General features: G+C 65.1%; 47 protein-coding genes and 1 tRNA gene (2 of these 48 cut by a window edge). 22 read left to right on the forward strand and 26 right to left on the reverse strand.

The features are described from left to right. Nucleotides 1–163, reverse strand: partial view of a LysR family transcriptional regulator gene (locus OEJ36_RS18805; protein ID WP_263402807.1) — the beginning only. 728 nt of this gene lie to the left of the window's left edge; only the first 163 of its 891 coding nucleotides appear in the window; the start codon lies at nucleotides 161–163; its stop codon lies beyond the left edge, outside the window. A 102-nt stretch (nucleotides 164–265) separates the two neighbouring features. Between OEJ36_RS18805 and OEJ36_RS18810 the strand changes: the two genes are divergently transcribed. Genes OEJ36_RS18810 through OEJ36_RS18825 form a run of 4 tightly spaced genes read left to right on the forward strand, consistent with a single transcriptional unit; the run spans nucleotide 266 to nucleotide 3,095 of the window. After that, nucleotides 266–964 carry an MOSC domain-containing protein gene (locus tag OEJ36_RS18810; protein WP_263402890.1) on the forward strand — a complete coding sequence of 233 codons (699 nt, stop codon included), beginning with the start codon at nucleotides 266–268 and terminating at the stop codon, nucleotides 962–964. Next, nucleotides 961–1,200, forward strand: a complete 240-nt coding sequence (locus OEJ36_RS18815; protein WP_263402808.1) for a hypothetical protein — start codon at nucleotides 961–963, stop codon at nucleotides 1,198–1,200. Before OEJ36_RS18810 ends, OEJ36_RS18815 begins: the two co-directional genes overlap by 4 nt. Continuing rightward, nucleotides 1,193–2,389: an acetylornithine transaminase gene (locus OEJ36_RS18820; protein ID WP_263402809.1), complete on the forward strand. Its 1,197-nt coding sequence runs from the start codon at nucleotides 1,193–1,195 to the stop codon at nucleotides 2,387–2,389. Before OEJ36_RS18815 ends, OEJ36_RS18820 begins: the two co-directional genes overlap by 8 nt. 1 nt (nucleotide 2,390) lies before the next feature. Then, nucleotides 2,391–3,095 (forward strand): type 1 glutamine amidotransferase, encoded by a 705-nt coding sequence (locus OEJ36_RS18825; protein ID WP_263402810.1) that lies wholly within the window; start codon nucleotides 2,391–2,393, stop codon nucleotides 3,093–3,095. A 495-nt stretch (nucleotides 3,096–3,590) separates the two neighbouring features. On the opposite strand, the gene OEJ36_RS18830 is transcribed toward OEJ36_RS18825, so the two are convergent. From OEJ36_RS18830 to OEJ36_RS18840, 3 genes are all read right to left on the reverse strand, one after another. Continuing rightward, nucleotides 3,591–4,379, reverse strand: a complete 789-nt coding sequence (locus OEJ36_RS18830; RefSeq protein ID WP_263402811.1) for a carbon-nitrogen hydrolase family protein — start codon at nucleotides 4,377–4,379, stop codon at nucleotides 3,591–3,593. A 14-nt stretch (nucleotides 4,380–4,393) separates the two neighbouring features. Continuing rightward, nucleotides 4,394–6,076, reverse strand: coding sequence for a flavin monoamine oxidase family protein (locus OEJ36_RS18835; protein ID WP_263402812.1), 1,683 nt, complete (start codon nucleotides 6,074–6,076; stop codon nucleotides 4,394–4,396). A 286-nt stretch (nucleotides 6,077–6,362) separates the two neighbouring features. Continuing rightward, complete coding sequence (locus tag OEJ36_RS18840) at nucleotides 6,363–6,842, reverse strand: Lrp/AsnC family transcriptional regulator (RefSeq protein WP_263402813.1); 480 nt, start codon at nucleotides 6,840–6,842, stop codon at nucleotides 6,363–6,365. Nucleotides 6,843–7,046: 204 nt separating this feature from the next. On the opposite strand from OEJ36_RS18840, the gene OEJ36_RS18845 reads away from it, so the two are divergent. Next, nucleotides 7,047–8,030 carry a fimbrial protein gene (locus tag OEJ36_RS18845; RefSeq protein WP_263402814.1) on the forward strand — a complete coding sequence of 328 codons (984 nt, stop codon included), beginning with the start codon at nucleotides 7,047–7,049 and terminating at the stop codon, nucleotides 8,028–8,030. A gap of 4 nt (nucleotides 8,031–8,034) precedes the next feature. Here OEJ36_RS18845 and OEJ36_RS18850 read toward each other — a convergent pair whose 3' ends face one another. Further along, nucleotides 8,035–9,072 carry an AraC family transcriptional regulator gene (locus OEJ36_RS18850; protein WP_263402815.1) on the reverse strand — a complete coding sequence of 346 codons (1,038 nt, stop codon included), beginning with the start codon at nucleotides 9,070–9,072 and terminating at the stop codon, nucleotides 8,035–8,037. Between the two features lie 8 nt (nucleotides 9,073–9,080). Beyond that, entirely contained in the window at nucleotides 9,081–9,998 is a 918-nt protein-coding gene (locus OEJ36_RS18855) for a GGDEF domain-containing protein (protein WP_263402816.1), read from the reverse strand. A gap of 419 nt (nucleotides 9,999–10,417) precedes the next feature. Here OEJ36_RS18855 and OEJ36_RS18860 point away from each other — a divergent pair, with 419 nt between their 5' ends. From OEJ36_RS18860 to OEJ36_RS18885, 6 genes are all read left to right on the forward strand, one after another. Beyond that, nucleotides 10,418–12,946 (forward strand): TonB-dependent receptor, encoded by a 2,529-nt coding sequence (locus OEJ36_RS18860; protein ID WP_263402817.1) that lies wholly within the window; start codon nucleotides 10,418–10,420, stop codon nucleotides 12,944–12,946. Between the two features lie 58 nt (nucleotides 12,947–13,004). Continuing rightward, the gene (locus OEJ36_RS18865; RefSeq protein ID WP_263402818.1) at nucleotides 13,005–14,933 is read left to right on the forward strand and encodes a phytase; all 1,929 of its coding nucleotides are present in this window, start codon (nucleotides 13,005–13,007) and stop codon (nucleotides 14,931–14,933) included. Between the two features lie 72 nt (nucleotides 14,934–15,005). Then, nucleotides 15,006–15,707, forward strand: a complete 702-nt coding sequence (gene tolQ / locus OEJ36_RS18870) for a protein TolQ (RefSeq protein WP_263402819.1) — start codon at nucleotides 15,006–15,008, stop codon at nucleotides 15,705–15,707. 8 nt (nucleotides 15,708–15,715) lie between these two features. Continuing rightward, the gene (gene tolR, locus OEJ36_RS18875) at nucleotides 15,716–16,162 is read left to right on the forward strand and encodes a protein TolR (RefSeq protein ID WP_263402820.1); all 447 of its coding nucleotides are present in this window, start codon (nucleotides 15,716–15,718) and stop codon (nucleotides 16,160–16,162) included. Next, nucleotides 16,159–16,974: an energy transducer TonB gene (locus OEJ36_RS18880; protein ID WP_263402821.1), complete on the forward strand. Its 816-nt coding sequence runs from the start codon at nucleotides 16,159–16,161 to the stop codon at nucleotides 16,972–16,974. The genes tolR and OEJ36_RS18880 overlap by 4 nt, the downstream gene beginning before the upstream one ends. Nucleotides 16,975–17,011: 37 nt before the next feature. Continuing rightward, nucleotides 17,012–18,970 (forward strand): PhoX family protein, encoded by a 1,959-nt coding sequence (locus OEJ36_RS18885; RefSeq protein WP_263402822.1) that lies wholly within the window; start codon nucleotides 17,012–17,014, stop codon nucleotides 18,968–18,970. Nucleotides 18,971–19,283: 313 nt separating this feature from the next. Here the strand turns inward: OEJ36_RS18885 and OEJ36_RS18890 are convergent, their stop codons facing one another. Further along, nucleotides 19,284–19,862 carry a hypothetical protein gene (locus tag OEJ36_RS18890; protein WP_263402823.1) on the reverse strand — a complete coding sequence of 193 codons (579 nt, stop codon included), beginning with the start codon at nucleotides 19,860–19,862 and terminating at the stop codon, nucleotides 19,284–19,286. Nucleotides 19,863–19,938: 76 nt separating this feature from the next. Beyond that, nucleotides 19,939–20,829, reverse strand: coding sequence for an NmrA family NAD(P)-binding protein (locus OEJ36_RS18895; protein WP_263402824.1), 891 nt, complete (start codon nucleotides 20,827–20,829; stop codon nucleotides 19,939–19,941). Between the two features lie 159 nt (nucleotides 20,830–20,988). Here OEJ36_RS18895 and OEJ36_RS18900 point away from each other — a divergent pair, with 159 nt between their 5' ends. The 3 genes from OEJ36_RS18900 (at nucleotide 20,989) to OEJ36_RS18910 (ending at nucleotide 24,207) form a co-directional block, all read left to right on the forward strand. Then, a complete protein-coding gene (locus OEJ36_RS18900; RefSeq protein ID WP_263402825.1) occupies nucleotides 20,989–21,954 on the forward strand; it encodes an AraC family transcriptional regulator in 966 nt (321 codons plus the stop codon). A gap of 129 nt (nucleotides 21,955–22,083) precedes the next feature. Then, entirely contained in the window at nucleotides 22,084–23,283 is a 1,200-nt protein-coding gene (locus tag OEJ36_RS18905) for a diguanylate cyclase (protein ID WP_263402826.1), read from the forward strand. A 153-nt stretch (nucleotides 23,284–23,436) separates the two neighbouring features. After that, nucleotides 23,437–24,207: a hypothetical protein gene (locus OEJ36_RS18910; protein ID WP_263402827.1), complete on the forward strand. Its 771-nt coding sequence runs from the start codon at nucleotides 23,437–23,439 to the stop codon at nucleotides 24,205–24,207. Here the strand turns inward: OEJ36_RS18910 and OEJ36_RS18915 are convergent. Both OEJ36_RS18915 and OEJ36_RS18920 read right to left on the reverse strand, forming a co-directional pair. Beyond that, complete coding sequence (locus OEJ36_RS18915; RefSeq protein ID WP_263402828.1) at nucleotides 24,198–24,524, reverse strand: DUF2388 domain-containing protein; 327 nt, start codon at nucleotides 24,522–24,524, stop codon at nucleotides 24,198–24,200. The genes OEJ36_RS18910 and OEJ36_RS18915 overlap by 10 nt on opposite strands. Nucleotides 24,525–24,546: 22 nt before the next feature. Beyond that, a complete protein-coding gene (locus tag OEJ36_RS18920; RefSeq protein ID WP_263402829.1) occupies nucleotides 24,547–25,068 on the reverse strand; it encodes a tetratricopeptide repeat protein in 522 nt (173 codons plus the stop codon). A 192-nt stretch (nucleotides 25,069–25,260) separates the two neighbouring features. Here OEJ36_RS18920 and OEJ36_RS18925 point away from each other — a divergent pair, with 192 nt between their 5' ends. From OEJ36_RS18925 to OEJ36_RS18935, 3 genes are all read left to right on the forward strand, one after another. Then, nucleotides 25,261–26,550 carry an NAD(P)/FAD-dependent oxidoreductase gene (locus OEJ36_RS18925; protein WP_263402830.1) on the forward strand — a complete coding sequence of 430 codons (1,290 nt, stop codon included), beginning with the start codon at nucleotides 25,261–25,263 and terminating at the stop codon, nucleotides 26,548–26,550. 34 nt (nucleotides 26,551–26,584) lie between these two features. Further along, nucleotides 26,585–27,142 carry a helix-turn-helix domain-containing protein gene (locus OEJ36_RS18930; protein ID WP_263402831.1) on the forward strand — a complete coding sequence of 186 codons (558 nt, stop codon included), beginning with the start codon at nucleotides 26,585–26,587 and terminating at the stop codon, nucleotides 27,140–27,142. Nucleotides 27,143–27,307: 165 nt separating this feature from the next. Beyond that, nucleotides 27,308–28,660, forward strand: coding sequence for a glutamine synthetase family protein (locus tag OEJ36_RS18935; RefSeq protein WP_263402832.1), 1,353 nt, complete (start codon nucleotides 27,308–27,310; stop codon nucleotides 28,658–28,660). A gap of 170 nt (nucleotides 28,661–28,830) precedes the next feature. Here the strand turns inward: OEJ36_RS18935 and OEJ36_RS18940 are convergent, their stop codons facing one another. Beyond that, nucleotides 28,831–29,730 (reverse strand): LysR family transcriptional regulator, encoded by a 900-nt coding sequence (locus OEJ36_RS18940; RefSeq protein WP_263402833.1) that lies wholly within the window; start codon nucleotides 29,728–29,730, stop codon nucleotides 28,831–28,833. A gap of 113 nt (nucleotides 29,731–29,843) precedes the next feature. Here OEJ36_RS18940 and OEJ36_RS18945 point away from each other — a divergent pair, with 113 nt between their 5' ends. Then, nucleotides 29,844–30,926 (forward strand): polyamine ABC transporter substrate-binding protein, encoded by a 1,083-nt coding sequence (locus OEJ36_RS18945; protein WP_263402834.1) that lies wholly within the window; start codon nucleotides 29,844–29,846, stop codon nucleotides 30,924–30,926. A gap of 43 nt (nucleotides 30,927–30,969) precedes the next feature. After that, nucleotides 30,970–31,932, forward strand: a complete 963-nt coding sequence (speB, locus tag OEJ36_RS18950; protein WP_263402835.1) for an agmatinase — start codon at nucleotides 30,970–30,972, stop codon at nucleotides 31,930–31,932. Nucleotides 31,933–32,176: 244 nt separating this feature from the next. Here speB and OEJ36_RS18955 read toward each other — a convergent pair whose 3' ends face one another. From OEJ36_RS18955 to OEJ36_RS18965, 3 genes are all read right to left on the reverse strand, one after another. Then, nucleotides 32,177–33,736: an acyl CoA:acetate/3-ketoacid CoA transferase gene (locus OEJ36_RS18955; RefSeq protein WP_263402836.1), complete on the reverse strand. Its 1,560-nt coding sequence runs from the start codon at nucleotides 33,734–33,736 to the stop codon at nucleotides 32,177–32,179. Nucleotides 33,737–33,771: 35 nt separating this feature from the next. Beyond that, a complete protein-coding gene (locus OEJ36_RS18960) occupies nucleotides 33,772–35,157 on the reverse strand; it encodes a GntP family permease (RefSeq protein WP_263402837.1) in 1,386 nt (461 codons plus the stop codon). Nucleotides 35,158–35,491: 334 nt separating this feature from the next. Next, on the reverse strand, nucleotides 35,492–36,955 hold the full coding sequence (locus OEJ36_RS18965) for a sigma-54 interaction domain-containing protein (protein ID WP_263402838.1): 1,464 nt from the start codon (nucleotides 36,953–36,955) through the stop codon (nucleotides 35,492–35,494). Between the two features lie 129 nt (nucleotides 36,956–37,084). On the opposite strand from OEJ36_RS18965, the gene OEJ36_RS18970 reads away from it, so the two are divergent. Continuing rightward, nucleotides 37,085–37,243 (forward strand): YqaE/Pmp3 family membrane protein, encoded by a 159-nt coding sequence (locus tag OEJ36_RS18970; RefSeq protein ID WP_009615518.1) that lies wholly within the window; start codon nucleotides 37,085–37,087, stop codon nucleotides 37,241–37,243. Nucleotides 37,244–37,444: 201 nt separating this feature from the next. Here OEJ36_RS18970 and OEJ36_RS18975 read toward each other — a convergent pair whose 3' ends face one another. From OEJ36_RS18975 to rpsU, 11 genes are all read right to left on the reverse strand, one after another. Further along, entirely contained in the window at nucleotides 37,445–37,915 is a 471-nt protein-coding gene (locus OEJ36_RS18975; protein ID WP_263402839.1) for a Bro-N domain-containing protein, read from the reverse strand. 615 nt (nucleotides 37,916–38,530) lie between these two features. After that, complete coding sequence (locus OEJ36_RS18980; protein ID WP_263402840.1) at nucleotides 38,531–39,202, reverse strand: DUF2290 domain-containing protein; 672 nt, start codon at nucleotides 39,200–39,202, stop codon at nucleotides 38,531–38,533. A 4-nt stretch (nucleotides 39,203–39,206) separates the two neighbouring features. After that, entirely contained in the window at nucleotides 39,207–41,336 is a 2,130-nt protein-coding gene (locus OEJ36_RS18985) for a DEAD/DEAH box helicase (RefSeq protein ID WP_263402841.1), read from the reverse strand. Nucleotides 41,337–41,557: 221 nt separating this feature from the next. Continuing rightward, nucleotides 41,558–42,298, reverse strand: a complete 741-nt coding sequence (locus tag OEJ36_RS18990; RefSeq protein ID WP_263402842.1) for a PaeR7I family type II restriction endonuclease — start codon at nucleotides 42,296–42,298, stop codon at nucleotides 41,558–41,560. Then, nucleotides 42,299–44,020: an Eco57I restriction-modification methylase domain-containing protein gene (locus tag OEJ36_RS18995; RefSeq protein ID WP_263402843.1), complete on the reverse strand. Its 1,722-nt coding sequence runs from the start codon at nucleotides 44,018–44,020 to the stop codon at nucleotides 42,299–42,301. It lies immediately after the preceding gene. Nucleotides 44,021–44,302: 282 nt separating this feature from the next. Beyond that, complete coding sequence (locus OEJ36_RS19000; RefSeq protein WP_263402844.1) at nucleotides 44,303–45,469, reverse strand: Fic family protein; 1,167 nt, start codon at nucleotides 45,467–45,469, stop codon at nucleotides 44,303–44,305. 164 nt (nucleotides 45,470–45,633) lie between these two features. After that, nucleotides 45,634–45,710 (reverse strand) — tRNA-Ile (locus tag OEJ36_RS19005). Nucleotides 45,711–45,726: 16 nt separating this feature from the next. Further along, a complete protein-coding gene (locus OEJ36_RS19010; RefSeq protein WP_263402845.1) occupies nucleotides 45,727–49,461 on the reverse strand; it encodes a bifunctional diguanylate cyclase/phosphodiesterase in 3,735 nt (1,244 codons plus the stop codon). A 100-nt stretch (nucleotides 49,462–49,561) separates the two neighbouring features. Next, entirely contained in the window at nucleotides 49,562–51,412 is a 1,851-nt protein-coding gene (gene rpoD, locus OEJ36_RS19015; protein WP_263402846.1) for an RNA polymerase sigma factor RpoD, read from the reverse strand. Nucleotides 51,413–51,479: 67 nt separating this feature from the next. Beyond that, the gene (dnaG, locus tag OEJ36_RS19020; protein WP_263402847.1) at nucleotides 51,480–53,471 is read right to left on the reverse strand and encodes a DNA primase; all 1,992 of its coding nucleotides are present in this window, start codon (nucleotides 53,469–53,471) and stop codon (nucleotides 51,480–51,482) included. A gap of 194 nt (nucleotides 53,472–53,665) precedes the next feature. Next, nucleotides 53,666–53,881, reverse strand: coding sequence for a 30S ribosomal protein S21 (gene rpsU, locus OEJ36_RS19025; RefSeq protein WP_003085057.1), 216 nt, complete (start codon nucleotides 53,879–53,881; stop codon nucleotides 53,666–53,668). A 204-nt stretch (nucleotides 53,882–54,085) separates the two neighbouring features. Between rpsU and tsaD the strand changes: the two genes are divergently transcribed. Next, on the forward strand, nucleotides 54,086–55,111 hold the full coding sequence (tsaD, locus tag OEJ36_RS19030) for a tRNA (adenosine(37)-N6)-threonylcarbamoyltransferase complex transferase subunit TsaD (RefSeq protein ID WP_263402848.1): 1,026 nt from the start codon (nucleotides 54,086–54,088) through the stop codon (nucleotides 55,109–55,111). A gap of 53 nt (nucleotides 55,112–55,164) precedes the next feature. Here the strand turns inward: tsaD and plsY are convergent, their stop codons facing one another. Then, on the reverse strand, nucleotides 55,165–55,734 hold the full coding sequence (gene plsY, locus OEJ36_RS19035) for a glycerol-3-phosphate 1-O-acyltransferase PlsY (protein ID WP_263402849.1): 570 nt from the start codon (nucleotides 55,732–55,734) through the stop codon (nucleotides 55,165–55,167). A 52-nt stretch (nucleotides 55,735–55,786) separates the two neighbouring features. Here plsY and folB point away from each other — a divergent pair, with 52 nt between their 5' ends. Beyond that, on the forward strand, nucleotides 55,787–56,080 hold the 5' portion of the coding sequence (folB, locus tag OEJ36_RS19040; protein WP_263402850.1) for a dihydroneopterin aldolase. 60 nt of this gene lie beyond the right edge of the window; only the first 294 of its 354 coding nucleotides appear in the window; it begins with the start codon at nucleotides 55,787–55,789; the stop codon falls past the right edge of the window.

Raw genomic sequence — 56,080 nt, forward strand, 5'->3', positions numbered from 1 at the left:
GGCGCTTGCCGGTGCGCTGGAACAGGCTCACGTCCAGCCCCTGTTCCAGTTGGCGGACCTGCTGCGACAGGGCCGGTTGGGAAATGCTCAGGCGCTCGGCGGCGCGGCCCACATGGCCTTCCTCATAGAGCGCGACGAAGTAGCGAAGCTGACGAAAATCCATAAGTCTTTCTTATCAATGAAGCTGAAAAAACGAAATGTCATGCGCAGCGGCAACGCCCTAGTCTAGCCAGCATAAATGCTGGTTCAAGCGCTGGAGCGGGTGATGCAGGGCGTAGAAGTAAAAGCGATTTTCATAGGTAAAGCCGAAGATATCGGCGGTGGCCTCAGCAGCGCAATCGACAAGCGCGAAGTGGACCACCGCCTCTGGCTCTGGCCCCAGGGGCTGGGCAGCGACGAGCAGGGCGACCCGCGCTTCCATGGCGGCCCCGAGCGCGCGCTGCACCACTACCCGGCCGAGCACTACCGCTTCTGGCGCAAGCACTACCGCCACCTCGCCTGGAAGGCGCCGTCCTTCGGCGAAAACATCTCCACCTACGGCCTGACCGAAGAGCAGGTGTGCATCGGCGACGTGTTCCGCTGGGGCCAGGCGCTGATGCAGGTCAGCCAGCCGCGCTCGCCCTGCTACCGCCTGAGCCGCCGCTGGGGCATCGAGGAACTGCCGCGCTTCGTCCAGGACACGGGCCGCTGCGGCTGGTTCTACCGGGTGCTGCGCCCCGGCTTCGTCAGCCAGGAAGATCGTCTCGAACTGCAGGAGCGCCGCTATCCCGAGCTCAGCGTCGCCCAGGCGGTGCGTGCCTATTTCCACTCACCGCTGGAGCACGAAGGGCTGCGGCAGCTGCTGCAGTGCGAAGCCCTCAGCGGCCGCTGGCGCGATGGCGCTGCCCGACGCCTGGACAGTGGCCAGGTCGAGGACTGGAACGCACGCCTGCACGGCTTGCCGCTGGAGGGGATGCGCGCATGAGCGACTACCAGATCACCCTGGAGCGGAACGGCGTGCTGTTCGCCAACCTGGAGGTCAGTCAGGCGCGCTACGTCGAAATGACTGCCCTGCTGCGCGAGCGCTTCCCCGTCGCCGAAGGCTTCGCCCTGCGCATCCGCCGTCGCCGCGAGCTGCGCCGCATCCTCGAACAGGGCCCGGAGGGCTTGCGCCTGCTGGGCATCGAATACCGTCACGAAGAGGTGCCCGAACATGCGTGACCCCCTGGCCGGCCTGCGCCTGATGCGCACCGTCGAGCGCCCCTCCCAGGTCTTCGTGCGTGGCCAGGGCTCCTGGCTGTGGGATGCCGACGGCCGCGCCTATCTCGACTTCACCCAGGGCTGGGCGGTCAACAGCCTCGGCCACAGCCCCGGGGTGGTGGTGGAGGCGCTCAAGCGCCAGGCCGAAGCGCTGATCAACCCCGGCCCGGCCTTCTACAACCGCGGCATGCTCAAGCTCGCCTCGCGCCTGTGCCAGGCCAGTGGCAGCGACCAGGTCTACTTCCTCAACAGCGGTGCCGAAGCCAACGAGGGGGCGATCAAGCTGGCGCGCAAATGGGGCCAACTGCACCGGGCCGGCGCCTACGGCATCGTCACCGCCTGCAACAGCTTCCACGGGCGCACCCTCGCCACCATGTCCGCGTCCGGCAAACCGGCTTTCCAGGACCTCTTCGAGCCCAAGGTGCCCGGCTTCACCAAGGTGCCGTTCAACGACCTCGACGCCCTGCGCGCCGTCGTCGACGACAGCACGGTGGCGGTGATGCTGGAGCCGGTGCAGGGCGAGGCCGGGGTCATCCCCGCCACCCTCGAATACCTGCAGGGCGCCGAGCGCCTGTGCCGCGAGCGCGGCGTGCTGCTGATCCTCGACGAAGTGCAGACCGGCGTCGGCCGTTGTGGCGCCTTGCTGGCCGAAGACCTCTACGGCGTGCGCGCCGACATCATCACCCTCGGCAAGGGCCTGGGCGGCGGCGTGCCCCTGGCCGCGCTGCTGGCCCGGGGCAACGCCTGCTGCTTCGAACCGGGCGAGCAGGGCGGCACCTACCACGGCAACGCGCTGATGACCGCCGCCGGCCTCGCCGTGCTCAACACCGTGCTGGAGCCGGGCTTCCTCGAACAGGTGCGCGAGGTCGCCCAGCACCTGCGCGAAGGCCTGGCCCGCGTCGCCCGCCGTCACGGTCACGGCCCCTTGCGCGGTCATGGCCTGCTGATCGGCATGCCGCTGATCCAGCAGCGCGCCGATGCCGTGGTCCGCGCCGCGCTGGGGGAGGGCCTGCTGATCAACGGCCTGGCCAGCGATTGCCTGCGCTTCTCCCCGGCGCTCACGGTCAGCCACGCCAACGTCGATGAAATGCTCAAGCGCCTCAACCGCGCCTTCGCCCTGGCCAAGGGCAAACACAAGGAGCCCGCCTGATATGCGCGTCGCCATCCTCCAGCACGTACCCTTCGAGGGCATCGGCCGCATCGCCCAATGGCTCGACCTGCGTTCGGCCCAGGTGCGGGTGCACTACCTCTATGCCGGATGCCCGCTGCCGCAGCTGGATGACTTCGAGCTGCTGATCGTCATGGGCGGCCCGATGAGCGTCCACGACGAAGCCGTGCTGCCCTGGTTGGTCGGCGAGAAGGCACTGATCCGCGCGGCGCTCGAGGGCGGCAAGCGGGTGCTGGGTATTTGCCTGGGCGCCCAGCTGCTGGCTGAGGCCCTGGGAGCGCAGGTGCGCCCGGGCGAGGCAGAGATCGGCTGGTGGCCCATGGAGAAGCACGCCCTGGCCGAACACTCGCCCCTGGGCCGCATGCTGCCCCAGCGCCTGATGGCCATGCATTGGCACGGCGAGACCTTCGACCTGCCGGCCGGCTCCATCCCGCTCTATGGCTCGGCTGCCTGCGCCAACCAGGGCTTCGTCTGGCAGGAGCGCGCCATCGGCCTGCAATGCCACCTGGAAAGCACGCCCGAAAGCATCCAAGAGCTGCTCGAAGCCTGCCCCGAGGACCTGGCGCTCGCCGGTTCTGTTGAAAGCGCCGCGGCCATCCGTGACGGTTACCCCCATTGCAGCGCCCTGGCGCCGACGCTGTTCCGCCTGCTCGACTACCTCACCGGCCCCCACGCCGTGCTGACCTGACCCTTTCCCCTCGAGTCTGTTTTCTCAACCGCCCGGTGGCCCTGCCCTTTGCCCCGGGCGGTCTTTCATTCATGGCGTGGGATGGTCTTCGCGAGGGTGACAAGGGAGCGGTGAATAGCTTCGCGAGCAGAGCTCGCTCCTACGGGTGCTGTCCCCGAAAGCCGTGGATGGTTCTGTGGATAAGCTGTGTGTACCTGGCTGCGCGCCCTGCACTGCGTAGCGCTTCATCGGGTGATCGGTTTCCGAGCAAACGGGGTCGCCCTGGTTCCGTTGGGCCTCGCTACGTTCGACGCCAACCTAAGGGCGGTACGGGTTTGTAGGTCGGGTGCAACCCGACGGTCCGATCACCAAGCCATGCAGGTTCCACCCGCCCTACCTGTCCCCGGAAACCGTGGATGGAGCTGTGGATAAGGTGTGTGTACATGGCTGCGCGCCTTGCACTGCGCAACGCTTCGTTGGGTGGTCGATTTCCGAGCAACAGGGCTCGGCGGCGCCCTACGGCCGGTACAACTCCGGCCGGCGGTCGTGCAGGTAGGTGATGGCGGCGCGGGAGGTTTCCAGGGCTTCGTGGGCGATATCGGCCAGCAGCAGGGTTTCGTCGCGGCCGGCGCGTGCGGTCTGTTCGCCGTCGGGGCCGTTGAGGCTGGAGAGGCCGCAGTAGCGGATGGCACCCTCGGCGCCGCAGTAGTTGGCGTAGGCCAGGTAGCACTGGCTCTCGTAGGCGCGGGTGCGCACCAGCACGTCGCAGACGAAGTCGTACGGCACCATGTTGGCGGTGGGCACCAGCACCAGGTCGGCACCGGCCTGGGCCAGGCGCCTCACGTTCTCGGGGAACTCCACGTCGTAGCAGATCAGCACGCCGAGCTTCCAGCCTTCCAGTTCGAGGATCGGGCAGGGCGCGTCGCCCGGGCTGAACATGCCCCGGTCCAGCTCGCCGAACAGGTGGGTCTTGCGGTAGTTGCCCAGGCGCTCGCCCCGCGCGTTGATCAGTTGCGCCGAGTTGAACAGGGCGCCGTCCGTGCCCCGTTCCGGGTAGCCATAGAGAATGGCGATGCCTTGCTCGCGGGCGATGGCGGCGATGCGCTGCGCCCAGGGTCCATCGCTGGGCTGGGCCAGTTCCTGCGCCGCCTCGCGGCCGATGTTGTAGCCGCTCAGGTACATCTCCGGGCCCACCAGCAGGCGTGCACCACGCCGTGCCGCCTCGGCGGCCTGGCGGTGCAGGCGCACGAGGTTGGCCTCCGGGTCCAGCGGCAGAGGCGGGCACTGGTAGAGGGCGATGCGCATGGCGTCTCTCCTGATCATTCCGGCAGGGCGATGGGGCCGAGTTCGGCGAACACATCGCCCGGGCCGGGGTTGGCGGCGTGGGTGGCGCCGCCGTAGTGCTTCATGATCCCCCACACGGCGTTGAGCGAGGTCTGCACCGCGCCCTCCACCCAGGCCGGGGTCCAGGACACGTCGTCACCGGCGATGAACATGCCCTTGTGCTCGGCAGGCATGTCGTCCTGCATGAAGTGCGCGTACATGCGCTGGTTGTAGCGGTAATGGCCCGGCAGCGCGCCCTTGAAGGCGCCGAGGAAGTGCGGGTCGGCCTCCCAGGAAACGGTGATCGGGTCGCCGATGATGTGGCTGGCGATGTCCACGTCCGGGTAGATCTTCTTCAGCGCATCCAGCGCCAATTTCACGCGCTTCTCGATGGGCTGCGGCAGCATCTTCAGGGCATCGCTCATCCAGGAATAGGAGAGGCAGATCACCCCCGGCTTGTCGTCGCCGTTGTCGAACAGGTAGGTGCCGCGGGTGAGGCGGTCGGTGAGCGTCATGCTCATGGTGTCGCGGCCGGTGACCGGGTCCTTGTCCTTCCAGAAGGGGCGGTCGACCATCACGAAGGTCTTCGACGACTGCATGTAGCGGGTGCGGTCCAGGGCCATCCACATCTTCTGCGAGAACAGCGACTCCTCGCATTCGATCTGGGTGGTCAGCAGCCAGCTCTGGCAGGTGGTCAGCACCGCCGCGTAGTGGCGGGTGTCGCCCCAGGCGTCGGTCACCGCCAACTGGCCATCGGCGGCGCGGGCGATGCGCTTCACCCCCGGGCGCGGCGCGCCATTGTGCAGGGATGCCAGGCTGGTGCCCGCCGGCCAGTGGGCCATGCGCTCCGGCACGTGGCGCCAGATGCCCAGCGGCACCTGCTGCACGCCACCCACCACCAGGTGCTGGTGGTCGTCGCAGTTAGTCATCACCACGCGGAAGATCTCCAGCATGGAGTTGGGGAAGTCCGAGTCCCAGCCGCCGGTGCCGAAGCCCACCTGGCCGAACACTTCGCGGTGGTGGAACGACAGCTTGGCGAAGGCCTTGGAGGTGGCGACGAAGTCATAGAAGGTGCGGTCGTCCCAGAGCGGCACCAGGCTGTTCCACAGTTCCTTCAGGCGTTTGGTATCGCGGTCGCGGATGGCCTGCTGGATCTCGCCGAACTGCGCACCGTCTTCCAGGGCGTCGGCCCAGGCGTCGGCCACCTCGCGGAACAGCGCCGGCAGGTCGGCCATCTTCTCGGCGTAGTAGGTCTTGCCTTCGAGGTCGATCACCGTGCTGCCGGAAGCCGGCGTCAGCGGGTTGGGGAAGGGGCGGGTCTCCAGGCCCAGCTTGTCGACGTAGTGGTAGAAGGCCGTGGACGACACCGGGAAGCGCATGCCGCCCAGCTCCGCGATGATCCCCTCGGTGCCTTCGAAGCTCTGCGAGCGCAGGCGGCCGCCCATCTTCGAGGCCTCGTACACCACCGGCTTCAGGCCCAGCTTCATTAGTTCGTAGGCGGCCACCAGCCCGGCGATGCCGGCGCCGACAATGGCCACTTCCTCGCCCTGGCGCTCGGTGGGGATGCTGCCCAGGCCGGCGGGGTGTTCGATCCAGTCATCGAAGGCGAAGGGGAAGTCCGGGCCGAAGATAGTGATCGGCTTCTTGCCGTCGGCGGGGTGGCGATTGTTCTTGTTCATGCTGGACCTGCAAGGCGAAAAGGGGCCGTCTGAGCGCGGCGAAAGGGAGCATTCTAGGGAGCGCGGGTTTCGTCCATAAGAAGCAGAATGTCGTCGATTGGATTGCGCATGATGCAAAATGACGACTATTAATAGCGTTATGACGAATTTCGCGCGCTCGCTTCCTGTTTCAGGCTAGCTGCCGTGGAAGGTGCGCGTAGGCGCGAGCGCTGACCCCTGGAACCGACGGCCCCACCCGTAGGAGCGAGCTCTGCTCGCGAAGCCGTGCTCTTTTGACGCGCGGCTTCTACGCCCCGGAGGAGGGTGCCAATGGCTGGCCGCGATCGATCTTGCAACTGAGGATGATGGAGGTGGTGGTGCGCTCCACGCCTTCGACATTGCCGATCTCGTCCAGCAGCAGGTCCAGGCGCTCGGGGGAGTCGGCGCGCAGCCAGGCCACGTAGTCGAATTCGCCGCTCACGGTGCACAGCACCTGCACCTCGGCCATGGCCGTGAGGCGGCGCAGCACTTCCTTGCCGCTGCGCGGTTTCACCGTGATGCCCACGTAGGCTTGCAGGCCGCCGTCGGCCACGCGCTGGCCCAGGCGCACGCCGTAGCCGGTGATCACGCCGCTCTTCTCCAGCCGCGCCAGGCGCGAATTCACCGTGGTGCGGGCGATGCCCAGGTTGCGCGCCAGGGTGGCGACGCTTTCGCGGGCGTTGATCTGCAGGGCGGCGATCAGCTGGCGGTCGATCTCGTCGAGGACGCTGTGAGTCAGGTCTGGCATGGGAAAATCGGGTGAGGAGGTGAGGCGTCAAGGCTACCGAATACCTCGGGTTGGTAGAAGCGGGTCGTGGCGGTGATGCAGTTGCCGGGCGTGAAGAGGTTCGACTACAGCACTATCGGACAGGGCTGATTTTCCACCTCCGGGCTAATCGCTAGCATTCCCGGTCCCTTGCTGACCGTCGATGCCAGGAACCACGGGTGCCCCATGAAAAATTTATGGAATCGTCCCTTTTCCCTCGTTCTGCCAGTCGCCCTGCTCTTGCTGTTCAGTCAGGTGCCGGCGTGGGGAGCATCGTGCGTTGGCAGTGGGGTGAGCACACCTTTCAACCTGCCGGCGACGCTCAAGGTCAACCGGGATGCAGCAGTAGGGACCGTGATCTATGACACTCGCGGCTGGATAGGCAGCGGCGAGGCTAGCGCGGTCTGCAGGGGCCCCGGGACCATCAGGCAGAAGCACGGCTATTCCCAGGGTATGACCGCGACCACGCAGGATGGGGTCTATGCCAGTGGCGTACCCGGCATCGGCATCAAGGTGGCCTGGTCGAACAGCGCCAGTAACCTCCCCAGCGAGATGAGCGGTGGTGTGCTCATGAACTACCCCACTCGTGCCACGGCGATATCACCCAACACTTATCTTCCGGCCCAGCGATGGTGGATTCAGCTGATCAAGACCGGGGAAATAACCTCAGGCACCTTCAATATCCCGCCGATCGACGTCTACTACCAAGAGCTCCTGACCAACCGGCTGAACATTGCGGGTTCCCGGCTGGAGTTCCAGAAGCGCGGCTGCCGCCTGGCGCTCAGCAATATTCCGATGCCGCTTCCCACTGCCTTCCTCCATGACTTCAAGGGCATCGGCTCTACTGCCCGCCCCCGGGAGTTTGGCATTCCCCTGACCTGCGACTCGGATATCCGGGTGTCCTATTCGATCATGGGCCTGCAAGACGAACCCAGCGTGTTGAAGAACAGCGTGGGCCCGAAATTGGCGAAGGGTGTTGGCGTGCAACTGCTCAGGGGGAACAACGACATGAGGCCGATTGTGCTGGGGGAAAAGACCTTCTTCGCCGACTCGGGGCCAGTGGAGGGACGTAGCACGATCCCCATCTACGCGCAGTACTACCAGACCGAGGAGAAGGTTTCCCCGGGCATGATCAACATCCTCGCCACACTGTCGCTTTTCTACGAGTGAGCGCCTAGCCCCCCATCAGCACCCGCCGCAGGGCACTGGGCGAGAGCCCGGTCCAGCGCTTGAAGGAGCGGCGGAAGTTGGTGGCGTCGTGGAAGTGCAGGTAGCTCGCCACCTCCTCGTTGCTGTAGCCCTTGATGCGATAGAGGTAGAGCGCCACGTGCTTGCGCACCAGGTCGCGTTGCTCCTGGTAGTGGGTGCCGTGCTTGGCCAGCTTGCGCTTGAGGGTGGCCGGGCTCATGTCGAAGGCCAGGGCCGCCTGCTCCAGGGTCGGTGCCTCGCGCACCCGCGCCAGCGACCAGTGATAAAGCCCTTCCAGCAGGCTGGTGTCGAAGCCCAGTTCCTCTCGCTGCCGCTCGCATTGCTGCTGGGCTACGCGCCCGGCGGTGAGGGACGCTTGCGGCCAGGGGCGGGCCAGGTACTGGCGGGGTATCTGCAGGGCGTCGATCTGCCGCTCGAACAGCACGTCCTCGCCCAGGTGCACCCAGTACTGCTCCACCCAGCGGGGTTGCCCATGGCTGAAGTGGCAGCGCCAGGGCAGGCGTTCGCCGGAGAGCCAGCGGCTCATGCCCAGCACCGCGGTCATCGCCGTTTCCACCAGGAAGCGCTGGTGCTCGCCGGCCCCGCAGGCATCCACCCAATAGAGCCAGGCGTCCTGCTCGTCCAGCAGTAGACGCGGCGCCAGCAGCGGGCTGAGCAGCGCACGCTGGGCCACCAGCAGGTCCAGTGCCTCCTGCAGGTTGGCGGCGTGGCGCAGGGCGTCGCTGGCGGCGCCGTAGTGGCCGGGGAATAGGCGCTGGCCGAAGAGGAAGCTGGTGTCGTCGGCGTCCAGCAGGCGCCGGGCGTTGCCGATCAGCACCAGAAACTGCTGCGGGCTGATGCGCTGCTCGCCCGCCACGATGTCGTCGTAGAACAGCCCGGTGCCGCGCAGCAGGCGGTGGCTGTCGATGTCCCGCGACAGCGCCAGGTCGATCAGCGTCGCCGGCTGGTGGTGGGCGGCGATGAAACGGCTGTCGCACTCGTAGCCATTGCCCCTGTGTGTCATGGCGGGCCTCAGGCGCTGTGGGCCAGGCGCGGCGGTTTGGCCCGCGCCAGGGCGAGATTGAGGCGCCGCAGCAGGCTCTCGGCGTCGTCCTGCAGGGCCATGGCCACGGCCACGGTGGCCTGCAGTTCCAGGCGCTCGCCGTGCTGGCGGGTCTTGTGGGCGAAGTGGCGCACGGCCTCGCGCAACTCCTCCGCCAGCTGCCGTGCCTGGGCCTCGCCGGTGTTGGGCAGCAGCACCACGAAGCGATCGCCGGCCAGGCGGCAGAGCAGGTCCTGGCGGCGCAGGTTGAGCAGCAGCAACTGGGTCAGCGCCAGCAGCAGGTGGTCGCCTTCGCCATGGCCGAAGCGGCGGTTGAGGCCGTTGAAGTCATCGAGGTCGAGGATCACCAGGGACAGCGGTTGGTTGTTCGTCGCGGCCTCGGCCAGGCCCAGTTCCAGCTGGCGGCGCAGGTAGTCGGCGTCGCCCAGCGGGGTGAGCTTGTCGAACTGGCGGTGCTCGCGGAACAGCCGCTCGCGCTTTTCCATCTGCGCGCTGATGGCCAGCTGTTCGCGGTGCCAGTGGTAGATGCCCAGGGTCAGCAGCACCAGGCCGATGGGCATGGGCACCGACTCCAGCCAATGATCCCAGTGAACCGTGTCGGGCATGCGGATGAACTCGTCGAGGCTGTCGATCCACCAGGAGAAGAACACCCCGGCCAGCCCCAGCACCAGCAGGTTGGTGACCCGCCCGGCGGGCCGGCTTTTCAGCACCAGGCCGATCCACACCAGGGACAGCAGCGCCGAGCCGCCTTCGCCGAGGATGTCCAGCCAGACCCACTCCGACGTCGCCTTCAGGTCGCCCACCGCCAGGTGCAGCAGCAAACCGATATTGGCCGCCAGGAACAGCGCGGTGAGCTTGAGGCGATGCAGCTTGAGCAGGGAGGTCATGGCGGTGTCCGGGTGGTTCGACCGGGCCAGCAGAGCAGATGATTGTGACGGCGAAGTTGCAGCGCCGACGGGCGCCGGGAGGGTCGGATTGGCTCAGGGAAGGTGCGGTGTTTTTTGCTGTTCCGGAGCCGTTACGTAGGGGCGAATTCATTCGCCCAGCAGCCCGCAGGGCTGCCCCTGCGGGGCCTGCAGCAGGGGATCGGCGGGCGAATGAATTCGCCCCTACAGGAGCCGCCGGCCATGCTTGCATCGTCGTGCTCGGGTCATATCAGCTCAAAACACCCCGGTCACCCCGGCAAAACCCCGTCATTCCTGCCTGGCGCCCATTCGCTGTCACAGAAGCTTCATCCGTGCTGCCTAGCGTCCGCTCCCAAGTTGCCGGGCCATTTGCTCGGCCTGGATTCCTGGGGAGAGCATTCATGTACAAGCGCAGCACCGCCGCCCGGCTTGCGGGCTTCACCTTCAGCGCACTGACCCTGGCCGTGGCCAGCGTTGCCTGGGCCGCCGACGAGGGCGCTGCCGGCGCCACCGAGCACGTCGAAGTGGTCGGCCAGGCCGCCAGCATCGACAAGGCCCTGAAGGAGCAGCGCGCCTCCGACAGCGTGGAAAGCGTGGTGCATGCCGACGGCGTCGCCCAGTTGCCGGACCAGAACGCCGCCGAAGCGGTGCAGCGCCTGCCTGGCGTATCGGTGGAGCGCGACCAGGGCGAAGGTCGCTTCGTCAGCGTGCGCGGCCTGGGCCCGGACCTGAACAGCGTCACCATCAACGGCACCCTGGTGCCGGCCCCGGAAAGCGACCGCCGCGCCGTGGCCCTGGATGTGCTGCCCGCCGAACTGGTGCAGTCGCTCACCGTGATCAAGACCCTGACCCCGGACATGGACGCCAACTCCCTCGGTGGCACCGTCGACGTGGAGAGCCTCTCCGCCTTCGACCACGAGGGGCTGTTCTACACCGGCAGCACCGAAGCCAGCTACGACGAGAACACCGACAAGACCAGCCCCAAGTTCTCCGGCGCCATCAGCGACCGCTTCAGCCTCGGCGACGGCATCGACAACTTCGGCGTGGCCGCCGCCCTGAGCTGGCAGAAGCGCAAGTTCGGCTCCGACAACGTCGAGACCGGCGGCGCCTGGGACTTCGAAGACGGCGCCCGCCTGGAGGAGCTGGAGCAGCGTGATTACGCCATCACCCGCGAACGCGCCGGCGGTGGCCTCAACTTCGACTACAAGCCCGACGACGTTTCCAGCTACTACCTGCGCACCCTCTACAGCCGCTACAAGGACAGCGAGACGCGCAACGCCGCCGGGATCGAGTTCGACGACGCGCGCCTGCCGGGCGAAACCGGTGACGGCGAGGGCTACCGCGAGCTGAAGGACCGCGAGGAAACCCAGGAGATCCAGTCCTACGTCTTCGGCGGCGAACGCATGATGGGCCTCTGGACCCTGAGCGGGCAGGCCGGCTACAGCCAATCCAGCGAAGACAGCCCCGGCCACATCGCCGGCGCCACCTTCGAAGGCATCCGCGACTTCACCGGCACCGGCTTCAACGACAGCAAGAAGCCGCGCCTGAATGTCGAGAACGGCTTCTACGACCCGGCCAACTTCGCCCTCGACCAGGTCGACTGGGAGAAGCAGAACACCGAGGACACCGAGAAGAATATCCGCCTCGACCTGGCCCGCGACTACGACCTCTCCGGCTACGCCGCCCAGGCCAAGTTCGGCGGCAAGCTCAGCCGCCGCGACAAGACCAACGACCTGGAAGCCTGGACCTACGAGGGCCTGGACACCTTCTTCAGCGACGAGCAGCTCAACCTCGGCCAGTTCCAGAAGGGCAACGTGCACTACGCCCTCGACCGCTTCGGCCCCGGCATCAGCGCCAGCGCCATCAAGGGCCTGATCGGCCAGCTCAACGCCGCCGACTTCTACAACGAGGAAGAATCGCGGGTGAACGACTTCGACATGAGCGAAGACATTAACGCCGCCTACCTCATGAACACCCTGGACGTGGACGACTGGCGCTTCATCGCCGGCATGCGCTACGAGGGCACCGAGTTCGAAGCCAAGGGCACCGGCATCCGCGATGGCGACTACGAGAGCATCGAGCGCAAGCGCGACTACCACCACTGGCTGCCCGGCCTGCACGCGCGCTACCAGATCGACAAGGACACCCAGCTGCGCGCCGCCTGGACCAAGTCCGTGGTGCGCCCGACCTTCGGCCAACTGGCCCCGGGCTTCGTCATCGACGGCGACGAAGCCAGCTTCGGCAACCCCGACCTGTCGCCCCTGGAGTCGACCAACTACGACTTCGGCATCGAGCACTACCTGGGCCGCGCCGGGGTGGTTTCGGCCTTCGTCTTCTACAAGGACATCCAGAACTTCGTCTACAACACCGACCTGGCCGGCACCGGCGACTGGGCGACCTTCGACGAAGCCAACACCTTCGCCAACGGCGACAGCGCCAAGCTCTACGGCCTGGAACTGGCCTACTCGCAGAAATTCGACTGGCTGCCCGCCCCCTGGAACGGCCTGCTGCTGGGCGCCAACGCCACCTTCAGCCGTTCCGACGCCAGCATCGAGGGCTTCGACCAGGCCAGCGGCCGCACCCTCAAGCGCGACATCGACCTGCCCAACCAGTCCGACACCGTCGGCAACCTGATGCTGGGCTGGGAGAACGACAAGCTCAGCCTGCGCCTCTCGGCCAACTACAAGTCCGACTACCTCTACGAAGTGGCCCCAGTAGGCGACCGCCAGCACGACCTGCACGTGGATGCGCAGACCTTCGTCGACTTCAGCGCCCGCTACTTCCTGACCAAGGAGCTGCAGCTGTCCTTCGAGGCGCAGAACCTCACCGACGAGAGCTACTACGTCTACACCGGCAGCCGCAGCTACAACGCCCAATACGAGGAATACGGCCCGACCTACACCCTCGGCCTGACCTTCACTCACTTCTGATCGCCACGCCCTCCCCGCCAGGGGAGGGCCGTTCCCCCGTATCGCCTGGAACCGCCCGATGACCCACACCCGCACCCACAATCCCCTGCTGCTCGCGGCCCTGCTCAGCCTGGCCGCCTGCCAGCCGCAGCCGGCCGCCGAAGCCCAGGCCCCGCAACTGGCCCTCAGCCCCTGGGGCGCCTCGGCCAAGATCAAGGCCGAAGAGCTGCGCCAGCTGCCCGGCTCCGCCATGCGCCTGGCCGCCAGCGAGCGCAACGGCCTGCTCCTGCTGGACGGCGAAGGCAAGGAGCTGGCGCGCCTGCCCGGCTCCTTCTCCAGCCTCGACCTGCGCAGCGCCGGCCCCAGGGGCCTGATCGCCGCCAGCCTCGACAACGCCACCCAGCAGGCCACCCTGGTGGGCCTGGATACCGACACCCATCGCTGGGGCACGCCGCTGCAGCTGCCGGCCCGTGACTACGCCGTGGCTGGGCTCTGCCTGTACCGCGATGACGCCCGCAACCTCTACCTGTTCCTGGTGGGCGAAGACGGCCACGGCGAGCAGTGGCTGGTGGGTGCCGGCGAGCGCCTCAACGCCGAGGCCCGTCACGTGCGCGGCCTGGCCCTGCCGCCGGCCGCCGAGTACTGCCAGGTGGACGACGCCGCCAACCGTCTCTTCGTCAACGAAGAGAACGTCGGCCTCTGGGCCTACCCGGCCCACCCGGAAGCTGACAGCGCCCGCGTGCCAGTGGACCTGGTCGCCCCCTTCGGCGGCCTGGCGAAAAGCGCCGGCGCCATGGCCGTGGTCCCCGGCGGCCTGCTGGCGCTGGACCCTGCCGCCGCCCGCCTGCACCTCTACCAGCAGCAGGGCGAGGCCTGGAAAGCCGTGGCCAGCCTGGCGCTGGCCGGTCTGGAAGAGCCCGAACGCATCGCTGTCGCCGCCAGTGCCCAGGGCACCGACCTGCTGGTGCAGGACGACGCCAGCGGGCGCCTGTACCAGGGCCGCCTGGACTGGCAGGCGCAGCCCGTGGCCCTGCCGCCGGTACTGCCCAGCGTCGCCGCCCTGCGCCAGAGCGAGCCGGTGGGCCGCCAGGGCGACGCGGCGGACGACCCGGCCATCTGGGTCAACCCCAACGACCCGGGCGCCAGTCGCGTGCTCGGCACCAACAAGAAGCAGGGCCTGCTGGTCTACGGCCTCGACGGCCAACTGCTGCAGGAGCTGCCGGTGGGCCGCCTGAACAACGTCGACGTGCGCCCCGGCTTTGCCCTCGGCGGCCAGCGGGTCGACCTGGCGGTGGCCAGCAACCGTGACACCAACAGCCTCAGCCTGTTCGCCATCGACCGTGCCACGGGCGAGGTGAAGCCGGCCGGCGAGGTGCGCACCCCGCTCAAGGAGATCTACGGCATCTGCCTGTTCCAGCCGGCCTCCGGCGAGATCTACGCCTTCGCCAACGGCAAGGACGGGCGCTTCCTGCAGTACCGCCTGGACGGTGCCAGCGGCGAGGCGAGCGGGCAGCTGGTGCGCGAGTTCCGCGTCGAGAGCCAGCCCGAGGGCTGCGTCGCCGACGACCAGCGCCAGCGCCTGTTCATCGGTGAGGAAGACGTCGGCGTCTGGGCCCTGGACGCCCGCGCCGAAGCCCCCGCCGAGCTGCACTCGGTGATGAAGGTGGGCGAGACGCTGCACGCCGACGTCGAGGGCTTGGGCCTGTACCAGAGCGACGCGCGCGACTACCTGGTGATCTCCAGCCAGGGCAACGACAGCTACGTGGTGCTCGACGCCGAGCCGCCCTTCGCCCTGCGCGGTGCCTTCCGCGTCGGCCTCAACGCCGCGGCCGGCATCGACGGCGCCTCGGAGACCGACGGCCTGGAAGTCACCTCCGCCAACCTCGGCGGCCCCTGGAACCAGGGAATGCTGGTGGTGCAGGACGGCCGCAAGCGCATGCCCGAGCAGACCCAGAACTTCAAGTTCGTGCCCTGGGCCGAGGTGGCCCGGACCCTGGGCCTGCACTGAGCTGTCATCAACCCGTCATCGCCGCGTAATCGAATAGGGCCCTGCGGGGCCCGGCAACACGAGGAACCAACCATGCACGCAACATTGGAACAGATGACCGTCTGGGGCCTGATCAGCGACGCCAGCCTGCTGGTGAAAGGGGTGATGGCGATCCTGCTGCTCGCCTCCCTGTTCAGCTGGTACCTGATCGTCCAGCGCGGCGCCCTGCTGGCGCGCATCGAGCGCCAGGCCAAGGCCTTCCAGGCGCGCTTCCGTGGCACCGCCGACCTCACCCAGCTGCAGCGCCGCGACGAGGCGGACGAGGACGCCGCCCTGGAACGCATCTTCCAGGCCGGCTACCAGGAATTCGCCCAACTGCGCCGCGAGCCGGGCATCGCCCCGGAGATGGTGGTGGACGGCGTCGAGCGCGCCCTCTATGTCGCCATCGCCGAGCAGGAAGAGCGCCTGGAGAAGGGCCTCACCTTCCTCGCCACCGTCGGCTCGGTCAGCCCCTACATCGGCCTGTTCGGCACCGTGTGGGGGATCATGAATTCCTTCATCGGCCTGTCCCAGGTGCAGCAGGCGACCCTCTCCACCGTCGCCCCGGGCATCGCCGAAGCACTGATCGCCACCGCCATCGGCCTGTTCGCCGCCATCCCCGCGGTGATCGCCTATAACCGCTTCTCGGCCCGCGCCCAGGGCCTGGTGGCACGCTACTACGCCTTCGGCAACGAACTGCAGGGCCGCCTGCAACGTCGCCTGGCCGGCGCCAACCCCGTCGCCGCCGCGGCCTGAGGTGCAGCATGCTCGTCCGTCCCCAGCGCAAGCACGGCCCCAAGGCCGAAATGAACGTGGTGCCCTACATCGACGTGATGCTGGTGCTGCTGGTGATCTTCATGGTCACCGCGCCGATGCTCACCCAGGGCGTGAAGATCGAACTGCCCAAGGTGGCCAGCGAGGCGCTGCCCCGTGACAGCCAGCAGCGCATCCTCACCCTCTCGGTGAAGGCCGACGGCGGCTACTACTGGAACCTGGGCGCGGAGCTGGACACCGAAAGCCAGACCGACAGCGCCGTGGCCCTGGAGGAGATGACCACCAAGGTGGGCGCGCTGATCGCCGAGCGCGGCGACACCCAGGTGTACATCCGCGCCGACCAGGACGCCGGCTACGGCAAGGTGGTGGCTGCCATGGCCGCGCTGCAGCAGGGCGGGGTGGCCAACCTGGGGCTGATCACCGAGGCGCCGCAATGAGCGTGATGGTCATGAGCGATGCGCCTCTCTCCCGTCTGTCGCTGCCCAGCGCCCGCACCTGGCGCAACGCCTTCGCCGCCGGCTGCGCCCTGGCCCTGCACCTGGGCGTGCTGGCGCTGCTGATGGCCGGCTGGGCCCCCGAGCGCCCCGCCGAACCGGCCCAGCGGGTGCTTACCACCCAACTGATCAGCCTGCCTGCGCCAGCCCCCGAACCGGCTCCCGCGCCGGTGCAGCCGGCTATTGCCGAAGCCGCCCCGGTGGAACCGCTGCCGACGCCCGTCGAGCCGGTGCAGCTGCAGGTGGACTCGCGAATCGAGCAGCGCAAGCTGGAACAGGCCGCCCTGGCCCGCAAGCGCGTGGAAGAACAGAAGCGCCAGGAGCAGGTGCAGCAGGAAACCCGGCGCCGCGAGCAGCAGCGCCTGGAAGCCGAGCGCGTCGCCGCGGCTGCCGAGCAGCAGCGCCAGCTCGACCTTGCCCGTCAGGCGGAACAGCAACGCCAGGCCGCCGAGCGTGCCCGCCAGGCCGAAGCCGCCGCCAACAGCCGCCAGTACCTGCCCATCGCCAAGGAGGCGCCGGACTATCCCCAGCGCGCCCTCGACAAGGGCATTCAGGGCGACTGCACGGTGGAGTACCGGGTCAACCCGCAAGGCCGCGTCGAGGACCCGCAGGTGGTGGGCGACTGTCACCCGCTGTTCATCCGCCCGTCATTGGTCGCGGCGCAGACTTTCCGCTACCAGCCGCGCCTCGAAAACGGCCAGCCCGTGGCCGTGCCCGGCGTGCGCAACACCTTCCACTACCGCATCGAACGCTGAGCGCGGAGCGCCGGCGCATAACCAGAAGAGAACCGTGATGACCCAGGATTTCGACGCCTTCCACGCCGCACTCGCCGCCCATGACGACGTGGCCATCAACCCCAGCGGCAACCGCAGCCTGGACCAGATGGTGGACGCCGGCCGCCGCAACGTCCTCAAGGGCGGCCTGGCCATGGCCGCCCTGGGCTTCTTCGGTGGCGGCATCAGCGCTTGCCGCGCGGTGGCCGATGACGGCCTGCTGGGCTTCAAGGGCGTGCCTCAGCAGTTCGATGCCAAGTTCGACAAGGTGATAGTCGCCGACGGCTACAGCGCCACGCCGTTCTTCTCCTGGGGTGATGCGGTGCTGGCCGATGCGCCGGCCTTCAAGGGCGATGCCAGCGAAACCTGGGAAGACCAGCTCAAGCAGGCCGGCGACAACCACGACGGCATGCATTTCTTCCCCTTCCCCGATGCGCCCAATGACCACGGCCTGCTGGTGATCAACCACGAGTACATCAACCCCACGCTGCACAGCGCCGGCATCGTCTTCGTCGACGGCAAGCGCAAGGCGGAGGACGTGAAGAAGGAACAGGCGGCCCACGGCGTCAGCGTCATCGAGGTGAAGAAGGACGGCGACGGCCACTGGCAGCGGGTCGCCGGCTCGCGCTACAACCGCCGCATCTCCACCCTCACGCCCATGCAGCTTACCGGCCCGCTGGCCGGCAACGCCGCGATGAAGACCGCCTCCGACCCCAGCGGCCTGGAGGTGATCGGCACCCTCAACAACTGCTCCATGGGCGTGACCCCCTGGGGTACCTACCTCGCCTGCGAGGAGAACTGGCACAACTACTTCATCAACCGCGACCCGGCCGACTACGCCCAGCGCGTGTCCCACAAGCGCTACGGCATCGCCAAGGAAGGGGTGAGCAAGAACTACGGCTGGGAAACCGCCGATGCCCGCTTCGACGCCACGCCCTACCGCGACCAGCCCCACGATGGCCATGTGCAGGAACCCAACCGCTTCGGCTGGGTGGTGGAGATCGACCCCTTCGACCCCAGCAGCAAGCCGAAGAAGCGCACCGCGGTCGGCCGCTTCTGCCGCGAGTGCTCCACCCTGTCCCTCGGCAAGGACGGGCGCATGGCCTACTACTACGGCGACGACACCAAGGGCGAGTACATCTACAAGTTCGTGCCCAGCGGCCGCTTCGATGCCGCCAACCCCAAGGCCGCCCGCGACCTGCTGGACGACGGCACCCTCTACGTCGCCCGCTTCGACGATGACGGCAAGGGCCAGTGGCTGGCCCTGGTGCACGGGCAGAACGGCCTCACCGCCGAGAACGGCTTCGCCAGCCAGGCCGAGGTGTTGCTCAACGCCCGTGCCGCTGGGGACATACTCGGCGCAACGCCCATGGACCGCCCCGAGTGGGTGGCCGCGCACCCGGAGACCCGCGAGGTCTACGTCACCCTTACCAACAACGACGACCGGGGCAGCAAGAAGCCGGTGAACGCCGCCAACCCGCGCCCGCACAACCTGCACGGGCAGATCCTGCGCTGGAACGAGGCGGGCGGCGATCCCACTGCCACCACGTTCCAGTGGGAGATCTTCCTCCTCGCCGGCGAGCCCCAGGGCGCCAAGGACGACAAGGGCCAGGCGGTGCCGGCCAACCTCATCGGCACCATCAACGGCGACGCTTTCTCCTCCCCGGACGGCCTGGCCTTCGACCCCGCCGGCCGCCTGTGGATCGAGACCGACTTCGACGACATCGAGCCGGCCATGGCCCGCATCGGCTGCAACCAGCTGCTCTGCGCCGACCCCAAGACCCGCGAGGTGCGTCGCTTCCTGGTCGGCCCGCGTGGCTGCGAACTCACCGGCATAACCTTCACCCCGGACGGCCGCAGCATGTGGGTGAACATCCAGCACCCCGGCATCAGCTACCCCGCCAGCGACGGCAAGAGCCGCCCGCGCTCCACCACCGTGCTCATCACCAAGAACGACGGCGGCGTGATCGGCAGTTGATGCACGCGATGATGGACCGCTCTCTGTAGGTTGGCGCCGAGCGCAGCGAGGCCCAACGATGCCGGGCTCGACTCCGCGCGTTGGGCCTCGTACCTCGGCCCAACCTACGGGTGTGCATGACGCCGGCTCTCGTAGGAGCGAGCTCTGCTCGCGAAGCTTGGCGACGCCGAGGTGGCGGGTTTCACCCGCCCTACAAGGGGCCCGGGAACCTCCGATGCCGGGTTCGACTCCGCGCGTTGGGCCTCATACCTCGGCCCAACCTACGAGCGTGCATAACGCCGCTCTCGTAGGTCGGGTGAAACCCGACGCTCCGCTATCGCTTCGGCGGTCGCCTGTGCACGCCGGCCAGCACCTGGTCGGCGAAGGCGGCGGGGCCGCGTACTTCGAGGTAGTGCACCTGCTCGCCATCGGGGATGAAGAACACCTGGTAGGGCTTGCCGTCCTGGCTGGTGCGCCAGGCGAAAAGCTCGATGCCGTCGATGCGGTAGGGGGTGAGGCTGGCCTTGCCACTGCACAGGTCCATGGCCTGGCGCATGGAGGTCACCCATTCGCGGGCCTCCAGCGTGGCGGCGCTGTCATCGCCGAACAGCAGGCGCACCTGTTGCGCCGGGGTGCCCAGGTTGGCGCTGCCCAACTCCTGAGCGGTCATCACGTGGTGGGCGATGTTGTGGCCGCCGGGGTAACGGGCGATCAGCAGATCACCGCTGTGCAGCAGCAGCTCGGGCTGTTCCACCAGGCCCAGTTGCAGCTTCTCCTTACCCGCCAGCACCAGCGGTAGGCCCGCCAGCTTTCCGCCGGCCAGTGTCTGTTGCGGGGCAGGGCGGTAATCGCAGCCCTGGGCCAGGGCGTTGGCACTGATCAACAGCAGGGCCAGCGGCAGCAGCCGTTTCATCGTCGTCATCCATGGGCCTGTGAGGCAGCGAGCTTAGCAGCGCACCGGAACCACGGGTGCGCCACCGTTCTCGTGCTCAAGCCGAGCGGTACAGGGCGGCCAGTTCGTCGGCGAAGGCTTCGAAGGCGGTCGGCGTGCTGTTGCTCGCGTCGCGCCCCTCCAGCGAGCGGATGCGCCCGTCGCTGATGGCCTGCGCCAGTTCCACATAGAGGGCGGCGAGGCTGGCGGAGAACCCGGCGCCGGCGAGGATGCCGGCCATCTCCTCCTGGGGCATTTGTACATAGGGCAGTTCGGGTTGGCCGATGCGCGCGCCGATGATGCGGGTGGCCTCGGCATAGCTCAGGTCACGCTGGCCCAGCAGCTCGCGCACCCGCTGGCCGTGCCAGTCGGTGGCCAGCAGCGCCTGGGCGGCGGCTTCGGCGATGTCGCGGCTGGCGATCATCGGCAGGTCGACATCGGGGGCCATGGCATCGGCCACCATGCCGTGCTCGCGGATCACCCCGAGCGCCGGGACGAAGTTCTCGAAGAAGGCGCCGGCCCGCAGGATCAGCAGGTCCAGCCCCTCGATCCCGCGCAGCCGCGCTTCGTGGCTGTGCAGGCTGCGGATCGGGCCGTTGCCGCTCGCCAGTTCGGCACCGACGCTGCTCAGGGCCACCGCGCGGGGCAGCCTGGAGGCGCGGATGGCTTCGACCATGGCCTCGCTCTGTTCACGCTGGCGGGCCAGGTAATCGTCCACGTCCAGCCCGTAGGGCAGCAGCAGGTAGGCGGCGTCGGCCCCGGCGAAGGGCCGGGCGAGGAAGGCGGCGTCGTCTGGCGCGCCGACCCAGGGTTCGGCGCCGAGGGCTGCCAGAGGGGCGAGCTTTTCCTCGCTGCGGCCCAGGGCGCGGACGGTGGCGCCGGCGTGCAGCAGGCGGGTGCAGATGACGTGGCCGGTCTGGCCGGTGGCGCCCATCACGGTGATGATCATGGTGTTGCTCCTGATCGCTGGGCGGCAGGCGGGATGCCTGTGCCGGGAATCCAGTTTCGGCGCCTCCAGCTGGACGGACAATGATTCGGAGTCGCGCCGATATGCTCATTCGTCCAGATATTCTGGACGCCCGGCAATGCCGGGTTCAGAGTGGAATGCATGGATACCCAAGACGCCTGGTCCCTTCCCGACCCTCTCGGCGAGGCCCTGCACAGCCTGCGCATGAGCGGCACCTTCTACTGCAGTTCGGAGTTCTCCGCCCCCTGGGGCCTGGAGCTGCCGGCCATGCCCCAGTGCCTGATGTTCCATGTGCTCACCAGCGGGCGCTGCTGGCTGCAACTGGATGGCGAAACGCCGCTGGCCATGGCTCCGGGCGACCTGGTGCTGGTGCCCCATGGGCGTGGCCATCGCCTGGTGGACGAGCCGGGCAGCACGGCCCAGGGGCTGTTCGACCTGCCCCGCGAGCCGGTCAGCGAGCGCTACGAGATTCTCCGCCACGGCGGCGGTGGCGAGCGGGCGGAGATGGTCTGCGGCGCCCTGCGCTTCGATCACCCGCTGGCCCGCCAACTGCTGGAGGCATTGCCCCGGGTGCTGGTGCTGGGGGCGGACGAGGGCGCCAATGGCGACTGGCTGCAGGGCACGCTGCGCTTCATGCGGGACGAGGCGCGCACCTTGCGCCCCGGTGGCGAGTCGGTGATCACCCGGCTGGCCGACATCCTGGTGATCCAGGCCATCCGCGCCTGGCTGGAGCGTGACCCGGCGGCTCGTACCGGCTGGCTCGGCGCCCTGCAGGACCGCCAGGTGGGCCGCGCCCTGGCGCTGATCCACCGCGACCCGGCGCGCAACTGGACCCTGGAGTCCCTGGCCGGCGAGGTGGCCATGTCGCGTTCGGCCTTCGCCGCGCGTTTCAGCGAGCAGGTGGGCGAGCCGGCCATGCACTACCTGGCGCGCTGGCGCATGAGCCTGGCCCTGAGCTGGCTGCAGGACGGCGAGATGGGCGTCGGCCAGCTCGCCGAGCGCCTCGGCTACCAGTCGGATGCGGCATTCAGTCGCGCCTTCAAGCGTTTCAACGGCATGGCGCCAGGGGTTGCGAGGCGGCGCCTGACGACCAGCGGTATGGCCTGAAACCCGCACAAGGATTGATACAGGGACGGTTGGCGCTGGTGGCGCCGTGCCATACTTTCGGCAAGTCGGCTTTGTATGGGCGATCCCCTGGAAGCTGTTTACCTGAGGGTGCGGGAGGTGAGGTCAGGGATGGATAAGGTCCAGCTGTTGCTCAGCCACTACGCCGAGAGCCGTTACACGCGGCAGCTCAATAAAGGCTTTGGGTGGCTGCGTTTCGAGCCCGAACTGGAGGCGGAATACCGCATCTCCAATTACCGGGCCTTTCGCAACACGCGCATCGGAGCCATTTCGATCCTGCTGCTGGCGCTGCTGTTTTTTCTCGGTGTCGATGTCTTCTACGCCCTGCGCCATTACGACGCGACGCTGACCCCGGCGATCTTCGCCATGCGCCTGGTGGCCCTGGCCGGGATCATGCTCTCGGCCACCATGGTGCTGCAGGGCAACGACCGCAGTGCCGGGGCTTTCTGGGTGCCCTGCGCGATGTTCGTCATCAGCGCCACGACCCTGGCCAGCAACATCCTCTACATGCAGTTGCTGGAAGAGGTGGGCATGCCCTTCAACATCGACGGCATGATCCTGGTGCTGATCGCCATCTTCTTTCCCGTGGGCTACAGCTACTGGGGCTCGGTGGTCTGCGCGGTGATCACCTTCATCGCCATGCTGGTGCTGATCCCGCTCTACCTGCCGGAAGGCTATCTCGACGACTTCGTCGCGCTGTCCATCTACCCGCTGGTCGCCATGTGCTTCACCGGCATGTCGCGCTACTTCCAGGAATCGGCCACGCGGCGCCAGTTCCTCACCCGCGCGGCGCTCAAGGAGCTGGCCGACAGCGACAGTCTGACCGGCCTGTGCAACCGGCGCATGTTCGAGATCCTGCTGGATCGCTCCCTGCGTGAAAGCCAGCGCGAGCGCCATTGCCTGGGGCTGATGCTGGTGGATGTGGATTTCTTCAAACGCTACAACGACCTCTATGGCCACCCGGCCGGGGACGCGGTGCTCAAGGCGGTGGCCGAGGCCCTGCAGAGCACGCCCCGGCGCTCCCTGGACTTCGCCGCGCGGCTCGGTGGCGAGGAGTTCGCCCTGGTGTTCTGCGACCTGGTGCCGGTGTTCGCCGAGCGGGTGGCGGAAGAGGTGCGCCGGCGCATCGAAGGGCTGGCCATCCCCCACGAGGGTTCCAGCATCGGCCCGGTGCTGACCGTCAGCGTCGGCATGGCCCTGAGCCAGCCCGGCGACACCCGCGACAGCCTCTACAAGCGGGCGGACGAGGCGCTCTACACCTCGAAAGGGGAGGGCCGCAACCGCGCGACCCTGGCTGCCGAAGTGGGCTGAGCCCCCTCGGGTGATGTTTTTTTCATCCTTCCTTCACCGCGTTTTCACTCCTTCCCGGTCACTCTCGCCTCGCGCTGGGCAGACCGGGTCCGTGTCCGCGCAGAGGGCTGCATCCATCAGGCAGCCACATCCGTGCGGGCCCCGGGAGTCGTGATGAATAAATTGCCCCAGATAACCCTGGCCTTCTGGATCATGAAGATCTGCGCCACCACCCTGGGCGAGACCGCCGGGGACCTGTTGTCGATGACCCTGGACGTCGGCTACGCCATCAGCTCGCTGATCCTCATCAGCGCCTTCTTCGCCACCCTGTTCACGCAGCTGGCGAGCAAGCGCTACAACCCGCTGGTGTACTGGGCGGTGATCCTCTCCACCAGCACCGCCGGCACCACCATGTCGGACTTCATGGACCGCACCCTGGGCCTGGGCTACGCCACCGGCTCGGCGATCCTGGTGGGCATCCTGCTGTGCATCTTCGCGCTGTGGCGGGTCACCGAGGGTTCGCTGTCGGTGGACCGCATCCGTTCGCGGCGGGGCGAGCTGTTCTACTGGGGCGCGATTCTCTTCTCCAACACCCTGGGCACGGCGCTGGGCGACTTCCTCGCCGATGACTCCGGGCTCGGCTTCGCCGGTGGCGCCTTGCTGATCGGCGGTGCCCTGGCGCTGGTGGTGGCGGCCCATTACTTCACGCGCATCTCCACCGTGCTGCTGTTCTGGCTGGCCTTCGTGCTCACCCGGCCCTTCGGCGCGACCCTGGGCGACGTGCTGACCAAGACCCACGAGAAGGGCGGGCTGGACTTCGGCACCGTCGGCTCCTCCCTGGTGCTCGGTGGCGTGCTGCTGGTGCTGGTGGTGTACGCGACCTGGGTGCAGCGCCAGCGCGCCGCCTATGCGGGGCTGACCCTGGTGCGCACGCCTCAGCGATAGGCCGAGGCGGCGAGGGCGCGGGCGAGGCTCATGTCGTCGGCGCTCGCCGTCGCCGGTTGTCGGTGCAGTTCCTGCAGGGCGCGCTCCAGCTGCGCGCCACGGATGCGCCCATTGCTGGCGATGAAGGCCATCGCATCATCCCGCGCCTGGGCCTGGATGCCCGGCTGGCGTTCCTCCTGGCTGAGGTTGCTAGTGGTAGCGGGGGCGAAGGTGATGGCCGCGCTGCTGCTGAGCAGCCAGGAGCCGGAGTCTTCGTCGGCCAGCGCGGCGGCTGGCAGGGCCAGCAGCGCGAGGCAGAGCGGGAGTGTCGGGCGCATGGTTCGTCCTTGAGGCTCGGGGTCAGGGCAGGGTTTTCAGGGCCGCGCAGCTGGCCTCGTAGCGCTGGCCACAGGCGGCCTGGTAGAGGCGCCGGGCCTGGTCCGGGTCGCGTGGCACGCCCTGTTCACCCTTGAGGTAGAGGCTGCCGAGCACGTGCTGGGCCATCGGGTTGCCGGTGGCGGCGGACTGGTTGAGGTACTGCAGCATCGCCTGCTGGTTGGCGTAGGCCGGGTCGTTACGCCCGGTGTAGAGGTAGGCGAGGCTCACCGCCGCCATGGCGTGGCCCTTGTCGGCGGCACGCTTCCACCAGAACTCCGCCTGCTTGAGGTCGGCGGGCTTGGCCACGAAGAAGTGGCTGCCCAGCTGGAATTGCGCTTCCAGGTCGCCGCGCTCGGCGTTGGTGCGCAGCAGTTCCAGGGGCGTGGGCTGGTCCTGCACTTGGTTGGGCAGGCGCTGCGGCGGCGCCTCGGGCTTGGGCTGGTCATGGCTGCAGCCGGCCAGCAGGGCCAGGGCGCAGAGCGCTGCCAGGGTTGTCGCTTTCATCCGTTCACTCCTGCCGCCGCGAGGGCTCGCGGCTCGATGGTTCTTACCGGCTTATCGGACAACAGCTTTTGCCTCGGGTGCAACGCCATCCTGTGAGCCGGTCGTGATCGTCGGCATCTCGCCGCTTGGTTTTGTGAAATTCTAGTGATAGATTTTCATGAAATTTATCAATAAAAATTTCATGAGGCTCGCATGTTCAAGCAATCCGCCCAGCATGTCGGCACCTTCTACGCCGCCACCTACCCCGGTTCCATTCCGCTGCGCCCGCGCCTGCAGGGCAGCCTGGACAGCGATGTGCTGATCATCGGCGCCGGCTTCAGCGGCCTGCACACCGCCTTGCGCCTGGCCCTGGCCGGCAAGCGCGTGGTGCTGCTGGAAGCCAGCCGGGTGGCCTGGGCCGCGTCCGGGCGCAATGGCGGGCAGGCGCTGCTGGGTTGGTCCTGCGACATGCCGCCGCTGGAAAAGGCCCTGGGGCAGGAGCGCACCCGCCGCCTCTGGGACAGCATGCGCTGGGCCGCAGGCGAGATGCGCGAGCTGCCCCAGCGCCACGGTTTCGACGTCGACTACCGTGTGGGCAGCTTGTGGACGGCGGTGCTGGAGCGCCGCGTCGAACTGCTGCGCGAGGCCCAGCGCGACGCCGAGCAGAAGTGGGGCTATGACGCCATGCGCCTGATCGAGCGCGACGAGCTGCCGGAGTGGATCGCCAGCCCGCGCTACAAGGCCGCGCTCTATGACCCGGAAGCCGCCCACCTCAACCCGCTGAAGCTGGCCCAGGGCCTGGCCGCCGCCATCGAGGCCGCCGGCGGGCGCATCTTCGAACAGAGCCAGGTGCTGGAGTACCGCGACACACCGGCCGGCTACGTGGCGCACACCCCCGAAGGCGAGGTGCGTGGCGATGTGCTGGTGCTGGCCTGCAACGCCTATGTCGACGGCCTCGACCGCCAGCTGTCCTCGCGCCTACTGCCGGTGGGTTCCTACCAGGTGGCCACCGCGCCGCTGGACCCGGAGCTGGCGCGCTCGCTGTTGCCGAAGAACAGCTGCGTGATCGACAACCAGTTCGTGCCCGACTACTTCCGCCTCACCCCCGACCACCGCCTGCTGTTCGGCGGCGGCTGCACCTACCTGGGCGGCCTGCCCAAGGACGTGCCGGCGGCCACCCGGCCCTACCTGGAGCGGGTGTTCCCGCAGCTCAAGGGCGTGCCGATCGACTACGGCTGGGGCGGCCACATCGACGTCACCATGAAACGCACCCCGGACATCGGCCGCCAGGGCCAGCGCTACTGGCTGCAGGGCTTCTCCGGCCACGGCGTGCTGCCGACCCTGGCCGGCGCCCGTGCGGTGGCCGACGCCATCCTCGGTGACGAACAGCTGCTGGCGCTCTACCAGGGCCTCGACAACCCGCGCTTCCCCGGCGGCTCGCTGCTGGCAGCCCCGCTGGAAGCCGCCGGCAAAGCCTGGTATCGCTTGCGCGACCTGGCCTGACGCCAGCGCCAGCCGGTACCGAAGGAGATCCGATATGGACATGCAAGACGAGATCGAAGGCCTCGCGATCCTCATCCGCGACCTGCGCAAGCACAAGAACCTGACCCTGGGCGAACTGGCCGCGCGCATCGACCGCTCGGTGGGCTTCCTCTCCCAGGTGGAGCGCGGCCTGTCGCGCCCGACGGTGGCCGACCTCACGGCCATCAGCGAGGCGCTGGGCGTGCCCACCACCTACTTCTACAGCCTCAGCAAGCCCCGCGAGGTGCGCTGGGTGACCCGCCCCGGCGAGCGCCGCACGCTCTACTACGCCGGCGGCATCACCGACGTGCTGGCCTCGCCGAACATGTCGGCCGGCTTCTCCATGCTCGAAAGCCACCTGGAACCCGGCGCCACCAGCGGCGAAGGCCACCTGGACGACAGCTCCGAGCAGGGCGGCTTCGTGCTTGAGGGCGAGCTGTGCATCTGGCTCGACGACGCCGAGGAACCGGTGGTGCTGCAGCCCAACGACAGCTTCCAGCTGCCGGCCCACGCGCAGTTTCGCTACGCCAACCTTTCCGATAGGCCAACTCGAGTCCTATGGGTATTCACCTAGAGCCGGCTTATGGCCGGCTGCGCGTCGGCGATGCGGCGTTGAAAGCGATCTCAGAATGCTCATTTACCGCTCGTAGACTCCGCTTCCTCGATCGCTTTCGCCTTGCCTCGCTCTAGCTCGCTCAGCCCTAAACCGACTCTTATCTTTCCTTGCAGGACCACAGCGATGACAACAACAAACCCGCATCCCGACCTGCTCGCCGAAGTGCGTGCCTTCCGTGCCCAGTACCCGGAAATCCGCTACGTGGACCTGATCTGCCTGGACATTCCCGGGCATTTCTATGGCAAGCGCTACCCGGTGGAGATGCTGGAGAAGGTCGCTGGCGGCAGCCCGTTGAAGCTGCCGCAGAACTGCGTACTGCTGGGCACCCAGGGCGGGCTGTACCCCATCGGTGACTACTGCTTCGCCGACGGCGACCCGGATGCGCCGCGGCGCCTGGTGCCGGGCACCCTCAAGCCGGTGTGCTGGGAGCGCCAGCCCCTGGGGCAGATGCTGATCACCTCCGACGGCACCTCGGCGCCCATCGAGTTCGAGCCGCGCGAGGTGCTGGCCCGTGTGCTGCAGCGCCTGGCGCGCCGTGGCATCCGCCCGGTGGTGGCCTTCGAGCTGGAGTTCTACCTGTTCGATCGCAAGCTCAAGGACGGCCTGCCGCAGTTCCCCCGCGACGCCCTGTGCGACGACGAGGACGACCAGCCCAACATGCACATCGAGCGCCTGTCGCGCTTCTCCACCGTGCTCCACGAGATGGTCGAGGCGGCCAACCAGCAGGGCGTGGCGGCCAACGTCATCACCGCCGAACTGGGCCCGGGGCAGTTCGAGATCAACTTCGGCCACTGCGACGACGGCCTGCAGGCCGCCGACTGGGCCGCCCTGTTCTGCCGCAGCACCCGGGGCGTGGCGCTGAAACACGGCCACCGCGCCAGCTTCATGAGCAAGCCCTACCTGGACGCCCCGGGCAGTGGCATGCACGTGCACGTCAGCCTCTACGACGAGGCCGGTGCCAACCTGCTCGACGCCGATGGTCAGCGCCCCCTGCGCCATGCCGTGGCCGGCTGCCTGGAGCTGCTGCCCGACTGCATGCCGATCTTCGCCGCCAACCACAACGCCTTCCGCCGCTACGGCGCCATGGTCAACGCGGCCAGCCGCGCCAGCTGGGGCTTCGAGGACCGCGACGCGTGCATCCGCATCCCCGAATCCGACGGCCGCAACCTGCGCATCGAGCACCGCCTGGCCGGCGCCGACGCCAACCCCTACCTGGTGCTGGCGGCGATCCTCACCGGCATGGAACACGGCCTCGACGCCGCCCGTGAACCCATCGCCCCGCTCAACGAGGACCGCTCCAGCGGCATCGACTTCCCCACCGACATGCCCGCCGCCGTCACCGCCATGCGCCAGAGCGCCGCCGTCAACGAAGGCCTCGGCAGCGAGTTCGTGATGGTCTATTGCGAGAACAAGCGCCAGGAATACCTCGACTTCATCAACGAAGTCAGCGCGCGGGAATATCGCTGGTATATGTAGCGGCGGGGCCGCTGTGGCAAGTGGCAAGCTCCAAGCGGCAAGTCAGTGGCATCGAGGCTCGGGTGATGATCGGGCGTAGGGTGGATGGCGCTTTTTCCATCCACCAGCGGCGCTACCTGTGACACCGAGTCGGGGCAGCGCTGCGCACTGCTTGGCGAATGAATTCGCCCCTACAGGGCGGCGAAGGCGGCCAGGATATCTTCGACGAATGCTTGCTGCGCTTCGCTGGGTTCGCGGCCGCGGTGGTGGGTGAGGCGGAATTCGACGTTGAAGCCCAGCCGCTCCGGGAGCAGGGCGCGCAGTTGGCCGCGGGTCTCCCAGGGTGCGGCGATGTGGCGGGGCAGGTAGCCGATGTGGGCGCCGGAGAGGATCAGCGCCAGGGTGCCTTCCACCTGTTCGGTGACCGCGCTGCTGGCGGCGGACTGGAAGGGTTCGGCTTCGCCGATGAAGCGGTAGGGGTGCAGCACGCGGTCGCAGCGGCGCAGGTCGTCTTCGCTGATGCGCTTGTGTTCGAACAGCGGGTGCCCGGCGCCGCAGAAGAGAATCTGCTCCTCGATGAACAGCGGCTGGTGTTCCAGCGCCTGCTGGTTGCCGGAGAAGTAGCCGATGGCCAGGTGCAGCTGGTCCTGCAGCAGGCGCCGCTCCAGCTCGGCGGGCATGGCGCTGAGCAGCTCGATGCGCACCGCCTGGTTGCGCGCGCGGAAGCGGCGGATGGCGTCGGCCAGGCGCAGCATCACCGTGTCGTCGAGGGATTCGGAGAGGCCGATGCGCAGCTCGCCCAGGAGCATGTCGGCCATGCCCCGCGCCTCGCCCTTGAAGGTTTCGATGGCGCCGAACAGCCGGCGCGTCGCCGCCAGCACCTGTTCGCCCTTGGGCGTGAGGCGGAAGCCGGCCTTGCCCCGTTCGCACAGGCGAAAGCCCAGGCGTGTTTCCAGCTTGGCCATCTGTGTGCTGATAGTGGACTGGCCGATGCCCAGCTCGCCCTGGGCGGCGCTGAAGCCGCCGTTCTCCACCACGGCGATGAACAGCCGCAGCAGTTGCAGATCGAGGTCCTGGAGCTGGGCGAGCATGGCGATCTCCATACATTGATGGCGGTAGATGCCAAAGTAGAACACTTCATATTTATCCGAAGCAAAGCCCGGCGCAGGATCGTTCCATCCACCGACCCCCGGGAGCTTTCGCCATGCGCCTTTCCCTGTTGTTCGCCCTGCTCGCCACCTGCGTCCTGCCCGCCCACGCAGAGGACCGGGAGCTGAACCTCTACAGCTGGTCCGCCTACATCCCGCCCCAGGCGCTGGAGCGCTTCAAGGCCGAGACCGGCATCAAGGTGAAGTACGACATCTTCGACAGCGCCGAGGCCCTGGACGCCAAGCTGCTCACCGGCGGCAGCGGCTATGACGTGGTGTTCCCGGCCAGCAGTGGGCTGGCACGGGCGATCAAGGCCAAAGCCGTGCAGCCGGTGGAGCGCGAGCAACTGCACAACTACGCCAACCTCGACCCGGAGCTGCTGGCCAAGCTGGCCAGCGTGGACCCGGACAACCGCTTCGGCGTGCCCTATACCTGGGGCACCATCGGCCTGGGGATCAACCGCGATGCGGTGCAGAAGCGCATCCCCGACGCGCCGCTGAACAGCCTCGATCTGCTGTTCAAGCCCGAGTACGCCAGCCGCCTGAAGGACTGCGGCATCGCCGTGATCGACTCGCCCCAGGAGGTGATCAGCGTCGCCCTGCACTACCTCGGCAAGGACCCCTACAGCACCGCCAAGGCCGACCTCGCGGCGGCCCATGAGCTGCTCACCCGGGTGCAGCCGAACCTGCGCTACGTCGGCGCCGGCAAGCACATCAACGACCTGGCCAAGGGCGAGATCTGCCTGGCGCTGACCTACAACGGCGACGCCGCCATCGCCGCCGAGCAGGCCCGCGAGGCGAAGATGCCCTTCGAGGTGATCTACCGCATCCCCCGCGAGGGCACGCTGATCTGGTTCGACACCATGGTCATCCCCGCCGACGCGCCGCACCCGCAGGCGGCCCGCGCCTTCATCGACTGGATGCTGCGCCCCGAGGCCATCGCCGAGCTGACCAACAGCCAGTTCTTCGCCAACGCCAACAAGGCCGCCACGCCACTGCTGGACCCGGCGGTGGCGAACGACCCGGACATCTACCCGGACAAGGCCGTGCGCGACCGCCTGTTCGGCGAGCAGGAACTGACGCTCAAGGACCAGCGCGAGCGCACCCGCATCTGGACCCGCTTCCGCACTCAGTACTGAACCCGCGCAGACGGGAAACACCCCACCGATGGAGCCCGATGAAATGGAACACGCTTTCGAGAACGACCAGGCCATCACCCGTGACAGCCTGCTTGGCACGGCCGCCGAAGCCACCTACGCCGGCATCACCAGCTTCATGCGCCGGCGCTACAGCCGCGACCTGCGTGGCGTCGACCTGGTGGTGAGCGGGGTGCCCTTCGACACCGCCACCACCAACCGCCCCGGCAGCCGCTTCGGTCCGCGCGCCATCCGCGCCGCCTCGGTGCAGATGGCCTGGGCGCGGCACTTCCCCTGGGAGTTCGACCCCTTCGACCACCTGGCGGTGATCGACTACGGCGACTGCGCCTTCGACCACGGCACGCCGCAGCACACGCCGGAGGTGATCCAGGCCCACGCGGCGCACATCCTCGACGCCGGCGCGGCGATGCTCACCCTGGGCGGCGACCACTTCATCAGCTACCCGCTGCTCAAGGCCCATGCGGCCAAGCACGGGCCGCTGTCGCTGATCCACTTCGACGCCCACAGCGACACCTGGCCGGATGAAGAAGGCCAGCGCATCGACCACGGCACCATGTTCTACCACGCGGCCCGAGAGGGCCTGGTGGACCCGGCGCGCTCGGTGCAGATCGGCCTGCGCACCACCAATGACGACGTGATGGGCTTCCAGGTGCTGGACGCCCGCGAGGTGCACCGCCATACCCCGGAGCAGATCGCCGAGCGCATCCGCGCGCGGGTGGGCGACCACCCGGTGTACCTGACCTTCGACATCGACTGCCTCGACCCGGCCTTCGCCCCGGGCACCGGCACGCCGGTGTGCGGCGGGCTTTCCAGCCACCAGGCGCTGGAGATCCTCCGCGGCCTGCGCGGCATCAACCTGGTGGGCATGGATGTGGTGGAAGTGGCGCCGCCTTACGACAACGCCGAAGTCACCGCCCTGGCCGGCGCGACCCTGGCAATGGAGATGGTCTGCCTGTACGCGGCGCGGCATAAGTTGGGGGAGCGGTAGGAGCTTATGCCGAGCCTGTAGCCCGGGCTTCAGCCCGGGAGCGGTCATGCCTGGATGAAGGGCTTCGCGAGCAGAGCTCGCTCCTACGGGACGTACTGGTGCGTGGGCATGACCCTGTGGGAGCGAATTCATTCGCGAATCGATGCCCGGAACATCGCGGCTGAAGCCGCTCCCACGGGGCACCTTTGCGCCAATGCGAAAAAAGACGCGGGCCCAGGGCGGGCCCGCGTTTCACGCACAACCTTCAGGCCTCGCCGATCATCCCGCGCAGGCCGATGCGCGCCTCGCCGAACAGGCGCACGTCCATCAGCTTCAGGGCGCGGACGATGGGGCGGAAATCCATGCGCTCGATGATGTCGCGCTCGACGTCGATGCCCGGGGCGATCTCGATCAGCTCCAGGCCTTCGGTGGTCAGGCGGAACACGCAGCGCTCGGTGACGTAGAGCACCGGCTTGGCGGCTTCGGCAGCGAGGCGGCCGGCGAAGGTGCGGTGCTCCACCTCGCGGACGAACTTGTGCACGACGCCGTCCTTGAGGATGCGCAGGGCGCCGTTCTCGATGCGGATGTCCTGGGGGCCGGCGGTGAAGGTGCCGACGAAGACCACTGCCTTGGCGTTCTGGCTGATGTTGATGAAGCCGCCGGCACCGGCCAGACGCGCGCCGAACTTCGACACGTTGAGGTTGCCCGCCGCGTCCGCCTGGGCCAGGCCGAGGAAGGCGATGTCGAGGCCGCCGCCGTCGTAGAAGTCGAACTGGTAGGGCTGGTCGATCAGTGCGCTGTGGTTGCTCGCCGCGCCGAAGTCCAGCCCCGAGGCGGGCACGCCGCCGATCACCCCGGGTTCGGCGGTGAGGGTCAGCAGGTCGATCACCCCTTCTTCCGCCGCCACCGCGGCCACGCCTTCGGGCATGCCAATGCCGAGGTTGACCACCGCGCCGGGTTTGAGCTCCAGCGCGGCACGACGGGCGATCAGCTTGCGCAGGTCCAGCGGCATGGGCGCCAGGCTGCCTTCGGGCACCCGCACCTCGGCGGCGAAGGCCGGGTTGTAGGCGGTGGCGAAGGTCTGCTGGTGGTTCTCCGGCTCGGCGACCACCACGCAGTCGACGAGGATGCCGGGGATCTTCACCTGGCGCGGGTTCAGCGAGCCACGGGCAACCACCCGCTCGACCTGGGTGATCACCAGGCCGCCGGAATTGCGCGCGGCCATGGCGATGGCCAGGCTCTCGATGGTCAGCGCCTCGCGCTCCATGCTCAGGTTGCCGTCCTCGTCGGCGCTGGTGGCGCGGACGATGCCGACGTGGATGGGGAAGGCCTTGTAGAAGAGGTAGTCCTCGCCGTCGATGGCCATGCGCCGCACCAGTTCGTCGGTGGTGCGTGCGTTGAGCCTGCCGCCGCCGTGCTCGGGGTCGACGAAGGTGCCCAGGCCCACCCGCGACAGCTGCCCGGGCTTGCCGGCGGCGATGTCGCGGAACAGCTGGGAGATCACCCCTTGGGGCAGGTTGTAGGCCTCGATGCGGTTCTCCACCGCCAGCTTCTGCAGCCCGGGCACCAGGCCCCAGTGGCCGCCGATCACCCGGCGCACCAGGCCTTCGTGGGCCAGGTGGTTGAGCCCACGGCCCTTGCCGTCGCCCTGGCCGGCGGCGTAGACCAGGGTCAGGTCACGCGGCGCCTGCTCGACCTGGAAACGCTGCTCCAGGGCGATGGCGATCTCCTCGGCGAAGCCGATGCCGACGAAGCCGCCGGTGGCCAGGTTGGCGTTGTCCGGGATACGCGCCACGGCGTCGGCGGCGCTCATCACTTTGCTCATGTCATACCTCGAGCGATGCAAAACAGGCTGTGCATTCAGAAACTGCCGAACAGGCTGCCCAGGGTGATCACCACCACCAGGGCCAGCAGCGGGAAGATCACGGTGTTCATGAAGATGAATCGGTAGGAGTCGCGGTGGGTCAGCTTGCAGATGGCCAGCAGCGAGATCACCGCGCCGTTGTGGGGCAGGGTGTCCATGCAGCCGGAGGCCATGGCGGCGACCCGGTGCAGCAGCTCGGGGCTGATGCCGGCGGCGTTGGCCATCTCCAGGTACTGCGCGCCCAGGGTCTTGAGGGCGATGGACATGCCGCCCGAGGCCGAGCCGGTGATGCCGGCGAGGATGTTCACCGCCACCGCCTCGGACACCAGCGGGTTGCCCGGCACGCTCAGCACCAGGTCGCGGATCACCACGAAACCGGCGAGGGAGGCGATCACGGTGCCGTAGCCCACCTCGGAGGCGGTGTTGAGGATCGGCAGCATGGAGCCGAAGGTGCCGTCGTTGAGGCTCTGCTTGAGGTCGGCCCAGCGTTGCCAGTGCAGGCCGATGAGCAGCAGCACGGCGGCGCCCAGGGCGACGATGATCGACCAGATGCCGACCACCGACTTGGCGTCCTGCAGGCCGCCGAACTCGGGCTTGGCCAGGTAGCTGGTGTCGATGTTCGGCAGCACCTGCTTGGCCATCAGGAAGTTGAGCACGATCACCAGCAGGATCGGCAGCAGCGCCAGCCAGAAGCCGATGGCGGGCACACCCTGATCCTGGGCCGGGTCGTCCTCGTAATTGCCGTAGCCTTCGCCGGCCGCCACCAGCTTGCGTGCCTGGGTGGAGAGCCACCAGCTGCCGAGGCCGAGCATGATCAGGCCGCCGATCAGGCCGAGGATGGGCGCGGCGAAGGCGTCGGTGCCGAAGAACGGGCTGGGGATGGCGTTCTGGATCGCCGGGGTGCCCGGCAGGGCGGTCATGGTGAAGGTGAAGGCGCCCAGGGCGATGGCCCCCGGCAGCAGGCGCTTGGGGATGCCGGCCTGACGGAACAGCGCGGTGCCGATGGGGTACACGGCGAAGGCCACCACGAACAGCGAGACACCGCCATAGGTGAGCAGGCCGCAGGCCAGCACGATGGCCAGCACGGCACGCTCGCGGCCCAGGCGGGTGACGATGCCGTGGGCGATGGCGCGGGCGGAGCCGGAGTCGTCCATCAGCTTGCCGAAGATGGCGCCGAGCAGGAACAGCGGGAAGAACTGGATCAGGTAGCCACCCAGGGACTTCATGAACACCTGGGTGTAGGTGGGCAGCATCAGCGCCGCGTCACCAGCGAAGAGCACGGCCAGCAGGGCCATGAGCGGCGCGAGGATCAGCACGTTGATACCGCGATAGGCGAGGTACATCAGCAGTGCGAGGGAAATCAGGATACCTAGGGTTCCCATGGGGCATTCCTTCTTGTTGTTGTTTTCAGCCGCTCGTGACGGCCGGAGGTGGGCCTGTTGCGGCCCTTGGGAAGCTGTAGAGCGAAAGGCGTGCCAGCCTGTGGGCGGTTGTTGCGAGAGGCTCTGGAGCGGGAGCTTCAGGGGAAACCAAGGATCAGCTGCTGATCGAACGGGCGTCCAGATAAATGGACATTGCTCAAATTTCTGGACGGTTTGGTTTTGCGTGTGTCCATAAATCTGGACATGTAGGGGTGAATTCATTCGCCAAGGGATGCGCAGCGTCCCCAAGGCTCCCAGGCGAGCGCCTGGCCCCTGCGGGCGAATGAATTCGCCCCTACAACCCGTGGGCCTGGAGCTTGTTGTAGAGGCTGGCGCGGGCGATGCCGAGGCGTTCGGCGGTCTGGGTGCGGTTGCCGTCGCAGGCGGCGAGGGCACTGAGGATGGCCTGGCGCTCGGCCTCGGCGAGGCTGTCGGCGAGTGGGCGCACGGCCGCTTGCAGAGGCTCGGCAGCACGCAACGGCGCGGGGCTGGATGCGGCGGGCAGCGGGTCCACCAGCAACTCGCGCAATTCCGTCGCGCTCAGCGGGCGGCTGCCGTCCCCCAGCAGTTGCGCACGCTCCAGCAGGTTGCGCAATTCGCGCACGTTGCCGGGCCAGGCCTGTGCGTAGAGCAGGTCGAGGGCGTCCTGGCGCAGCTCCTGGGGCGGTTGGCCGGAGCGGGTGGCGATGTCGTCGAGCAGGTGTTCGATGAGTGTCGGCAGGTCTTCGCGACGCTCGCGCAGGGGTGGCACGCGCAGGGCCAGCACGTTGAGGCGGTAGTAGAGGTCCTCGCGGAATTCGCCGGCGGCGACCTTGGCTTCGAGGTCGACATGGGTGGCGGCGATCACCCGCACGTTCAGCGGCTTCACCTGGTTGGAACCGAGGGGTTCCACCTCCTGCTCCTGCAGCACGCGCAGCATCTTCGCCTGCAGCGGCAGGGGCAGGTCGCCGATCTCGTCGAGGAACAGGGTGCCGCCGTTGGCCAGTTCGAACTTGCCGGCCCGGGCGCGGCGCTCGGCTCCGGTGAAGGCGCCGGGGGCGGTGCCGAACAGTTCGGCCTCCACCAGGGATTCCGGAATGGCCGCGACGTTGACCGCCACGAAGGGACCGTTGGCCCGCAGCGACAGGTTGTGAATGCCCTGGGCGAGCAGCTCCTTGCCGGTGCCGGTCTCACCGCGCAGCAGCACCGTGGCATCCAGTTGCGCGGCGCGCCGGGCCTGGCGCTTGACCTCGCCGGCCGCCGGGCTGGCACCGATGAAGCCGGCGATGGTGTAGCGCGCGCGGCGGGCCCGGTCCAGCTCGTGCTGGGTGGCGGCGAGCTGGGTCTGCAACTGGTTGTACTTGGCCATGACCGGCTTGAGGTGGCGCGCGCGGTCGAATAGCACGAAGCCGAGCGCGCCGACCAGGGTGCCGTCTTCATCGCTCAGGGGAATGCGCGTGACCACGAAGTGCTCGTCGCCGAAGGCCATCAGGTCGAGCATGCTCGGCAGGCCGTTCTCCACCACCTCGCGCAGCTTGCTCGCCGGGAGCACGTCTTCGACCTCCTTGCCCAGCACGCTGCGCGGGTCGGCGATGCCGATCTTCTGCGCGTACTTGTCGTTGATCCAGACGATCCGCGCCTGGCGGTTCACCGCGATGGTGCCCTCGCACTGGGCGTTGAGGTGATCGAACAACAGCGGCATCGCCACTGCGCGGAAGCGCTCGGGCGAGACGCCGATGATCAGGCCGTGTTCATCGAGGTCGTCGCGGGAAATGGCCATGGGCGGTGAGGTCCGGAGGGGCGGGTGCGACGGATTATGGGCGGGGCGCGGAAACATCGGCAAGGAACCCTTTGCGCTCGCCCGCAGTCGATCAGGAGGTAGACGAATTTCCCTACAAGGAGCTTTTGCATGGACCTGATCCGCATCCTCATCGCCATCATCCTGCCGCCGCTGGGCGTGTTCCTGCAGGTGGGTTTCGGTGGCGCCTTCTGGCTGAACATCCTTCTCACCCTGCTGGGCTACATCCCCGGCATCGTGCATGCGGTGTACATCATCGCTAAACGCTAGCAGGCTGCTGAAAAACTAGCTGCGTGGCCGCTGCTGCGTTAAAAGCGCCCTCGTGCGCGAGTCCGATCAAAATGCTCATTTACATGCGTAAACTGCGCTTTTTCGGCCGCTTTCGCCTTGCATCGGCTGCCTCGCCTACGTTTTTCAACTTCGTGACGGGCGTTAAAAGGAACGGGGACGCCATGCGTCCCCGAATCCGTTCTATTGCAGCGTGGCCCGTTCGCCGCCGTCGAACAGCTCCGCCACATCCTTCACCCGCACCCATTGGCGGCCCTGCCATTCCATGACGCTGAACTCCCTGCCCTGCCAGGTCACCCGGCGCTGGCGGGGCAGGTGCGGCGTGGCCTGGGAACGCAGGGCAGGGATCACCTCGCCGGTGATCCACTGGCGCAGGCCACGGTGCTCGGGGTGATAGAAGTTGACCTTGAGCAGCTCGCAGACGGCGCTTTCGCTGATCAGCAGCAGGGTTTCCACCGCGCCCTGGTGGTTCTCCACGCGCTCGCTGCGCCACTGGTCCGGATCAAGCTTGCGGGTGAGCCGGTCGTCGATATGGCGGTTGGTGAGCGGGCCGAGGTCGCTGGCCACTATCCAGGCCTGGTCGTCGATAAGCAGCGCGCGAAACGCGCGGTGATGGCGGTGGAAGACGCTGGGAACGAAATAGTCGTGGGACATGATGAGACTCCTTCCTTGCAGGGGAGCCGCCACCTGATCCAGGGCGCATAAGGGTGGCGGACCGTACGAGGTGTGGAATACCGGCTCGCAGAACGCCCGGTGGGCTCTCGCCCCCCTCGCACGGTCCGCCATAGACTGCCAGGGTTGTTGAAAGGTGAGCCCTTTCTCTAACCCTGCTATGGCGCTGGTGGTGCTTCTGCTAGTTCGGGATTCCACTCCCGGCCATGCCGAGGCATGACGGTGGGAGACGCTACAGAGCGCCCTTGTAGGCCGGCAATGACGAGGGTGGGTAGGAAACTTCGGAGAGAGGCGAGGCGGTGAGAAGGCCTGCCTCGCAAGAATGAAAAGCTGTGCAATGCGTGGCTTTTCACGGGGTGGTGGCCCCAGAAAAAATGAACCATAGAGCAAAGGATTATGAGTTGCCTAGAAACGTTGCGAGCCTAGTGGAGTCGGGCGTAGCTGACGGCAGGTACAGTTAGCGGAAAGTAGCGCCGTAGAGCGGGTTGAGCGTCGTTGAGCGAAGTCTGTGAAAGCTGAACACTGTACCGCTAGTGTACCGATTCTTGTGCTGCTGAAAACTGGGGGTGTTAATGACGGCTGGGGCATTTCAATATTCTATATAGGGATATTCCAGTTTAATGAGCCGTAAATCTTGTCATCCTCGTCAAGTCTGTCTTGTGCGCTCCAGTTTTCAACATCATCTCTAATGAACTCTGGAGAGGACCATACATCTGGATAAGCTGTTCTTACAATAAATCTTATGAATCTGCGGGGCTCCATAGGTCTCTGAACTGGGAGACGAAAATTTTCCATTCCAAGGTGGACGTGAGTTGAGGAGTGGTTGTCAGCAGCTTGATGTGGAGCGTAGTCGAATCTGAGAGGTGCACGGCAGTGTATGTTTTCATTAGGTGCGGTTCTAATGAGTTCTTCAAGTGAAGCGTATTCCAGTTCTTCTGGCTCAAAAGATACAGGGCATGGAAACCATACTAGCCTGCTTTGAACTATGCTGCCGCTTTTTATATCGTATGATATTTGTATTAGTGAGCCATCAAAAAGTTGAAAGTTGAAGTGTCTTCCGGATAGATATATTAGATACTCCTTTATGTTGGAGTCGGGGATGTCAGTCAAGTCGGGGCGTGTGGTCGCTGTGCTCCAAGTTACTCGAACCTTGCCCTGGGCTACCCGCTCAGCAATGCAGTCATTGTAGTCATATAGAAGGCCTGCCCTCTGTAGTATGGACTTAACGTTGTTGATTGCTGTGATTATTGTCGGCTGAGATGCTCGCATAAGGTTATTGCAGTCCGCGTTTTAAGATGTCTGCTAGCCCGTCGGGTAGTTCGTCCAGATTTATTTCGCCATTTAGAATTCTTTGCAAAAGCTTTTCAGTTGACGCAATTTCATTTCGTACTGCTCGCTTCTCTTTTGCAGTTCTTTCTTTGTATGCGCTTTTGATTTCTTTTATTTTGGATAGTGTGGGGTACGTAAATACAAGATCGTACTTATCTGTAGCTATCGCATTAATTTCTTCTGAGAGTTGTTGCATCTCTCTGCCGACGCCGCAGATTCTTACCCATGCTTTTGCGCGCGTTATAGCTGTGAATAGCATGTTTCTTTTTTTGCTGGTCTCAAATGGGCTGTGGCAGTACTCGGCGCTTGCTATATATACAAGCGGTGCTTCATTTCCCTTGGCTCTATAGATTCCGCTAATGGCTACAGAGTCATCAATGAAAACTACGTCACGACTTCCGGTGACTCCAATGATGTGGGATTTGATGTTTCTTCGTATTAGCGCTTCAGATATCTCTGCTCCGATTTTAGGAGCGTGTATTGCGTCTGGGATAACAATCAATATATCGTTCGCGTCAAGTTCTTGTGTGGTCATCACGCGTTGGATATCGTTTGCAATCCACTCAGATTGGAGTTGGCGCTCTGCGAATGTATGCCACGTCACTGACTCATTGGGGTCTAGGGTCTGTGCGAAGAAACCAGCGCTTCGATCATTTGATCTTCTGAGTCGGACGGACTGCCCAAGCTCAAGATTTCCATTTACATCGAAGTAGCCAATTTCCTTCCATAAGTCAGGTTCGCTAAACATCTGAGCAAAATCAGAGTTTGGCCTTTTTATTCCAAGGCCTAGCCCTAGAGCCAGGGAGAGTATCCAGGGTGGGTTCCTGTAGCAAATGGGAAGTAGGATGTCCTGTTGCGGCTGGCCTTCGTTGTTGCTTATTTCAACAACCGGCACTCCTTCCGAGCTGACTCCAAAAAGTTGATCCAAGGTAGGCATGGATGCGTCATTTAAATTTTGAAGCTCATCATATGCCCAGACAATATGTTTTGGTTGTTTGGTGGCGGCATATATAAGTTGAAAGAAGGACGAGGGGAAATCTTGTGCCTCGTCAATAAGCACGTAGTCGTAGATAGGTTTAAATTGTGATTTTTTCACATGTGCGACTAGCTCTTGGCAGACGCCTTGGAACGCGGTTGAATAACCAAATCGATACCTGGCTGTTCCAAATGTGAGAGGTGTTGCGCCTGACGCAGCAGAAATGCTTGAGTACACGCCTGGCTCAGTTGAGCTTCCCCATGCGTGCAGGACTTTCAATTTGCTCCAGTCTGGCTCGTCAAATACTTGATCGAAATAAAATCTTCTTATTAAGTTTTTAAATTGTTGGTAGAGTGAGCGGCTGTTAAATGTGACAACTATATCTGCATGGGGGTCGTTTGCATGTAGATATGCGGCTTTGAGAGCGAGAATAATGGTTTTTCCGCTCCCCGCTAATCCTCGTATGCGCTGGGGGCCTTCGGGTGATTCGATCGCAGCATTTTTTTGCCACTTGTCCAGGTTGGCGATTTGGGCTTCAAGGCTTTTAATTAACGCGCCCATTGAGTCGTCTTTGCGTACGTTTAGGCGTTTTTTCTTGGGCTTTAAAGCAGCTGTTTTTTGTATTGCAGCGTTGACGCAGGTAAATTGGTGATCAGATAGCGACTCGGAGATCTTGATCTTATCTAGGACATTTCCAGGGTGTGCAATTTCCTCCGCCTCTACGTCAGGTATAGGACTGGGGAGGAATGTAATCACATGGATTTTAAATGCCAGTGTTACTCCGTCGTCTCCTACAAGCTCCTCGTATGCTACGAGTCTGGAGTTTAATTGGCGTCTTAACTCGCGTTGACGTTGCTTTACCGCTGCAACTAACTCGCTAGGTGGTAGGTCAATGAACTCATGGGATGAAAGATCGAATATAATTACGCCATGTTCTTTGGTCGTGAGAAGTGCGTCAGTTACTGAGGAATTTCCATCAGATGCGAATACTGGATAGCCGACATATAACGTTCCTGACCATGCATTAGACTTGAGCGTTTCTACCAGTGCTTCAACAGCTCTTGGGTCGCTCTTTTTTCCAAATACGATATCAAGCATATTTAATGGCTCTGGTTGATTTCTATTTCTGTAACACCATTAGCAGGGGCTTGCATATTGGTGGGGTTTCAAGTCTAGGCTGCCGGGTGGGCAATCTCATCGTAATGTTCGCAAATCTGAGCTGATCTGGTGCTCTCGATAACAATATACTCAAAGTAATAACTTGAACTACATGGTGCTGCTGGGCTTTTAGATTCCATTGGCCTGTGTGATTACTGCTCTCAGCTGAGTCTGGCTGCCTCTGCTGCGATGTGACCTGCTAATGACGTGACGAACGTCTTCAGGCTGGTCATTGAGGACAGTTCTGAAAACTCTCCAGTTTCGACTGCATTTCTCTCGGCAGTGATAACAGCAGCGGTGGTGTAAAGCTGCTCTTGCACTAGGCGCTGACACAGCAGGTCATACCTTTGCAGGTATGACGCGCCCTTGAACTCCTTGAAAACCGGGAAGTGGGGTGAGGCATCGCGAATAGGGCTACGTGAGCTGGGCGCATCCTCGACCATCATAAGCCAGCCAACGAAGGGCCGAGGTTGTTTGCCAAACGCCTCCTCACGATACGCAGTCCAGAGGTCGTGAGCGGTTCCAATGGCTTCTTCTGTACGATTGTTGAAGTTATTCCCAAAGGACGGGCCCACCTGACTTTTCAGCTCAATTGCTGCAATGAGCTGGCCCTTATAGAGCACGAGGAGATCCCAAAGCTTTGTGGGGCGAAAGTAACCTGGAAGGGTCAGCATCGCCCTTTTCTGATGTATCTCGGCATGAGATAGGCCGTTGGCTTTGATGATGTCCAGCACCAGGGCTAGGAATCCATCCATATTCTTCCCGGCTGTTACGCCTGCCCGCTCGCCCTGATCGGCTCGGCCTGACTCGATCTGTTTCTGTTTTGCTGCTTCCCGGTTACCCCAGAAAGCTTTCACTGCTTCATGTGCTTTTTGTTCGTAATCGACTAGATCTAGGGCCATTTAATCTCCATTGCCTCCGATGGCAGAGCGCTCTTCCTTGCTTAAGCCGTACAGATCAAAAACTGCCCGGTTGCATGCAGGGATGTCTCGCTTAACTGCTGCTTCAGCCAGGTCCCTACGTAGATTTTGGGGTACGTCTTGCCAGCGCGGAAGTCGAATGCGGCGTAAGTACTGCGCTTGGAAGCGAAGAAAGCCTCCCCGCATTTTGGTTGAGTAGGTCGCCACAAACAGACGGGTGACGGCGGATAGCAGAACCGCCTGCAATGCACGAAGATCCCACTCATCTGAGGTGATGAAGTAGAGATTGTGATGTGGATAGAGCTCGCCTTTCTCGAAGACGATGTGTGCCTCACCTTTGATATCTGGAATTAGAAGCTTTGGTTTGGCTGCTAGTGCAGGGGTAATGCGGTCAATTGTCCGGTACCAGCCTGCTGGGCTTTTTTGGGCACAGTGCCTTCTCGCAATGATCTCTCGCCGCGCTTCCAGATAACGTCGCAGCAGAGGGTATGCGTCAAGGTTGACTAGCCCACCTGAGGCAGCAAAGGGGTTGATGACGCCTTGCCCGCGCCATTGCACTTCACCGGACATGATGTCTTTTGTTGTCACCAGGGGGAGCTTACGGTCGTGCTCAACATCCAGCGACTCAAAGTCGCCAATGAAGGCTTTGTCTGCCCCTGTAGCTACACCAATACCGACCTTGCATGCTGTCTCTTCTAATAGAGGAAAGCAGGACTCAAGGCGACGAATTACGGCCATCTGGTCGGAAGACTCAAGCAGCCAAGGTTCTGCCCCATTCGTGACGCAAGCAAGTTCTCGCACTGCACTAGAGTCTCTGGGAAGGGTGGGTACTTGCAGCTGAGCAGCCAGAGCTACCAGGGCTGTCCGTTCGATGGGCGGACGATGTGCGATCCGTGTGGGCGCTGGCTTTTCCCGGCTGATGATCGTAATTGCGGGGTAGGCAATTACATCCGAGTGAAATGCCGGAGTGTCCACCATGTCGACGTAGATTTTGAGATGGAATCTACTGGCAACTAGATTACGGAGCGGACCACCGTAGCGGTTCTTCATCCAGCGATCTGCACAGATGAAGCCTAGGTGGCCACGTTCAGATAATGCTGACAGCGAACGCTCAATGAACGGAATGTAGACGTCTGCTCTGTCGTACATTGTCTGGTAGCGATTGCGATACTCCGCCAGCAATGGAGCTGGTATTAGCTCTTGGCGAACGTACGGTGGGTTGCCCACTACAAAGTCAAATTGCCCTTCCATAGGCAGCAGCAAGAAATCTCCCTGCTTCAGCCACTGGGCAGTCAAGCTCGACGCTGTAGTCGCCTCGATCCCTTCTTGTTTGAGCAAAGAAATTACTGCATTGGCTGTGGAGCGGAATGTTTCACGATGCAGCTCTACTGCTCGAATTGCACTGCTCAACGCAACGACGGCTGGTTGTGGAGCTTCAGCCTCTCGCCAGGCTTTCAAGAGTCGTTTGATGATCGGCAGTAGGAAGTCTCCTCCACCAAAGGACGGCTCCAGAAGCCTCAATTCATGAAGTGGGCGATCTGCCGTGTACCCGGCCAGATCGAGAATAAAATCAACTACCTCGGAACGAGTGAAGATTGCTCCGCGAGCTTCAATTCCTCCTTCTTGCGCAAGCAGCTCTGCTGCCGCATGTGCTGGGCAGAATTCGTCTGCGAAGAGAGGCATGGCTCTACCGAGCATGGCCATAGTTGACCTCGTTGAATCGTGAGGGAGTCTAGGGATATGGGCTGCTCGAAGTTGAGTGCCACCTGCTCAAACGGTGCGCACAGCCTTTTGATCTGCTTGGATCAAGCGCCATGCCCACCGTGAAGCCGCATTCTGCCATGCGAGTTAGGGGGGGTGCACGGTGCTTACGTGGCTAGCTGGAATCTTTCGCTCAACGGCCATGCTGGAGGCCGCACCTTATGTGCCGTCTCAGGAAAAGCCGGAGTCCTTCCTAAGGCGTGGGAAAAGGGGACAGATTTATTTTTATCCGAGCAATGTATTGGATTGCACGCCTAGCGATCCGATCACTCGCTCGACGATATGGTAGCGCGTGCTACGCCCGCCACCCGGTAGCCGGGAAAGGCAGCCCTTCTCGACAAGATCACTCAGATGGCGCGTGGCCGTGGCTTTGGAAACCTTGGCTACGGCCTGGTACTGGGCGGCGCTGATGCCGTCTTCGAAGCCGCGTTCGCCGCCATCCAGCAGGCGGTTGAGTACCTTGATTTGTTCGGCGGAGAGGGCCTGGGTGCGGTGCGTCTGCCAGAAGCGCGCCTTGGCCAGGACCCGATCTATGCGCGCAAGGGCCTGCTCGAGGCTCTTGAGCAATGTACCGAGAAACCACTGCAGCCAGGCGGTGATATCCAGGCCGCCTTTCTGGCTGGTTTCGAGGATGCGGTAATAGCCGGCGCGGTCGTCGAGGATGCTTGCCGACATGGCGTAGAAGCGGATGGCCTGCTGCTCGCCCTGGGCCAGTGCCATGTCGGTGAGTGCTCGGGTCAGCCGGCCGTTGCCGTCATCGAAGGGGTGCAGGGTGACGAACCAGAAATGGGCGATGCCAGCACGCAGCAGGGGGTCGAGCGCTGCATCGCTGCGGCTGTTCTCGAACCAGGCGAGGAAAGCTACAAGCTGTTCCTCCAGCCCATGGCGCGGTGGGGCTTGGAAATGCACGGTCGGGCGGTCAAGCCGACCGGAGACAACCTGCATGGGCGCATCGCCACGTAGCGAGCCAATCCGAAGTTGAGGGGCTGGCAGTTCGTCGTCGGTCGGGAACAGCCAGCCGTGCCAGCGATACAACCTCTGTAGATCGAGCGGGAGCTGGTGTGCCTGGGTGGCGTCGAGCATCAGTTCCGCCAGGCCTTCGGAGCGGGCGCTGACGGGGCCGTCCTGGTTTATCCCCAGGCGTCGTGCCAGTGATGAGCGCACCGAGTCGACGTTTAGTTGCTCACCTTCGATGGCCGATGAGGTGAGGATGTTCTGCAGCAGGGTATCCAGGCTGCTCTGCGCCTCGGTGTCGCTACCGATAGCGCCGAGCATGCCGAGCAAGCGCCCTTGCGCCTGGGTGCAGGCGCGCAGCAGTAGGGCAAGGGCTTCTGTTTGCCAGGTGAAGTGTGGCCAGTCGGGTTGCTGCCAGATCCAGAGGGGGGCGTTCATGCGCTTTGCTCGGGTGTGAGCCGATTAGCGGGTCTATTCGGCTCATTGTGTGAGCTGATAATGCGGGCTATTCGGCTCGCTGTCGATTTCCGCTGCTTGGATGAGGGGCCGCAGGCCGGAAACGAAAAAGCCGCGCAATGCGCGGCTTTTTCATGGGGTATTGGTGGTGGGCCCACACGGACTTGAACCGTGGACCAAAGGATTATGAGTCCTCTGCTCTAACCAACTGAGCTATAGGCCCCCAGAAGGCCGGCGGATTATACCGGCGCCTTTTCCTGAGCGCCAACAGGTTGACAGGGATCGAGAAATTGCCGGGCGAAAACGTCGGCGGGGAGGGGGCGGCTGACCACGTAGCCCTGGATCTGCTCGCAGCCTTCGGCGGTGAGGAAGGCTTCCTGGGCGTGGGTTTCGACGCCTTCGGCGATGACGGTGAGTTGCATGCTGCGGCCGAGGGCGATGATGGCGCGGGCGATGGCGGCGTCTTCGAGGTCGTCGGGCAGGCCGCGGACGAAGGATTTGTCGATCTTGATGATGTCCAGCGGCAGGCGCTTGAGGTAGCTGAGGGAGGAGTAGCCGGTGCCGAAGTCGTCAATGGCCAGCTGCACGCCGAGTGCTTTCAAGGCGTCTAGCACGGCGAGGGCTTCCTCGGCTTGGCTCATGATGAAGCCTTCGGTGATTTCCAGCTGAAGGTGGCCGGGGATGACGCCGCTTTCGTGCAGCAGGCGGTCGATGCGGTCCACTAGCTGTGGCTGACGCAACTGGGCACCGGCGAGGTTGACCGAGAGCGGGCCGAAGGGCGCGTGGCGGTCCTGCCATTCGCGCATCTGCCGGCAGGCTTCGGCGAGGACCCAGTCGCCCAGGGGCAGGATCAGGCCGTTCTCTTCGGCGAGGGGAATGAAGCGCTCGGGGGATATCTCGCCGAACAGCGGGTGGTGCCAGCGGATCAGCGCTTCGGCGCCGATCACGCGACGGTTTTGCAGGCAGAGCTTGGGCTGGTAGTAGAGGCTGAGTTCGCCGCGTTCGGGGGCGCGGCGCAGTTCGTTTTCCAGGGCCATGCGTTCGTTGGCCTGGAAGGTGAGGTCGCGGGTGTAGAACTCGATGCGGTTGCGGCCCTTGGATTTGGCGCGGTACATGGCGGCGTCGGCGTTCTTGACCACGGTGGCGACGTCGTTGCCGTGCTCGGGGAAGAGGCTGATGCCGATGCTGGCGCTGATGAAGAACTCGTGATCGTCGGCTTCGAAAGGGGCACTGAAGCAGGCCAGCAGCTTGTTGGCCACGTGCTCGGCGTCGCTGGCCTGGTGCAGGCCGGGCAGCAGGATGATGAATTCGTCGCCGCCGAGGCGGGCGACGGTGTCGATGTCGCGCAGCTGGTCCTTGAGGCGGGTGGCGATGCTCTTGAGCAGCAGGTCGCCGACCGGGTGGCCGAGGCTGTCGTTGATGTGCTTGAAGCGATCCAGGTCGATGAACAGGACCGCGCCCTGCTGCGCGTCGGTGCAGGCGTCGATGAGGGCGGCCTGCAGGCGGCTTTCGAAGAGGATGCGGTTGGGCAGGCCGGTGAGCGGGTCGTGGTGGGCCTGGTAGTCGAGGCGGGCCTGGGCGTGCTTGAGCGGGGTGATGTCGGCGAAGACGCCGACGAAGTGGGTGATCTGGTCGTTGCGGTTGTGCACGGCGCTGATGGTGAGCCATTCCGGGTAGGGCTCGCCGTTCTTGCGCCGGTTCCAGATTTCCCCCTGCCAGTGGCCTTCGGCGGCGAGTTGGTGCCACATGGCGGCGTAGAAGGCGCTGTCGTGCTGGCCCGAGGCGAGCAGGCGCGGTGATTGGCCGAGGGCTTCGGCCTCGCTGTAGCCGGTGATTTCGGTGAAGGCACGGTTGACGGCAGTGATGCGCTGCTCGGTGTCGGTGATCATCACGCCTTCGGCGGTGCTTTCGAAAACGGTGGCGGCCTGGAGGAGTTTTTCCTGCATCAGCTGGCGGTCGGTGATGTCGCGGGCGATGGTGAGGACGCAGGCTTCGTCGTTGATCGGAATCGGCTGCGCGGAGAGTTCGCAAAGGCGGATGGCGCCGCCCTTGGTGCGTACCGAGGCGGTGAAGTTGCGCAGACTGCCTTGCTCGCGGATGGCGCGAACCATCTGCTGGCGGTCATCAGGGTTGGCCCAGATGCCGAGCTCCAGGGTGGAGCGTTCGGCGGCTTCGCGGGGGCTGTAGCCGGTGATGCGGGTGAAGCCTTCGTTGGCTTCTATCAGCAGGCCGTCTGCGAGCCGGGTGATAAGCAGGCCGTCCGGGGATGAGTGGAAGGCGCGGGCGAATTTCTCTTCGGAGACCTGGAGCTGAAGCTGGGTGGCTTTGACCAGGGTGATGTCGCGCACGACCACGATCAGCGCCGGGATGCCGTCGAGTTCGATGGGCTGGGCGGAGATCAGGCCGGTGAAGTGTTCGCCGTTTTGCCGGCGAAAGGGCATTTCGAGGTTGTGCAGGCCTTCGCTCTGCAGGCGCTGGAGCAGGCCGGGGCCGATGCCCGGGGTGCCCCAGATACCGAGTTCGGTAGCGGTTCGTCCTTTGACCTGGGCGGCGCTGAGGCCGGTCTGCTGCTCGAAGGTCTGGTTGACGTCAAGGAGGCGGCCATCGGCGCGGTGGGCGAGGGCGATGAGGTCGGGGCAGTTGTGGAAGACCGAGGCGAATTTCTGCTCGGACAGGCGCAGGGCGTGCTCGGTGTGCTTGGCGTCGGTGATGTCGATCATCAGGCCACGGATGATGTGTGGATCGCCTTGCGGGTCGAGGGTGACGATGTCGCGTATCCAGAAGACGCGGCCATCAGCGGCGAGCATGCGGTAGTCGAAGCTGTGGTCGCGGCCGGCTGAGACTTCGTCGAGGCAGAAGCGCTCGGCGCATTCGGCGTCTTCGGGGTGCAGGGTGCGCTGCCAGAAGCCGGGCTCCAGCCAGGCCGCCAGGGGGTAGCCGAGCATGCGTTCGGCATGGGGCGAGACGTAGGTGAAGCGGTGTTCGGTGAGGTCCATTTCCCAGGCGATGGCGTTGAGGCTTTCGACCAGGCCGCGGTAGTGCTGCTCGCTGTTGCGCAGTTCCTCTTCGAGCACGGCGCGGCGCGTCATTTCGGCGCTGAGCCGGCGGTTGATGCGCAGCACGAAGACCAGGGCCAGGCCGATCAGCAGCAGGGCCGGGAGGCCGTAGGCGATGAGAGTGGTCCAGATCGGGCGACGGTCGATGACGCCTCCCACCCAGCGGTCCTGGATGGCTTCGATCTGGGCGCTGCTGATGTCGGCGAAGACCTTGTCGAGTATCCCGACGAGGATCGGCTCATTGCGTGGCGTGGCCATGGCGAGCTGATAGCGGTAGGGGGTCTCGCCGCTGATATAGAGGCCGTCGAGCCTGAGCTGGCGGAGGCTCCAGACGCTGGAGGCGAGGTCGCCGACGAAGGCGTCGGCCTGGCCGGTGGCGAGGGCCTGCAGGCCCGCCGCAACGCTGGGCAGGGGCAGCAGGTTGAGGTCGGGGTTGTTGTTGCGCAGCAGTTCGTGGGGAGCGTAGTCCTCGACCACGGCGACCTTGAGGCCATAGAGCTCGCCGAGCGAGTGGGGCTGCGGGCCGCCATCACGGGCGAGGATGACGATGGGGAAGTCGAGATAGGGGCGGGTGAAGCTGAGGTATTGCTGGCGTTCGGGGGTGGACATGATGCCCGGGAGCAGGTCGAGCTGGCCGCTGCGCGCCTGCTCCAGCACTTCGCTCCAGTTGCGCGGCTCCACCGCTTCGAGCTTGACGCCCAGGCGGTCGTGGATGAGCTGCACGTAGTCGGCGGCCAGGCCCTGGTGGCGGCCCTGGCTGTCGCGGAATTCGAAGGGGGGCCATGAGGCGTCGATGCCCATGCGCAGGACGGGATGGGCCTGCAGCCAGTCCTTTTCTTCCTGCGTGAGCGTGAGTGCCCCGGACGGTGCTGCCCAGAACACCAGACACAGCAGGAGAATGGCAGGCAGACGCGCCATGACGGTCCCGTTCTACGAGTAGATAGGCCGAAGTGTAGACGTGGCGGCTGTCTGTTTGGTAGTGGAAAGAAAAACCCCCGGTCAGGCCGGGGGTTGTTCATTACTCGTCGAGGAAGGAGCGCAGGTGCTCGCTTCGCGACGGGTGACGCAGCTTGCGCAGCGCCTTGGCTTCGATCTGGCGGATCCGCTCACGGGTCACATCGAACTGCTTGCCGACTTCCTCGAGGGTGTGGTCGGTATTCATGTCGATGCCGAAGCGCATGCGCAGGACCTTGGCTTCACGGGCAGTGAGGCCGGCCAGTACTTCGCGGGTCGCTTCCTTGAGGCTTTCGACCGTGGCCACGTCGATCGGGGACTGCATGGTGCTGTCCTCGATGAAGTCGCCCAGGTGGGAATCCTCGTCGTCGCCGATCGGGGTTTCCATGGAGATCGGCTCTTTGGCGATCTTCAGTACCTTGCGGATCTTGTCCTCGGGCATTTCCATGCGCTCGCCAAGCTCTTCCGGAGTGGGCTCGCGGCCCATTTCCTGAAGCATCTGACGGGAGATGCGGTTGAGCTTGTTGATGGTCTCGATCATGTGCACCGGAATACGGATGGTGCGGGCCTGGTCGGCGATCGAGCGAGTGATCGCCTGACGGATCCACCAGGTGGCATAGGTCGAGAACTTGTAGCCGCGACGGTATTCGAACTTGTCCACCGCCTTCATCAGGCCGATGTTGCCTTCCTGGATCAGGTCGAGGAATTGCAGGCCGCGGTTGGTGTACTTCTTGGCGATGGAGATCACGAGACGCAGGTTGGCCTCGACCATTTCCTTCTTCGCCCGGCGAGCTTTCGCTTCACCGATGGACATGCGGCGGTTGACGTCCTTGATCTCGGAAACCTTGAGGTCGACTTCCTTCTCGAGGTCGATCAGCTTCTGCTGGTTGCGCTTGACGTCGTCGACCAGCTTGCTCAGGGCTTCGGCGTACTTGGCCTTGCCTTTCGCCAGGCCTTCGACCCAGGTCAGGTCGACTTCGTTGCCCGGGAACAGGCGCAGGAAGTCGGCGCGCGGCATGCGGGCATCACGCACGCAGAGCTGCATGATGGCGCGCTCCTGGGCGCGGACACGGTCAAGGGCATCACGAACGCGGTCGACCAGGGCGTCGAACTGCTTGGGCACCAGCTTGATGGGCATGAACAGCTCGGCCAGGCCTTGCAGCTCTTCGGTCGCCTGCTTGCTGGCACGACCATGCTTCTTCAGCGCCTTGCGGGCTTTTTCCAGCTGGTCGGAGACGGCTGTGAAGCGGCGCAGGGCCTCTTCCGGGTCGGGACCGCCGTCGCCTTCTTCCTCGGCGTCGTCGCTCTCACCTTCCTCTTCTTCGTCTTCGTCCTTTTCCTTCGCGGCGCTCTCATCCTTCAGGTCAACGGGCTCGACTTCCTCGGCCGGCACGCTGCCGTCGTCAGGGTCGATGTAGCCGGCGAGGACGTCGGAGAGACGACCACCTTCGGTGGTGACGCGATGGTATTCGGAGAGAATGCTGTCGACGGTGCCAGGGAAGTGGGCGATCGCGCTCATTACTTCGCGAATGCCTTCCTCGATGCGCTTGGCGATCTCGATCTCGCCTTCCCGAGTCAGCAGTTCCACCGTGCCCATTTCACGCATGTACATGCGCACCGGGTCGGTGGTTCGTCCAATGTCGGTCTCGACGGCTGCGAGTGCGGCGGCGGCCTCTTCGGCTGCAGCCTCGTCGGTGTCGGCTTCGGCCAACAACAGGGCGTCCGCATCCGGAGCACTCTCGAATACGTTGATCCCCATGTCATTGATCATGCGGATGATGTCTTCCACCTGTTCCGGATCGGAAATATCCTCCGGCAGATGGTCATTGACCTCCGCGTAAGTCAGGTAACCCTGCTCACGACCACGGGCGATCAACTCTTTGAGGCGAGACTGCTGTTGCGCTTTTCCGGACATAACACCCTATCCACTTAAGGTCTTGGCGGGCTAAAAACAAGCCGAGGATTATACCTGACCAGAGGCCTCACGCGCCAGTTGGGCTGGTGGAGGCTGGAGATGGACTGCGGCTGAGGAGGTCGCGCAGCTGGTCTTTCTCCTCTGCGCTGAGTTCGCTCTGCCTTGCTTTGCGTAGCAGTTGTTCGAGGCTGCGCTCGCGTTGGCGGGCCGACAACCTAGTTATAGTGTCGAAAAACTGTTGTTCAAGGTTGTCGCTCGAAATCAACCATTCCTTCTCCGCCAGTGCCTGTAGCAGTCGGCCCTGTTCGGTGCCGTGCCAGCGGGCGATGAGTTGCAGCGAACGAAGCTTGGGGTTCTTCTGCAAGGCTTCGAGAAGCGACACCATCAAGCGAGCGTACGTGTCGTCTTCTGCAGCGAAATGGCTGGCATTCTCGACGTTCTGCGCGAGGTTCGGGTGGTGAAGCAGCGTCCTGAGTGCCGTCAGGGTCGGTGACTCGACCTTGATCTCGGTACGTGGCGGGCGCCTGAATTCGCCCTGGCCGCCTTTCTTGTCCCAGGGCTTTCCGCCCTTCTTCCAGTCGCCTTTCCACTCGCCTTTCTTGCGCTCGGGCTTCTGCCATTCGCCCTGCTGTTGTCGTGCGGGCGGCTCGAAGTAGTGCTCCTGGCCGGCATCGCCATAGCCTTCGTAATTGGCGGGGGTGCCGTAGTGGTAGTCATCGGGGTAATGCGACGCTTCGCCGCTGTGTGGCGGTGCGTCGTGGCTCAGTTGGCCGATGGTCTCACCGTTCAGGCCGGTGATTTCCGACAAGCGCTGACGCATCAGCGTACGCAGGTTGGCGCCGGGTACTTTGTCAATCAGTGGTGCGGCCAGGGTTACCAGGTGCGCTTTGCCTTCCAGAGAGCTGGGATCGGCTTCGTCCCTCAGTTGCTGGAAGAAGTAATCGGCCAGGGGCTGGGCGTGCTGGGTGATGCGGGCGCGGAAGGCGTCTGTGCCTTCGGCGCGTACCAGGCTGTCCGGGTCTTCGCCTTCGGGGAGGAACAGGAAGCGTGCGCGCCGGCCGTCTTCCAGGGACGGCAGCGTGGCTTCCAGTGCCCGCCAGGCGGCCTTGCGTCCGGCCTGGTCGCCGTCGAAGCAGAACAGGATGCTGGGCACCAGGCGGAACAGGCGCTTGATGTGCTCCTCGCTGGTGGCGGTGCCGAGGGTGGCGACGGCATTGCGCAGGCCTTGCTGGGCCAGGGCGATAACGTCCATGTAGCCTTCGACGACCATCACCTCGTCGAGGTTGCGGTTGTTCTTGCGGGCTTCGTAGAGGCCGTAGAGTTCCTGGCCCTTGTGGAAGACCGGCGTTTCCGGCGAGTTCAGGTACTTGGGTTTGTCGTCGCCCAGTACGCGACCGCCAAAGGCGATGACCCGGCCCCGGCTGTCGCGGATGGGGAACATCACGCGGTCACGGAAGCGGTCGTAGCGCTTGCCGCTGTCGGCGTTCTCGATCAGCAGGCCGGCGTCGATCATGGCCTTCTGCTGCAAGGCGTCGCTGGCCAGGTGCTTGAACAGGTTGTCCCACCCCGGTGGGGCGAAGCCGAGGCCGAAGTCGCGTGCTATCTCACCGGACAGGCCGCGCCCTTTCAGGTAGTCGACGGCGGCCTTGCGGGTCGGGTGGCTCTTCAGGGCCTGGCGGTAGTAGTCCGAGGCGGCTGTGAGCAGGGCGTAGAGCGGCGAGTCGGTGGCTTGGCGTGGGCGATTGCTGCGCCCGCTTTCCTCGCGCGGTACGTCCATGCCGGCGCGCTTGGCCAGCTCCTCGACGGCCTCGGGGAAGTCGAGGTTGTCGTGGTCCATGACGAAGCCGAGGGCGTTGCCGCCGGCGCCGCAGCCGAAGCAGTAGTAGAACTGCTTGTCGGGGCTGACGCTGAAGGAGGGCGTCTTTTCGTTATGGAAAGGGCAGCGGGCGCTGTAGTTCTTGCCGGCTTTCTTCAGCTGGATACGCGAACTCACCACTTCGACTATGTCGGTGCGGTTCAGCAGATCGTCGATGAAGCCTTGGGGGATCAGGCCGGCCATAGGGTGCTCAGGACGCTTGGAGGGTCAAAGCATAGGCCCCCATCGCTGGTTGGCGATAGCGGCATACCGGTGCTGCAAATGCAAAAAAACTCCGGCGTTCGCCAGGGCGAAGCGGAGTGTCGCATGCGGTGCCTGAATGCACTCGCCCGGCCGGAGCCGGGCGATGCTGAAAGCGTGCGGCGAAGCCTGTTAACTCAGTACAGGCGCTCGCGGCGGCGCTGTTCGCGCTGCACTTTCTTGGCGTGACGCTTCACTGCAGCGGCAGCTTTACGCTTGCGCTCTGCGGTGGGCTTCTCGTAGAACTCGCGGCTGCGGACTTCAGCCAGTACACCGGCTTTTTCGCAGGAGCGCTTGAAGCGACGCAGGGCTACGTCGAAGGGTTCGTTCTCTTTAACTTTGACGGCTGGCATCCAGGTCGTACCTTCACTAATTACCGTGGGTGAACGCGCTCCTGGCTAAGACTGCGGGAGAACGTCGGTTTTCAAGGGTTGCGGATGTTAACGCCTTGCGCCCTGGAATGCAAAGCCTTCAGTCGAAAACCGCTGGCCGGGGCGGAGGGCGGCGATTATGATGCGCGCCTTCTTTATTAGCTAGGCCTGGAAGGCAGGTTCCCAATGCTAGTGCTGGGTCTGGAAACCTCTTGCGACGAGACCGGTGTCGCTCTCTATGACAGTGAGCGCGGCCTGTTGGCCGATGCGCTGTTCAGTCAGATCGACCTCCATCGCGTATACGGTGGCGTGGTGCCCGAGCTGGCGTCCCGCGATCACGTCAAGCGCATGCTGCCGCTGTTGCGCGAGGTGCTCGATGGCGCCGGTTGCAAGCCGGCCGATATCGATGGCATCGCCTACACCTCCGGCCCCGGCCTGGTCGGCGCGCTGCTGGTGGGTGCCTCCTGCGCCCAGGCCCTGGCGTTCGCCTGGGGCGTGCCTGCGCTGGGCGTGCACCACATGGAAGGCCACTTGCTGGCACCCATGCTGGAAGAGCAGCCGCCGGAGTTTCCGTTCGTCGCCTTGCTGGTTTCCGGCGGCCATACCCAGCTGGTTCGCGTCGATGGCATCGGCCACTACGCGCTGCTCGGTGAGTCGGTGGACGACGCTGCGGGCGAAGCCTTCGACAAGACCGCCAAGCTCATCGGCCTGGGCTATCCGGGTGGACCGGAGATCGCCCGCCTGGCGGAAAGCGGCGTGCCGGGACGCTTCACCTTCCCGCGCCCGATGACCGATCGCCCTGGCCTGGACTTCAGCTTCAGCGGCCTCAAGACCTTCGCCCTCAACACCTGGCAGCAGTGCCGCAATGCTGGGGACGACGGTGAGCAAACCCGTTGCGACATCGCTCTGGCGTTCCAGCAGGCAGTGGTCGAGACTCTCGTCATCAAGTGCCGCCGGGCGTTGAAACAGACGGGCTTGAAGCGACTGGTGATCGCCGGCGGGGTGAGTGCCAACCAGGCGCTGCGCCAGTCGCTGGAGGCGATGCTGGGTGAGTTCCACGGCAACGTCTTCTACGCGCGGCCGCGGTTCTGCACCGACAACGGCGCGATGATCGCCTACGCCGGCTGCCAGCGCCTGAAGGCTGGGCAGCAGGAAGGTCCGGCCATTGCCGTGCAGGCGCGCTGGCCGATGGAAACCCTGCCGCCGATCTAGCGTCGCGTGGCGTCTTGTAGCCTCAGGCTTGTAGCTTGAGGCTGTCTTCAGTTTCAGAAATGTCGTTCGCGTCCTGCGAAAAGGTCGCGTAGATTGCCGCGGTGTCGCCATACGATCAGGCAGCAAAGCACGGCCATTGGCAGCAGGGCTCCGGGCTTCTGCCAGGCCAGCAATGGCAGGGTCAGCGGCGTTGCGATCAGCGCCGCGAGCGAACTGGTACGGGTGAGGATGAAGGTCAGCGCCCAGGCCGCGACAGCCAGCAAGGCGGCCGGTGGATAGAGCCCGAGCAGCATGCCGGCGGCGGTGGCGACGCCCTTGCCGCCGCGAAAGCGGAAGTACAGCGGGTAGAGATGCCCGAGCACTGCGGCGAGGCCGATCCAGGCCTGTTTCTGGATGCCGAGCCCGATCAGGTAGGCGACCAGTACGGGCAGAAGGCCTTTGAGCAGGTCGCCAAGCAGGGTAAGGATCGCGAGTTTCTTGCCCGCCACGCGCAGCATGTTGGTGGCGCCCGGATTGCCTGAGCCCTGGTCGCGTGGGTCGGCGAAGCCGAACAACCGGCTTAGCAGGATGGCGAAGGACAGCGAGCCGAGCAGGTAGGCGAGAGTCGCCAGCAGCCAGAACATTGGTATCCATTCCAGGGCGAGGGAGCCCTGATTCTAACGGGGCAGAAGTTACGTGGACACGGTTTTCATCGAGGGTCTTGAAGTCGATACCGTCATTGGTGCGTACGACTGGGAGCGGAGCATTCGCCAGTGCCTGCGCCTGGACCTGCAAATGGCCTGGGACAACCGCCCGGCCGCCGCCGATGATGAGCTGGCCCATGCCCTGGACTATGCCTCGGTTTCCCAGCGCATCCAGGCGTTCGCTGGCGAATCGCAGTTCCTTCTCGTGGAAACCTTCGCCGAGCGATTGGTCGCCATGCTGATGGCGGAGTTCAACATCCCCTGGGTGCGGCTCAAGCTGCACAAG

The sequence above is a fragment of the Pseudomonas sp. PDM13 genome, assembly GCF_025685765.1.
Lineage (GTDB): Bacteria > Pseudomonadota > Gammaproteobacteria > Pseudomonadales > Pseudomonadaceae > Metapseudomonas > Metapseudomonas solani.

Excerpts from the sequence above, each read along its gene's own strand:
- OEJ36_RS18810 (WP_263402890.1), top strand. The coding sequence starts at position 266 with ATGCAGGGCGTAGAAGTAAAAGCGATTTTCATAGGTAAAGCCGAAGAT.
- OEJ36_RS18815 (WP_263402808.1), top strand. The coding sequence starts at position 961 with ATGAGCGACTACCAGATCACCCTGGAGCGGAACGGCGTGCTGTTCGCC.
- OEJ36_RS18820 (WP_263402809.1), top strand. The coding sequence starts at position 1,193 with ATGCGTGACCCCCTGGCCGGCCTGCGCCTGATGCGCACCGTCGAGCGC.
- OEJ36_RS18825 (WP_263402810.1), top strand. The coding sequence starts at position 2,391 with ATGCGCGTCGCCATCCTCCAGCACGTACCCTTCGAGGGCATCGGCCGC.
- OEJ36_RS18830 (WP_263402811.1), bottom strand. The coding sequence starts at position 4,379 with ATGCGCATCGCCCTCTACCAGTGCCCGCCTCTGCCGCTGGACCCGGAG.
- OEJ36_RS18835 (WP_263402812.1), bottom strand. The coding sequence starts at position 6,076 with ATGAACAAGAACAATCGCCACCCCGCCGACGGCAAGAAGCCGATCACT.
- OEJ36_RS18840 (WP_263402813.1), bottom strand. The coding sequence starts at position 6,842 with ATGCCAGACCTGACTCACAGCGTCCTCGACGAGATCGACCGCCAGCTG.
- OEJ36_RS18845 (WP_263402814.1), top strand. The coding sequence starts at position 7,047 with ATGAAAAATTTATGGAATCGTCCCTTTTCCCTCGTTCTGCCAGTCGCC.
- OEJ36_RS18850 (WP_263402815.1), bottom strand. The coding sequence starts at position 9,072 with ATGACACACAGGGGCAATGGCTACGAGTGCGACAGCCGTTTCATCGCC.
- OEJ36_RS18855 (WP_263402816.1), bottom strand. The coding sequence starts at position 9,998 with ATGACCTCCCTGCTCAAGCTGCATCGCCTCAAGCTCACCGCGCTGTTC.
- OEJ36_RS18860 (WP_263402817.1), top strand. The coding sequence starts at position 10,418 with ATGTACAAGCGCAGCACCGCCGCCCGGCTTGCGGGCTTCACCTTCAGC.
- OEJ36_RS18865 (WP_263402818.1), top strand. The coding sequence starts at position 13,005 with ATGACCCACACCCGCACCCACAATCCCCTGCTGCTCGCGGCCCTGCTC.
- tolQ (WP_263402819.1), top strand. The coding sequence starts at position 15,006 with ATGCACGCAACATTGGAACAGATGACCGTCTGGGGCCTGATCAGCGAC.
- tolR (WP_263402820.1), top strand. The coding sequence starts at position 15,716 with ATGCTCGTCCGTCCCCAGCGCAAGCACGGCCCCAAGGCCGAAATGAAC.
- OEJ36_RS18880 (WP_263402821.1), top strand. The coding sequence starts at position 16,159 with ATGAGCGTGATGGTCATGAGCGATGCGCCTCTCTCCCGTCTGTCGCTG.
- OEJ36_RS18885 (WP_263402822.1), top strand. The coding sequence starts at position 17,012 with ATGACCCAGGATTTCGACGCCTTCCACGCCGCACTCGCCGCCCATGAC.
- OEJ36_RS18890 (WP_263402823.1), bottom strand. The coding sequence starts at position 19,862 with ATGAAACGGCTGCTGCCGCTGGCCCTGCTGTTGATCAGTGCCAACGCC.
- OEJ36_RS18895 (WP_263402824.1), bottom strand. The coding sequence starts at position 20,829 with ATGATCATCACCGTGATGGGCGCCACCGGCCAGACCGGCCACGTCATC.
- OEJ36_RS18900 (WP_263402825.1), top strand. The coding sequence starts at position 20,989 with ATGGATACCCAAGACGCCTGGTCCCTTCCCGACCCTCTCGGCGAGGCC.
- OEJ36_RS18905 (WP_263402826.1), top strand. The coding sequence starts at position 22,084 with ATGGATAAGGTCCAGCTGTTGCTCAGCCACTACGCCGAGAGCCGTTAC.
- OEJ36_RS18910 (WP_263402827.1), top strand. The coding sequence starts at position 23,437 with ATGAATAAATTGCCCCAGATAACCCTGGCCTTCTGGATCATGAAGATC.
- OEJ36_RS18915 (WP_263402828.1), bottom strand. The coding sequence starts at position 24,524 with ATGCGCCCGACACTCCCGCTCTGCCTCGCGCTGCTGGCCCTGCCAGCC.
- OEJ36_RS18920 (WP_263402829.1), bottom strand. The coding sequence starts at position 25,068 with ATGAAAGCGACAACCCTGGCAGCGCTCTGCGCCCTGGCCCTGCTGGCC.
- OEJ36_RS18925 (WP_263402830.1), top strand. The coding sequence starts at position 25,261 with ATGTTCAAGCAATCCGCCCAGCATGTCGGCACCTTCTACGCCGCCACC.
- OEJ36_RS18930 (WP_263402831.1), top strand. The coding sequence starts at position 26,585 with ATGGACATGCAAGACGAGATCGAAGGCCTCGCGATCCTCATCCGCGAC.
- OEJ36_RS18935 (WP_263402832.1), top strand. The coding sequence starts at position 27,308 with ATGACAACAACAAACCCGCATCCCGACCTGCTCGCCGAAGTGCGTGCC.
- OEJ36_RS18940 (WP_263402833.1), bottom strand. The coding sequence starts at position 29,730 with ATGCTCGCCCAGCTCCAGGACCTCGATCTGCAACTGCTGCGGCTGTTC.
- OEJ36_RS18945 (WP_263402834.1), top strand. The coding sequence starts at position 29,844 with ATGCGCCTTTCCCTGTTGTTCGCCCTGCTCGCCACCTGCGTCCTGCCC.
- speB (WP_263402835.1), top strand. The coding sequence starts at position 30,970 with ATGGAACACGCTTTCGAGAACGACCAGGCCATCACCCGTGACAGCCTG.
- OEJ36_RS18955 (WP_263402836.1), bottom strand. The coding sequence starts at position 33,736 with ATGAGCAAAGTGATGAGCGCCGCCGACGCCGTGGCGCGTATCCCGGAC.
- OEJ36_RS18960 (WP_263402837.1), bottom strand. The coding sequence starts at position 35,157 with ATGGGAACCCTAGGTATCCTGATTTCCCTCGCACTGCTGATGTACCTC.
- OEJ36_RS18965 (WP_263402838.1), bottom strand. The coding sequence starts at position 36,955 with ATGGCCATTTCCCGCGACGACCTCGATGAACACGGCCTGATCATCGGC.
- OEJ36_RS18970 (WP_009615518.1), top strand. The coding sequence starts at position 37,085 with ATGGACCTGATCCGCATCCTCATCGCCATCATCCTGCCGCCGCTGGGC.
- OEJ36_RS18975 (WP_263402839.1), bottom strand. The coding sequence starts at position 37,915 with ATGTCCCACGACTATTTCGTTCCCAGCGTCTTCCACCGCCATCACCGC.
- OEJ36_RS18980 (WP_263402840.1), bottom strand. The coding sequence starts at position 39,202 with ATGCGAGCATCTCAGCCGACAATAATCACAGCAATCAACAACGTTAAG.
- OEJ36_RS18985 (WP_263402841.1), bottom strand. The coding sequence starts at position 41,336 with ATGCTTGATATCGTATTTGGAAAAAAGAGCGACCCAAGAGCTGTTGAA.
- OEJ36_RS18990 (WP_263402842.1), bottom strand. The coding sequence starts at position 42,298 with ATGGCCCTAGATCTAGTCGATTACGAACAAAAAGCACATGAAGCAGTG.
- OEJ36_RS18995 (WP_263402843.1), bottom strand. The coding sequence starts at position 44,020 with ATGGCCATGCTCGGTAGAGCCATGCCTCTCTTCGCAGACGAATTCTGC.
- OEJ36_RS19000 (WP_263402844.1), bottom strand. The coding sequence starts at position 45,469 with ATGAACGCCCCCCTCTGGATCTGGCAGCAACCCGACTGGCCACACTTC.
- OEJ36_RS19010 (WP_263402845.1), bottom strand. The coding sequence starts at position 49,461 with ATGGCGCGTCTGCCTGCCATTCTCCTGCTGTGTCTGGTGTTCTGGGCA.
- rpoD (WP_263402846.1), bottom strand. The coding sequence starts at position 51,412 with ATGTCCGGAAAAGCGCAACAGCAGTCTCGCCTCAAAGAGTTGATCGCC.
- dnaG (WP_263402847.1), bottom strand. The coding sequence starts at position 53,471 with ATGGCCGGCCTGATCCCCCAAGGCTTCATCGACGATCTGCTGAACCGC.
- rpsU (WP_003085057.1), bottom strand. The coding sequence starts at position 53,881 with ATGCCAGCCGTCAAAGTTAAAGAGAACGAACCCTTCGACGTAGCCCTG.
- tsaD (WP_263402848.1), top strand. The coding sequence starts at position 54,086 with ATGCTAGTGCTGGGTCTGGAAACCTCTTGCGACGAGACCGGTGTCGCT.
- plsY (WP_263402849.1), bottom strand. The coding sequence starts at position 55,734 with ATGTTCTGGCTGCTGGCGACTCTCGCCTACCTGCTCGGCTCGCTGTCC.